Annotated in this window: 51 protein-coding genes and 2 pseudogenes (1 of these 53 running past the window's edge); 28 read left to right on the top strand and 25 right to left on the bottom strand. The window is 33.5% G+C overall.

The window, feature by feature from the left end:
* On the bottom strand, positions 1 to 813 hold the 5' portion of the coding sequence (locus Q9Q97_RS10275; protein WP_306156636.1) for a DUF3810 domain-containing protein. It extends 249 nt beyond the left edge of the window; 813 of the gene's 1,062 nt are visible here — the first part of the coding sequence; it begins with the start codon at positions 811 to 813; its stop codon lies beyond the left edge, outside the window.
* An 85-nt stretch (positions 814 to 898) separates the two neighbouring features.
* On the opposite strand from Q9Q97_RS10275, the gene Q9Q97_RS10270 reads away from it, so the two are divergent.
* The 3 genes from Q9Q97_RS10270 to Q9Q97_RS10260 are packed head-to-tail and all read left to right on the top strand — an operon-like array spanning position 899 to position 2,877.
* A complete protein-coding gene (locus tag Q9Q97_RS10270) occupies positions 899 to 1,111 on the top strand; it encodes a hypothetical protein (RefSeq protein WP_306156634.1) in 213 nt (70 codons plus the stop codon).
* The gene (locus tag Q9Q97_RS10265; protein ID WP_306156632.1) at positions 1,108 to 1,401 is read left to right on the top strand and encodes a type II toxin-antitoxin system RelE/ParE family toxin; all 294 of its coding nucleotides are present in this window, start codon (positions 1,108 to 1,110) and stop codon (positions 1,399 to 1,401) included. Before Q9Q97_RS10270 ends, Q9Q97_RS10265 begins: the two co-directional genes overlap by 4 nt.
* Before the next feature lie 15 nt (positions 1,402 to 1,416).
* Positions 1,417 to 2,877, top strand: a complete 1,461-nt coding sequence (locus Q9Q97_RS10260; RefSeq protein WP_306156630.1) for an aminoacyl-histidine dipeptidase — start codon at positions 1,417 to 1,419, stop codon at positions 2,875 to 2,877.
* Positions 2,878 to 3,035: 158 nt separating this feature from the next.
* Here Q9Q97_RS10260 and Q9Q97_RS10255 read toward each other — a convergent pair whose 3' ends face one another.
* The 3 genes from Q9Q97_RS10255 to Q9Q97_RS10245 form a co-directional block, all read right to left on the bottom strand.
* Positions 3,036 to 3,818 (bottom strand): carboxypeptidase-like regulatory domain-containing protein, encoded by a 783-nt coding sequence (locus tag Q9Q97_RS10255; RefSeq protein WP_306156629.1) that lies wholly within the window; start codon positions 3,816 to 3,818, stop codon positions 3,036 to 3,038.
* A gap of 205 nt (positions 3,819 to 4,023) precedes the next feature.
* Positions 4,024 to 5,943, bottom strand: a complete 1,920-nt coding sequence (locus tag Q9Q97_RS10250; RefSeq protein WP_306156628.1) for a DEAD/DEAH box helicase — start codon at positions 5,941 to 5,943, stop codon at positions 4,024 to 4,026.
* 203 nt (positions 5,944 to 6,146) lie between these two features.
* Positions 6,147 to 6,725, bottom strand: coding sequence for a non-canonical purine NTP diphosphatase (locus tag Q9Q97_RS10245; RefSeq protein ID WP_306156626.1), 579 nt, complete (start codon positions 6,723 to 6,725; stop codon positions 6,147 to 6,149).
* A gap of 77 nt (positions 6,726 to 6,802) precedes the next feature.
* Between Q9Q97_RS10245 and Q9Q97_RS10240 the strand changes: the two genes are divergently transcribed.
* On the top strand, positions 6,803 to 8,581 hold the full coding sequence (locus Q9Q97_RS10240) for an ABC transporter ATP-binding protein (RefSeq protein ID WP_306156624.1): 1,779 nt from the start codon (positions 6,803 to 6,805) through the stop codon (positions 8,579 to 8,581).
* On the opposite strand, the gene Q9Q97_RS10235 is transcribed toward Q9Q97_RS10240, so the two are convergent.
* On the bottom strand, positions 8,562 to 8,942 hold the full coding sequence (locus Q9Q97_RS10235; protein ID WP_306156622.1) for a DUF2809 domain-containing protein: 381 nt from the start codon (positions 8,940 to 8,942) through the stop codon (positions 8,562 to 8,564). The genes Q9Q97_RS10240 and Q9Q97_RS10235 overlap by 20 nt on opposite strands.
* 614 nt (positions 8,943 to 9,556) lie before the next feature.
* On the opposite strand from Q9Q97_RS10235, the gene Q9Q97_RS10230 reads away from it, so the two are divergent.
* From Q9Q97_RS10230 to Q9Q97_RS10220, 3 genes are all read left to right on the top strand, one after another.
* Positions 9,557 to 10,735 carry a glycoside hydrolase family 88 protein gene (locus Q9Q97_RS10230; protein WP_306156620.1) on the top strand — a complete coding sequence of 393 codons (1,179 nt, stop codon included), beginning with the start codon at positions 9,557 to 9,559 and terminating at the stop codon, positions 10,733 to 10,735.
* A gap of 6 nt (positions 10,736 to 10,741) precedes the next feature.
* Positions 10,742 to 11,149 (top strand): hypothetical protein, encoded by a 408-nt coding sequence (locus Q9Q97_RS10225; protein WP_306156619.1) that lies wholly within the window; start codon positions 10,742 to 10,744, stop codon positions 11,147 to 11,149.
* Positions 11,150 to 11,414: 265 nt separating this feature from the next.
* Entirely contained in the window at positions 11,415 to 11,846 is a 432-nt protein-coding gene (locus Q9Q97_RS10220; protein ID WP_306156617.1) for a hypothetical protein, read from the top strand.
* Between the two features lie 39 nt (positions 11,847 to 11,885).
* Here the strand turns inward: Q9Q97_RS10220 and Q9Q97_RS10215 are convergent, their stop codons facing one another.
* Both Q9Q97_RS10215 and Q9Q97_RS10210 read right to left on the bottom strand, forming a co-directional pair.
* Complete coding sequence (locus Q9Q97_RS10215; protein ID WP_306156615.1) at positions 11,886 to 13,400, bottom strand: FMN-binding glutamate synthase family protein; 1,515 nt, start codon at positions 13,398 to 13,400, stop codon at positions 11,886 to 11,888.
* A gap of 35 nt (positions 13,401 to 13,435) precedes the next feature.
* Positions 13,436 to 14,215, bottom strand: a complete 780-nt coding sequence (locus Q9Q97_RS10210) for an NYN domain-containing protein (RefSeq protein WP_306156613.1) — start codon at positions 14,213 to 14,215, stop codon at positions 13,436 to 13,438.
* Positions 14,216 to 14,415: 200 nt separating this feature from the next.
* Here Q9Q97_RS10210 and Q9Q97_RS10205 point away from each other — a divergent pair, with 200 nt between their 5' ends.
* The 5 genes from Q9Q97_RS10205 to Q9Q97_RS10185 all read left to right on the top strand — a co-directional run bounded on the left by Q9Q97_RS10205 (position 14,416) and on the right by Q9Q97_RS10185 (position 19,923).
* Entirely contained in the window at positions 14,416 to 14,865 is a 450-nt protein-coding gene (locus tag Q9Q97_RS10205; protein WP_306157028.1) for an Rrf2 family transcriptional regulator, read from the top strand.
* A 22-nt stretch (positions 14,866 to 14,887) separates the two neighbouring features.
* A complete protein-coding gene (azu, locus tag Q9Q97_RS10200; protein WP_306156611.1) occupies positions 14,888 to 15,415 on the top strand; it encodes an azurin in 528 nt (175 codons plus the stop codon).
* A gap of 103 nt (positions 15,416 to 15,518) precedes the next feature.
* A complete protein-coding gene (locus Q9Q97_RS10195; RefSeq protein ID WP_306156610.1) occupies positions 15,519 to 17,753 on the top strand; it encodes a nitric-oxide reductase large subunit in 2,235 nt (744 codons plus the stop codon).
* A gap of 26 nt (positions 17,754 to 17,779) precedes the next feature.
* Positions 17,780 to 18,511, top strand: a complete 732-nt coding sequence (gene ric / locus Q9Q97_RS10190) for an iron-sulfur cluster repair di-iron protein (protein ID WP_306156608.1) — start codon at positions 17,780 to 17,782, stop codon at positions 18,509 to 18,511.
* Between the two features lie 179 nt (positions 18,512 to 18,690).
* Entirely contained in the window at positions 18,691 to 19,923 is a 1,233-nt protein-coding gene (locus Q9Q97_RS10185; RefSeq protein ID WP_306156606.1) for a hypothetical protein, read from the top strand.
* Positions 19,924 to 20,201: 278 nt separating this feature from the next.
* On the opposite strand, the gene Q9Q97_RS10180 is transcribed toward Q9Q97_RS10185, so the two are convergent.
* Genes Q9Q97_RS10180 through nirK form a run of 3 tightly spaced genes read right to left on the bottom strand, consistent with a single transcriptional unit; the run spans position 20,202 to position 23,053 of the window.
* The gene (locus Q9Q97_RS10180; RefSeq protein WP_306156604.1) at positions 20,202 to 20,798 is read right to left on the bottom strand and encodes an SCO family protein; all 597 of its coding nucleotides are present in this window, start codon (positions 20,796 to 20,798) and stop codon (positions 20,202 to 20,204) included.
* A gap of 11 nt (positions 20,799 to 20,809) precedes the next feature.
* On the bottom strand, positions 20,810 to 21,589 hold the full coding sequence (locus Q9Q97_RS10175; protein ID WP_306156602.1) for a formylglycine-generating enzyme family protein: 780 nt from the start codon (positions 21,587 to 21,589) through the stop codon (positions 20,810 to 20,812).
* 15 nt (positions 21,590 to 21,604) lie between these two features.
* Positions 21,605 to 23,053, bottom strand: coding sequence for a copper-containing nitrite reductase (nirK, locus tag Q9Q97_RS10170; RefSeq protein WP_306156600.1), 1,449 nt, complete (start codon positions 23,051 to 23,053; stop codon positions 21,605 to 21,607).
* Between the two features lie 256 nt (positions 23,054 to 23,309).
* Between nirK and Q9Q97_RS10165 the strand changes: the two genes are divergently transcribed.
* Both Q9Q97_RS10165 and Q9Q97_RS10160 read left to right on the top strand, forming a co-directional pair.
* Entirely contained in the window at positions 23,310 to 24,569 is a 1,260-nt protein-coding gene (locus Q9Q97_RS10165; protein WP_306156598.1) for a pyridoxal phosphate-dependent aminotransferase family protein, read from the top strand.
* A gap of 122 nt (positions 24,570 to 24,691) precedes the next feature.
* Positions 24,692 to 25,180 carry a hypothetical protein gene (locus Q9Q97_RS10160; RefSeq protein WP_306156596.1) on the top strand — a complete coding sequence of 163 codons (489 nt, stop codon included), beginning with the start codon at positions 24,692 to 24,694 and terminating at the stop codon, positions 25,178 to 25,180.
* 168 nt (positions 25,181 to 25,348) lie between these two features.
* On the opposite strand, the gene Q9Q97_RS10155 is transcribed toward Q9Q97_RS10160, so the two are convergent.
* Together Q9Q97_RS10155 and Q9Q97_RS10150 are read right to left on the bottom strand one after the other, a co-directional pair.
* Positions 25,349 to 26,467 carry a GTP cyclohydrolase gene (locus Q9Q97_RS10155; RefSeq protein WP_306156594.1) on the bottom strand — a complete coding sequence of 373 codons (1,119 nt, stop codon included), beginning with the start codon at positions 26,465 to 26,467 and terminating at the stop codon, positions 25,349 to 25,351.
* 46 nt (positions 26,468 to 26,513) lie between these two features.
* On the bottom strand, positions 26,514 to 27,482 hold the full coding sequence (locus Q9Q97_RS10150; protein WP_306156592.1) for a transporter: 969 nt from the start codon (positions 27,480 to 27,482) through the stop codon (positions 26,514 to 26,516).
* A gap of 123 nt (positions 27,483 to 27,605) precedes the next feature.
* On the opposite strand from Q9Q97_RS10150, the gene Q9Q97_RS10145 reads away from it, so the two are divergent.
* The 6 genes from Q9Q97_RS10145 to Q9Q97_RS10120 all read left to right on the top strand — a co-directional run bounded on the left by Q9Q97_RS10145 (position 27,606) and on the right by Q9Q97_RS10120 (position 35,545).
* On the top strand, positions 27,606 to 27,899 hold the full coding sequence (locus tag Q9Q97_RS10145; RefSeq protein WP_306156590.1) for a DUF4834 family protein: 294 nt from the start codon (positions 27,606 to 27,608) through the stop codon (positions 27,897 to 27,899).
* Positions 27,900 to 27,948: 49 nt separating this feature from the next.
* On the top strand, positions 27,949 to 30,405 hold the full coding sequence (locus tag Q9Q97_RS10140) for a YfhO family protein (RefSeq protein WP_306156588.1): 2,457 nt from the start codon (positions 27,949 to 27,951) through the stop codon (positions 30,403 to 30,405).
* Between the two features lie 66 nt (positions 30,406 to 30,471).
* Positions 30,472 to 31,758, top strand: a complete 1,287-nt coding sequence (locus Q9Q97_RS10135; RefSeq protein WP_306156587.1) for a glycosyltransferase family 4 protein — start codon at positions 30,472 to 30,474, stop codon at positions 31,756 to 31,758.
* Between the two features lie 35 nt (positions 31,759 to 31,793).
* On the top strand, positions 31,794 to 33,263 hold the full coding sequence (locus Q9Q97_RS10130; RefSeq protein WP_306156585.1) for a polysaccharide biosynthesis C-terminal domain-containing protein: 1,470 nt from the start codon (positions 31,794 to 31,796) through the stop codon (positions 33,261 to 33,263).
* Between the two features lie 97 nt (positions 33,264 to 33,360).
* Positions 33,361 to 34,977: a mechanosensitive ion channel family protein gene (locus tag Q9Q97_RS10125; RefSeq protein ID WP_306156582.1), complete on the top strand. Its 1,617-nt coding sequence runs from the start codon at positions 33,361 to 33,363 to the stop codon at positions 34,975 to 34,977.
* A 268-nt stretch (positions 34,978 to 35,245) separates the two neighbouring features.
* A complete protein-coding gene (locus tag Q9Q97_RS10120; RefSeq protein WP_306156580.1) occupies positions 35,246 to 35,545 on the top strand; it encodes a hypothetical protein in 300 nt (99 codons plus the stop codon).
* A 126-nt stretch (positions 35,546 to 35,671) separates the two neighbouring features.
* On the opposite strand, the gene uvrA is transcribed toward Q9Q97_RS10120, so the two are convergent.
* Entirely contained in the window at positions 35,672 to 38,467 is a 2,796-nt protein-coding gene (gene uvrA / locus Q9Q97_RS10115) for an excinuclease ABC subunit UvrA (RefSeq protein ID WP_306156578.1), read from the bottom strand.
* A 525-nt stretch (positions 38,468 to 38,992) separates the two neighbouring features.
* On the opposite strand from uvrA, the gene Q9Q97_RS10110 reads away from it, so the two are divergent.
* From Q9Q97_RS10110 to Q9Q97_RS10100, 3 genes are all read left to right on the top strand, one after another.
* Positions 38,993 to 39,577 carry an RNA polymerase sigma factor gene (locus tag Q9Q97_RS10110; protein ID WP_111366804.1) on the top strand — a complete coding sequence of 195 codons (585 nt, stop codon included), beginning with the start codon at positions 38,993 to 38,995 and terminating at the stop codon, positions 39,575 to 39,577.
* 50 nt (positions 39,578 to 39,627) lie between these two features.
* Positions 39,628 to 39,771, top strand: a complete 144-nt coding sequence (locus Q9Q97_RS10105; protein WP_164515274.1) for a hypothetical protein — start codon at positions 39,628 to 39,630, stop codon at positions 39,769 to 39,771.
* 545 nt (positions 39,772 to 40,316) lie between these two features.
* A complete protein-coding gene (locus Q9Q97_RS10100) occupies positions 40,317 to 41,381 on the top strand; it encodes a tetratricopeptide repeat protein (protein WP_306156573.1) in 1,065 nt (354 codons plus the stop codon).
* 87 nt (positions 41,382 to 41,468) lie between these two features.
* On the opposite strand, the gene nth is transcribed toward Q9Q97_RS10100, so the two are convergent.
* Positions 41,469 to 42,137 (bottom strand): endonuclease III, encoded by a 669-nt coding sequence (gene nth, locus Q9Q97_RS10095; RefSeq protein WP_306156571.1) that lies wholly within the window; start codon positions 42,135 to 42,137, stop codon positions 41,469 to 41,471.
* A 349-nt stretch (positions 42,138 to 42,486) separates the two neighbouring features.
* Between nth and bcp the strand changes: the two genes are divergently transcribed.
* Positions 42,487 to 42,939: a thioredoxin-dependent thiol peroxidase gene (gene bcp / locus Q9Q97_RS10090; protein WP_306156569.1), complete on the top strand. Its 453-nt coding sequence runs from the start codon at positions 42,487 to 42,489 to the stop codon at positions 42,937 to 42,939.
* Between the two features lie 313 nt (positions 42,940 to 43,252).
* Here bcp and Q9Q97_RS10085 read toward each other — a convergent pair whose 3' ends face one another.
* Positions 43,253 to 44,713 (bottom strand): TonB-dependent receptor, encoded by a 1,461-nt coding sequence (locus Q9Q97_RS10085; RefSeq protein ID WP_306156567.1) that lies wholly within the window; start codon positions 44,711 to 44,713, stop codon positions 43,253 to 43,255.
* Between the two features lie 90 nt (positions 44,714 to 44,803).
* Between Q9Q97_RS10085 and Q9Q97_RS10080 the strand changes: the two genes are divergently transcribed.
* Genes Q9Q97_RS10080 through Q9Q97_RS10070 form a run of 3 tightly spaced genes read left to right on the top strand, consistent with a single transcriptional unit; the run spans position 44,804 to position 46,552 of the window.
* A complete protein-coding gene (locus Q9Q97_RS10080) occupies positions 44,804 to 45,568 on the top strand; it encodes an MBL fold metallo-hydrolase (protein WP_306156565.1) in 765 nt (254 codons plus the stop codon).
* Positions 45,569 to 45,580: 12 nt separating this feature from the next.
* A complete protein-coding gene (locus tag Q9Q97_RS10075) occupies positions 45,581 to 46,084 on the top strand; it encodes a hypothetical protein (RefSeq protein ID WP_306156563.1) in 504 nt (167 codons plus the stop codon).
* 42 nt (positions 46,085 to 46,126) lie between these two features.
* Complete coding sequence (locus Q9Q97_RS10070; RefSeq protein WP_306156561.1) at positions 46,127 to 46,552, top strand: hypothetical protein; 426 nt, start codon at positions 46,127 to 46,129, stop codon at positions 46,550 to 46,552.
* A gap of 88 nt (positions 46,553 to 46,640) precedes the next feature.
* On the opposite strand, the gene Q9Q97_RS10065 is transcribed toward Q9Q97_RS10070, so the two are convergent.
* From Q9Q97_RS10065 to Q9Q97_RS10040, 6 genes are all read right to left on the bottom strand, one after another.
* Complete coding sequence (locus Q9Q97_RS10065) at positions 46,641 to 47,054, bottom strand: hypothetical protein (RefSeq protein WP_306156559.1); 414 nt, start codon at positions 47,052 to 47,054, stop codon at positions 46,641 to 46,643.
* A gap of 7 nt (positions 47,055 to 47,061) precedes the next feature.
* Positions 47,062 to 47,922, bottom strand: a complete 861-nt coding sequence (locus Q9Q97_RS10060) for an endonuclease/exonuclease/phosphatase family protein (RefSeq protein ID WP_306156557.1) — start codon at positions 47,920 to 47,922, stop codon at positions 47,062 to 47,064.
* A 26-nt stretch (positions 47,923 to 47,948) separates the two neighbouring features.
* The gene (locus Q9Q97_RS10055; RefSeq protein ID WP_306156555.1) at positions 47,949 to 48,590 is read right to left on the bottom strand and encodes an alpha/beta hydrolase; all 642 of its coding nucleotides are present in this window, start codon (positions 48,588 to 48,590) and stop codon (positions 47,949 to 47,951) included.
* 118 nt (positions 48,591 to 48,708) lie between these two features.
* A complete protein-coding gene (locus Q9Q97_RS10050) occupies positions 48,709 to 49,035 on the bottom strand; it encodes a hypothetical protein (RefSeq protein WP_306156553.1) in 327 nt (108 codons plus the stop codon).
* Between the two features lie 4 nt (positions 49,036 to 49,039).
* Positions 49,040 to 50,290, bottom strand: coding sequence for a dihydroorotase family protein (locus tag Q9Q97_RS10045; protein ID WP_306156551.1), 1,251 nt, complete (start codon positions 50,288 to 50,290; stop codon positions 49,040 to 49,042).
* A 66-nt stretch (positions 50,291 to 50,356) separates the two neighbouring features.
* Positions 50,357 to 52,285: a BatA and WFA domain-containing protein gene (locus Q9Q97_RS10040; RefSeq protein ID WP_306156549.1), complete on the bottom strand. Its 1,929-nt coding sequence runs from the start codon at positions 52,283 to 52,285 to the stop codon at positions 50,357 to 50,359.
* A 425-nt stretch (positions 52,286 to 52,710) separates the two neighbouring features.
* Between Q9Q97_RS10040 and Q9Q97_RS10035 the strand changes: the two genes are divergently transcribed.
* Entirely contained in the window at positions 52,711 to 53,823 is a 1,113-nt protein-coding gene (locus Q9Q97_RS10035) for a lactonase family protein (protein WP_306156547.1), read from the top strand.
* Between the two features lie 136 nt (positions 53,824 to 53,959).
* On the opposite strand, the gene Q9Q97_RS10030 is transcribed toward Q9Q97_RS10035, so the two are convergent.
* The 4 genes and pseudogenes from Q9Q97_RS10030 to Q9Q97_RS10015 form a co-directional block, all read right to left on the bottom strand.
* Complete coding sequence (locus Q9Q97_RS10030) at positions 53,960 to 55,306, bottom strand: DEAD/DEAH box helicase (RefSeq protein WP_306156545.1); 1,347 nt, start codon at positions 55,304 to 55,306, stop codon at positions 53,960 to 53,962.
* A gap of 413 nt (positions 55,307 to 55,719) precedes the next feature.
* Positions 55,720 to 56,484, bottom strand: coding sequence for a TIGR02757 family protein (locus tag Q9Q97_RS10025; protein WP_306156543.1), 765 nt, complete (start codon positions 56,482 to 56,484; stop codon positions 55,720 to 55,722).
* A 120-nt stretch (positions 56,485 to 56,604) separates the two neighbouring features.
* A pseudogene (locus Q9Q97_RS10020) lies at positions 56,605 to 57,054 on the bottom strand (ABC transporter ATP-binding protein); the annotation flags it as partial.
* 216 nt (positions 57,055 to 57,270) lie between these two features.
* A pseudogene (locus tag Q9Q97_RS10015) lies at positions 57,271 to 57,483 on the bottom strand (ATP-binding cassette domain-containing protein); the annotation flags it as partial.
* Between the last annotated feature and the right edge of the window lie 188 nt (positions 57,484 to 57,671).

Below are 57,671 nucleotides of genomic sequence, written 5' to 3'. Positions count from 1 at the left end.
ATAACTTAAGGTAAAGCTGTATCCTGAATATTGATAATAAAGATTTTCGTTTTTAACAGAAGCCAAAACTCCAATAAAATTGCATTCACTTTCGCTTGCAAAACCAATCTGATGCGCCATTTCGTGAGATGTGGTTAGAGGAAAATTGTACATTGGTAATAAATAATTAATCTGAGCTTCGTTCGTAAACGGATTTAAATAACCGCCAAATCCCATATAAGTTAATGGAACGCTGAAGAGTGATTTCTTTACGCTTATAGTTTTGTATTTAAAATAGGGATGTTCTTTTGCTAAATTATCATAACCATTTAAAATCATCTTAAATGATTCTTTCTGCGAATACGGAAAAACAACTTTAGCACTATCGTTTTTTGTGATTTGAAACTGAACTTCATTTGTTTTTGCAATCAATCTTTTTGTAAAAGCCAAAAGATCAGCATCTGTATACTCTTTTTTGATTTCCATTTTTTGAAAAAGAGGTTCGCGATAATAATTGAAAGCCCAAAGCAGATGGAAGAAAAAGTAAAAAACAGAGATTTTGCCTAAGATGGTTAAAAGGTGATCTTTCCAATCTGTTCGCCATGTTTTTCTAATTTTCCAAAACCAGCTAATAATAGAAATAAGTAAAAGGCCATAAATAATGTCGCCGACAGAAAAAGGAATTTTACCTAAAACGGTTCTTGAAAAATGAGAAATTCTAAGGAATAAATTCTTGCTGTAAAAGCCTTCAACAAAATCGGGAAAGTAGGGAAGGGTTTTATAAAAAATGATTTGAACAAGAAGAAATAGTGGGAGAATATATTTTTTTTTCACTCGGTTTACTTTTTTATAAAAATAATAATTAAATCGTACTTTGTTTTATTTTTTATAAATTTGTTGTACTATAGATAAGGAAAAAATGACACAAATCACGTTAAATATTCCAGATGAAGAATTGACTTTCTTTATGAAATTGATTGAGAAATTTAATTACGAAACTGTAATTAATGATTTTGCTGTGTCTGAAGAAATGAAAAATTTGTTAGATCATCGCAGATCTACTTCAAAAAAAGAAGATTTTATTCCTTGGACAGAAGCAAAAAAACAACTGGTTTTTAAATCTAAGAAATGATTTTTGAAGTTGTAATTGAACCAAGAGCAATTCTTGATATTCAGGATGCAATTGATTATTATGAATCTAAACAAAAAGATTTAGGAGATCATTTCTTTCAAGTAATTAATGAGCACATTGAATTGCTAACTAAAAAACCTTATTTTCAAATACGATATAAAGATTATCATGGTTTGCCTGTTAAAAAATTTCCATTTATAATTTTTTACTTTATTGATGAAGAATTAAAAACGGTAAATATTTTATCAGTTTTTAATACATCCATGAGTCCATCAAAATATCCAAAATAATTCAAACAAAATATAATGAGTCAAGAAATTAGAAATCTGGAGCCAAAAGCACTTTGGAACAAATTTGCAGATTTAAACGAAGTTCCGCGTCCATCGAAGAAAGAAGAGCGTGTAATTGAGTTTATGAAAAACTTTGGAAACAGCTTAGGTTTAGAAACTTTCGAAGATGAAATCAGAAACGTAATCATAAGAAAACCAGCGACTCCAGGAATGGAAAATCGTAAGCCGATCGTAATGCAAGGGCATTTGGATATGGTGCATCAAAAAAATGCTGATACTATTTTTGATTTCGATACGCAAGGAATCGATATGTATGTTGATGGTGACTGGGTTCGCGCGCGTGGCACAACACTAGGTGCTGATAATGGATTAGGAGTAGCGACAATTATGGCTATTCTAGAAAGTAAAGATATTCCGCATCCTGCAATTGAAGCTTTGTTTACGATTGACGAAGAAACGGGAATGACAGGAGCTTTAAACTTAAAAGGAGGTATTCTTCAAGGCCAGATTTTATTGAACTTGGATACAGAAGAAGATGATGAAATTGATATTGGATGTGCTGGCGGAATTGATGTAACAGCAACTAGAACCTATCATGAAGAAGAAGTTCCAGAAGGTTCTGTTGGATATACTATTACGGTAAAAGGCTTAAACGGAGGGCATTCAGGAATGGATATTCATAAAGGTTTAGGAAATGCTAATAAGATTATGAATCGTTTGTTATTTGATGCATTTGAAAACTTTGGTTTGCAGATTGTTGAAATTAATGGAGGAAGTCTTAGAAATGCAATTCCGAGAGAAAGCGTTGCGAAAGTAATTATTTCTCAAATGTTTGATGAAGCGTATGTGTATGATATGCAGGAAATTATTTCTGATATCAAAGCGGAATACAAAACAACTGAGCCTAATTTGTCTATTGAAATCGTGAAAGGTGATTTGCCTGAAAAAGTAATGGATTTAGGAGTTCAGGAAGGAATTATCAGAGCGATTTATGCTGCTCAGAATGGAGTATATAAAATGAGTGCTGATATGGCTGATTTGGTTGAAACGTCAAACAATATTGCTCGCGTAGTGATTAAAGATGGAGAAATCTTAGTAGGCTGTTTAACACGTTCTTCTGTTGAATCTTCAAAATTTGATTTGGCTAATTCATTGCGTTCTGCTTTTGAATTGGTTGGTTGCGAAGTAGAGCTTTCTGGTTCTTATCCAGGATGGACTCCAAACGTGAACTCTGAAATCTTAGAAGTTTTAAAAGAAATCTACGAAAAACAAAATGGAGAACAGCCAAAAGTTGTGGCTTGTCACGCCGGTTTAGAGTGCGGAATTTTAGGAACAAATTATCCTGATATGGATATGATTTCTTTTGGGCCAACAATTCACGGCGCACACTCTCCAGATGAAAGAGCAAGTATTTCTTCTGCTCAAAAATATTGGAAATTCGTTTTAGAAATTCTTTCTAATATACCAGTTAAATAGAGTGTTCAGTGTTCAGTTTTTTTAGTGTTCAGTCTAAAAAAGTGATTAGCGATTAAAGTATAAAAAAAGTGGCCATTGGCCACTTTTTTTGTTTTATAAGAGTTTGTTTTTAAAAGAACAGTAAAAACACTGAACACTAAAAAACTGAACACTGATTACTAATTTCTCTTTAAGACTTTATATTGTTCGTAACAAGCGCTGATTGCGTCCATAATCTGGAGATCATTTGCACTTTGAATGAACGAATCAGAATAGTTGCAGCGATGCATGATTTCGGGAATTTCATCTTTGCTGATGCCTAATAGTACAGCGACTGTTTCTCGGTCGTATTTCGATTCTAAAAGCGTTCGTACCGTATCATCTTTTTTCATTTCCTTTAGTTTCTTGAGTTCTCTGGCATTTTTACCAAAAAATCCATAGAGCACGTCGGCGGGATTAAAAATAGATCCGAGGACTTTTCCGAAAGCATTTGGTGCATATTCTCCAGCCTCGTAACCTTGTGTAAGGCCAGATATACTATAACGATAGTTTTCTTTTGTTGGAATTAATTTAGAATCGATTTCAAGATATCCTGTCAAAGAAAAAGGAGCAATAACAACTTCTTCCAAAGCAATTGCTTTTTCGGTAAGTTGAATTCTAGTCACTTTATTTTTTATCCAGTCATTTGTAACTCTGATTCTTAACGATTGAAATCCTAGAATAGAAAAATGAAGTGTATCGTTGACTTGAACATCAATTTCGAAATATCCTTTTTCGTCAGATTTTGCACCACGTACTTTATTGGTATTAATGATGTTTACCCCAGAAAGCGGTTGCTTGCTGTCGTCATTAATAACATAACCTGATACTCTTTGTGGAACTGTTGGCTGTGTATCTTGCGTATCTTGCGCAAAACCAAGGTTGGCGAGAAGTGTAAAAAAGAAAACTGCGAAATATTTCATATCCTGATTTAAAGGTCTAAAAGTAGTAAATCGGGATTAAATATCTCATAGTCTTGGAATTTAATTATAAGAAAATTAACAAAGGCAGCAGTATTGCTTTTTTGAATTACAAAACTCATTTAATGAGAATGAAATTCTCGTAAAAAAAATCCCAAATTCCAAGTATGTCTGGAATTTGGGATTTTGTATTTAAGAAATTGAATTATTAATCTCTTCTTGATCTTCTTGGTCTTGAGCTATCGCCGAAGTTGTCTGAACGTCTTGGAGCTCTGTCTGAGCCACCTTCTGTTCTTGGAGCAGAACTTCTGAAACCGCCTTCTCTTCTTGAAGATGAGTTTCTGTCGCTTCTGAACCCTCCATCTCTAGAGCCACCATCACGTGAACCTCCGTCTCTTGAAGAATTTCTATCACTTCTAAATCCACCTTCACGTCTTGGAGCAAAGTTTCCGTCTCTTCTAGATCCAGAATCTCTTCTTCCGCCACGGTTGTTGTGGTCACGTCTTCCGCCACCATCATTTTTAGAAATCTCAACATTAATACGACGACCTTCTAATTGAACATTGTTTAAAACGTCCATTACTTTGTCTGTAAATTGTGGATCTGTGTTAAAGAAAGAGAAACCTTCTTTTACATCAACTTTAAAGATGTCATCACGACCTAAATCTAATGTTTCTTTCAAGTAATCTTTTAAAGACATCCAGTCGAAGTTGTCTCTTGAACCGATATTTACGAAATAACGAACTGCTCCGTTGTTGCTAAATTCTCTTGGTTCAGAATCTCCTCTTTCACGTCTGTCTGAAGATTGAGTAGAAATATCTCTGTTCTTTTTGTAATAAGCAATAAAACGGTTAAACTCTACTGAAACCATTTTCTTAATCAACTCTTCTTTAGATAAATCTTCCAAAACATTGTTGATTGCTGGTAAATAGTTGTCAATTTCGTGATCAACCTCAGTATCTTTAATTTTGTTTGCTAAGTGCAATAACTGAATTTCGCAGATTTCAATTCCAGATGGAATAGTTTTTTCTTCAAATTTCTGTTTGATGATTCTTTCGATAGAAGAAATTTTACGTAATTCACTTTTTGTAACAATTACAATAGAAGTACCTAATTTTCCAGCTCTACCAGTACGTCCAGAACGGTGGTTGTACGTTTCAATTTCGTCAGGCAATTGATAGTTCACAACGTGAGTTACGTTATCAACGTCAATTCCACGTGCAGCAACGTCGGTTGCAACAAGCATTTGGATTTGTCTTCCACGGAAAGATTTCATTACACCATCACGTTGCGCTTGAGATAAATCTCCGTGTAACGCAGCGGCGCTATATCCATCTTCAATTAACTTTTCTGCAATAGCTTGCGTGTCTCTTTTTGTACGACAGAAAACTACAGAAAAAATGTCTGGATTAGCATCAGCTAAACGCTTTAAAGCTTCGTAACGATCACGAGCGTTTACTAAGTAAAATTCGTGAGATACTGTAGAAGAACCAGAATTTTTAGTTCCTACAGTAATTTCTACTGGTTCGCTCATGAATTGTTTTGCAATTCTGGCAACCTCTTGCGGCATAGTTGCAGAGAACAACCATGTGCTTTTTTCATCTGGAGTATCTGATAAAATAGATACAATGTCTTCGTAGAATCCCATGTTTAACATTTCGTCTGCCTCATCAAGAACACAGTAATCTATGTTTTTAATGTTTACCAAACCTCTGTTAATCATGTCTTGCATTCTTCCTGGAGTTGCCACAATAATTTGCGCACCTCTCTTTATTTCTCTTGCTTGCTCTGTTATACTAGCTCCTCCGTAAACTGCTACCACATTAATACCTTTTTCGTATTTTGAGTAGTTTTTAAGTTCGTTAGTAATCTGTAAACATAACTCGCGAGTTGGCGATAAAACTAATGCTTGTGTATTTCTGTTGTCAGCATCAATTTTTTGGATTAGCGGAAAACCGAAAGCTGCCGTTTTCCCTGTCCCTGTTTGAGCCAACGCAACCATATCCGTGTCTTTTTCCAATAATAGGGGAATCGCCTTTTCCTGTACCTCTGACGGATTTTCAAATCCTAGATCTAAAATCGCCTTCAGTAACGATTCATTCAATCCTAATTGTTCAAATTTATTCATATGTGTTTTAAAATAGGGTGCAAAATTACTGTTAATTATTCAGATAAACTAATGCAGTTTTAATAATTATGTATTTGTTAAGAATTGATTATCAAAAAGTTACAGTTTTATTAAAATTATTTTTCAGATACAATGAAGAAATACGCTAAAAAACACGTCGTAAAATGTAAAATTTAGCGTCTAAAATGTTGTATTTTAAACAATTATTTTGTGGTGCTCAGAAAATCAATTAGTTGCTTAACAGCTTTTCCGCGATGACCTATAGTATTTTTGGTTTCCAAAGGCAGTTCTGCAAAGGTCTCAGTAAAATTTTCAGGTTTAAAAATAGGATCATAACCAAAACCGTTTGTTCCCGTTTTTTCATGTGTAATATTTCCTTTTGCAATTCCGGTAAACAAATATTGCTGTCCTTTTAAGTTTAAAGTGATAACGGTCTTGAACTGGGCGCTGCGATTTTCTTCATTTTTTAAAGACTCCAAAAGCTTGTTCATATTATCATCTGCATTTTTTTGCTCGCCTGCATATCGGGCAGAATATACTCCAGGTTCTCCATTTAAAGCGTTTACTTCTAATCCCGTATCATCTGCAAAACAATCGTAACCATATTTTTGAGTTACATAATCGGCTTTCAAAATGGCGTTTCCTTCAATAGTATCAGCAGTTTCTGGAATATCTTCCAAACAGTTAATATCTTCTAAGCTTAATATTTTAATGCTTTCAGGAAGCATGCTTTGAATTTCTGCGATTTTATTTTTGTTGTTTGAAGCGAAAACGAGTTTCATAGAATTAAAGTATTTAAATGATTTTCAACACAAATTTAGAATTCTTATATTTGATATGTTAGCTAAAATTCAAATAAATGCAATTATCAGTACTTTATAAAAAAATCCTGCCTTTTGTAAAGCCGTACAGAAAAATGGTAATCGCAACTTTACTGCTAACTTTTTTAGGATCGTTTGCAGCACAGGTAAATGCTGTAATCCTAAAATATACTGTTGATACCATCAATAATTTAATGGTTGCTCATGAACCATTATCAAAAGGATTTCATTTACTCGGAATAATTAGCATTGTTTTGTTAACTAAAGAACTGGTCAATTCGGTAGTTCAGTTTGGACAAAAATTCTACGGAGAAAAACTCCGCATTTTTATCACTCGTGATATTTCTCAAACGATCGTCGAAAAAATTCTAAGCTACAGAATGGAATTTTATACTTCAGATGAAAATGAAAGCGGTAAACTGCAGACTAGAATAGATGCCGGAATTAGTAGTTTGACACGATTGGTTCAAAACTTTTTTATAGATATTCTCCCTCTTTTTGCAAATGCATTTGTGGCTTTAGTTATTATGTTTTATGCTAATGTGTATGTTGGCTTGGTGAGTTTATGCATTATTCCTATTTACTTTTACATTAGTCAGTTACAGGCAACGAAATTGAGCGGTTTTAGAAGAAGAATGCGTAATTATCGCGAAACAAAAAACAACGGAATTATTAGTTTAATCGAATCGATAACGGTTATAAAATCGTTTGTTCGTGAGCCTGCTGAAGCCGATCGTCATCAGAAAATTCAATTTGAAATGACCGAAAATCAGCTCGAAACTAGAAAAACGAGTTTTATTTTTGAAAGCATAAAAAGTTTTGTCGAGCAGATTGGAGTCGTAATTATTATCATTTTGACAGCTTATTTTGTTTTGAATAATCAAATGACAATTGGAGCAATCATGTTTCATATTATGTTGTTTAATAATGTATCATCTCCAATTCGACAATTGCATCGAATTTACGATGAAGTAAACGATGCTTTGATTTATTCTGAAGGTTTCTTTGATATTTTGGAATCTGATAATGAAATTGAAACTACGGGAGATTTTATTCCAGAGAAAATTATCGGATTAATTGAAGTTAAAAATGTAGATTTTAAATATCCAAACGGCACTCAGGCGCTTTATGATGTTAATTTTACGGTGAAACCAAATGAAACTACGGCATTAGTCGGATTAAGTGGAGCTGGAAAAAGTACGATTATTAATTTATTGGATAAATTTTATTTGCCTTCTTCGGGACAAATACTTTTGGATGGAAGAGATCTGAAAGATTATAACACCGATTTTCTTCGAAAAAATATTGGATTGGTTCTACAGAAAAACCATATTTTTAAAGGTACAATCGCAGAAAATATTCTCTACGGAAATCCAGAAGCCACGCATGACGAAGTCATAGAAGCAGCAAAACAAGCCTATATTCACGAACAAGTTATTCAATTGCCAAAAGGCTACAATTCTGATGCGCATTTGCTTTCTGGCGGACAGCAGCAACGTATTGCGATTGCAAGATTGTTTCTAAAAAATCCGCCCATAATATTTCTGGACGAACCCACCGCCAGTTTAGACGCTATTGCAACAGAGCAGATTAAAAAATCTTTGGATGCTATAAAGAAAGACAGAACCGTAATTATTATTTCGCACAGCATTTCGCAGATTATTGACGCTTCAAATATTGTGGTGCTAGAAAAAGGAAGATGTGTAGAAAAAGGAACACACGACCAATTGTATGATAATAAAGGAGTTTACTATCAAATATTTATGGCAATGGCCAATAGTTTAAACATCGAGAAAATTACGCAAACTTTCGATTAAAATTAAAAGCAAATTTATCTACTGAAAAAGCAATTGCAATTCCGAAGGTATAAGCTAGAATATCCGACCATAAAAATCCTTGTCCTAGAACATATCTGCCAAAAAGTGTTTTTCTAAGCTCAATCATCCATTCTCCTTGATAAAGCTGTAAAAACTCAATGCAATAACAAATAAAAAGTGAAATTGCTGCTAAAAAGAAAAAGCTTTTTAGAGGAAAAAAGATTCTAAGAGAAAAGTAAATCATAACCGCATAAAGAAAATCGCCAATCCAGAGAGGGATAAAAGAGATTTTTCTCGAAAGTATTCCTAAAATAATGACGCTCAGGAAAACTAGTAAATAATAGATTCTTGGTTTGTTCAAATTTGATTATTTTATAGAAACAAATCTACAATTCTTTTAGACAGTTTTGATGTGTCCACTTTGTCAAAGTTCCAAACTTTGACAAAGAGAAAATATTTTAGTAGGAGAAGTTTTTTAAGTCTATCCTGTTTTTTAATCTGAGTTTTTTTTGTCTGGCTGAGCGGAGTCGAAGCCTTCCTAGTAGTCACAACGTATTTCTATTTGTGCTTTTATTTTTTCAAAGCTTTGCTGACACTAAATGTTATAGAATAATTTCCTCATTTTATGTCTTCCTGAGCGGAGTCGAAGGACATGCTAGAAACTCGACAAAGAGAATCGACAATCTTTGCGGGGCTTCGACTCCGCTCAGCCTGACAAATGGCAATCTATTTGCCAATCTTTGCGTAGACGCACTGCAGTGCGTCTCTACGGAAAATCTTTGCGATCTCTTAGGATATAATCTTCGCGAACCTTTGCGTAAATCTTTGCGTTTCTTTGCGGTAAAACTCGTCCTAATATATTCTCAAAACACCTTTAATAGTACATTTTTGCGGTACAAAAAATACAAATACGCTTCTACATTACTTTATTTCATAAATTTATCGGTTCAATTAACTCACTATCAAAATAACCACATGAAGGCAAAAATTTTTACCCTGATTGCAGCTTTGTTTCTTTTCTTAAATCAAGGCTATTCTCAAAAAGACAATTCGTTTAATATTAAAAAGCAATTAGATTATTGTGCAGAACAAGCATCAAAAACCTTAAAAGTAATTCCGAATGACGGAACTTCTCCACGAACAGTTCCAAACGGAAGCAAAGAATGGAAATTTGTTGGCTACAAAGATTGGACAAGCGGATTCTGGCCTGGAGAATTGTGGTTTTTGTACGAAGCAACCAAAGATAAAAAATGGGAGGCAGCAGCCGATAAATTTACTCGATTCTTAACGCCATTGTCTGTTTCTAAAGCGGGAGATCACGATTTAGGTTTTCAGGTTTTTAATAGTTTTGGAAACGGGTATCGTTTGACAAAAAATCCAGAATACAAAGAAATCATTTTAAAAACTGCTGATACATTGGCAACACTTTTTAATCCGAAAGTGGGAACAATTCAGTCTTGGCCTCACAATAAAATGGGCGGTCACAATACCATTATTGATAATATGATGAATTTGGAGCTTTTGTTTTGGGCTTCAAAAAACGGAGGAAGCAAAAAACTATATGATATTGCTGTAAAACACGCCGAAACTACAATGGCAAATCATTTCAGACCAGACAATACTTCTTATCACGTCATTATTTATGATTTCGAAACTGGGAAAAAGATAAAAGGCAGAACGGCACAAGGTTATAGTGATGACAGTATGTGGGCGCGCGGTCAGGCGTGGGCTATTTATGGTTTTACAATGACTTACAGAGAAACAAAAGATCCTAAATTTTTAGATTTTGCTCATAAATTAGCTCGTGTTTATTTGGATAAATTAACAACAGAAGATTTAATTCCGTATTGGGATTTTAACGCGCCAAATATTCCAAACGAACCTAGAGATGCTTCTGCTGCTGCGATTGTTTCTTCTGCACTTTTAGAATTAAGTTCGTACACAAAAGACAAGAATCTAAAAAAGGAATATTTAGCGAAAGCGAAGAAGATGATTGTTTCACTTTCAGACCATTATCAGAGTCATGACGTTAATTCAGCATTTTTATTGCATTCAACGGGTCATAAACCTGCAGGAAGTGAGATAGATTGTTCTATAAATTACGCAGATTATTATTATCTTGAAGCACTTTTAAGACTTCAGAAACTAAAATAAAAGATTATGCTAAAGAAAATAAGCCCAATTGCATTTGCAGTAATCGCAGTTTTAATGCTTGTAAGCTGTAAAAACACCAAACAAAAACTTCAAGAGTATGTTGTTACGTATAACAAAACGATAGCTCCAAGTTTTAGAGCAGATAATGTAACCCTTACTACAGCAAGAGGTTATATTAACGATGATAAGATTGAATTGCGTTTTGAAACCGATTTAGAGCAAAATGAAGCAAATAAATCAGCTGCGGTTATTTCTTTTCCGAAATTGATCAAAGGAATGATTGATAAAGATCAAATTCCAAGACAATTGATTGAAGAAGGAGTTCAATTTGATGTTTATTTTCTAGCAGATGATAATACAGTTCTAGACAAAGAAGTGCTAACTGGCGAATCTCTCAAAGATTTTTTGAAATAATGAGGTAAGTTTTACAGTAAAATAAACCGTTTTAATTCTTACATATTAAAAGTCTCTTTAAACTATATTTAAAGAGACTTTTTTGTATTTGAACTAAAAGTAAAATCTAAAACAAACGTTTTTATTCTTACAATTTTTTCTTTTTTAAGTACATAATGAGTTTGTATTCAAATAATTATACAAGTGTTTTTTGTTACTGGGTGTTGTTTTTATGTTGTGAATTGGTTATGTTTGAGTTAAAAAATAACTATTAAACCAAAAAATTATGAAAAAAATTACCCAAATCGCATTTGTTGTTGCTTTTGCATTGTTTTTAGTTAGCTGTAAAAATACCAAGCAGAAAATCCAAGAACATGTAAGTAATTATAACAATTCTTCTTCTATAAAAGGAAGCGGTATTACGAGCACAACGGCAAAAGCTTTTCTAAATGAAAATAAAATTGAAATTAGAATTGAAACCAATTTAGAAGAAAATGATGCAAACAAATTAGCCTATAAAGAATCTTTTCCAGCTCTGTTAAAAGAAATGGTTAAAAACGACCAGATCTCTTCATCGCTAATTGCAGAAGGAGTAAAGTTTGATGTTTATTTCTTGGCCTACAATAATGCTATTTTAGCACAAGAATTGGTAGATCAAGAGGAATTGGCAGTTTTGGAAGGAACCGCGAGCCCAAATAAAGAAACGGCAAAATTATAGTTTAAAAAAAAAACTCTTCATCTGAAGAGTTTTTTTTATTTATGAGAACTGCGTAACGTTTTTCAAATTATCTGGGAAATATTGATCAGATAAATTGGCAAATTCGTCGCCTCGCATGAAAATACTAATGTCTACGTCTGCAAAACTGCTTTTGCCTGCCGCAGCCAAAAGTTCATTTGCAGCATGCAACGTATTTTTATGAAAATGAAAAACTCTTTCAGATTTATCTGTAACCACCAAACCTTTCATCAGCATTTTATTTTGCGTTGCCACTCCAGTTGGACATTCGTTATTATGGCAGCGAAGCGCTTGAATACAGCCTAAAGAAAACATAAATCCTCTCGCACTGTTGCACATATCTGCGCCCAATGCAATTGCATGTAAAATAGAATAGCCAGAAATGATTTTTCCGCTACCGATAATTCTCATTTTATCGCGAATCCCTAAACGGACTAAAGTTTTATTAACGAAAATTAATGCAGGTTCAAAAGGCATTCCGACACCATCTGCAAATTCTAGAGGAGCTGCTCCAGTTCCACCTTCTGCGCCGTCAACTGTTATAAAGTCTGGATAAATATCTTCATTGATCATCTCTTGGCAGATCGCTTCAAATTCGGCAGTATTTCCAATACATAGTTTAAATCCGATTGGTTTTCCGTTAGATAAATCGCGTAATTGTTTAACGAAATAAATTAATCCTTTCGCATCAGAAAAAGCGTGATGGCCGGGAGGAGAAAGAATTGTGGTATGTGGCTGCACACCTCTAATTTTGGCAATCTGTTCGGTGTTTTTTGCGGCTGGCAATACACCTCCGTGACCTGGTTTTGCACCTTGCGAAAGTTTAATTTCGATCATCTTTACATTCGGAAGATTCGCTTTTGCAGAGAAATTTTCGGGACTGAAATTTCCTTCTGCATCACGGCATCCAAAATATCCAGTTCCAATCTGCCAAGTAATATCGCCGCCTCCTTCTAAATGATAATCGGTTAATCCTCCCTCCCCAGTATTCTGGTAGAAATTTCCTTTTTTCGCACCAAGGTTAATGGCACGAACGGCATGTTCGCTTAACGAACCAAAACTCATAGCCGAAACATTAAATAACGAAGCAGAGTAAGGCTGCTTACAATCTTTTCCCCCAACTAAAACGCGAGGAAGTTCTTCATTTACTTTTGCTGGAAAAATAGAATGCTTTATTCCTTCGTAATTTTCTGTGTTTAAGTTTAATTGTGTTCCAAAAGGAGTATTCGAATCAATATTTTTGGCTCTTTGGTATACTAATGAGCGCTGATTTCTAGAAAAAGGTTTTCCGTCTGTAGATCTTTCAATAAAATACTGTTGGATTTCAGGCGCAATCATTTCAAACAAATACCTGAAATAGCCCAAAACAGGAAAGTTTCGTAAAATAGCATGTTTCTTTTGCGAAGCATTGTAAACTCCGACAATCAATAAAAGGGGAATAATAAAAACGAGTAAATAACCGCGTCCAGTATAGTAGTAAATTGCAGCAACAATTAGAAACAATAAGAATCCGTAAATAAAGAATTTTTTTCTCATGTTTTTAAAAAATTAAATAGGTAATAAATGTAATCTTAGTTGAATCTTAAACGCACATAAACGTGTTTGATTCCTTTTTTGTCCGATTCTCTTTCGTCAATTTCCAGAATATCGGTCAATGATTTAAGCATCGGAGTCAGTTTAGAATAACCATAATTTCGAGGATCAAATTCAGGTTTTTTCTTCACAATCAAATTGCCGACATCTCCTAAAAAAGCCCAGCCATCGTCGTCTTCAATGTCAGTAATGGTGTCTTCTATAAGTTCTATAGTCTGTTTGTCTATTTTGTGAAGTGCTTTGTCTGAAGGTTTTTCTACAGGTTTTTTAGTATCAGCAGCAACTGCTTTTGGCTTTTTCTTTTGAGTGGCGCCGTCTAATACTTCAATATAAATAAATCGGTCGCAGGCAACAATAAAGGAGTTTGGTGTTTTCTTTTCTCCAATACCAATCACTTTCATACCCGATTCGCGAAGTCTTATGGCAAGTCGTGTAAAATCGCTGTCACTAGAAACAATACAGAAACCGTCCAATTTTCCAGAATACAGCAAATCCATGGCATCAATAATCAAAGCAGAATCTGATGAATTTTTTCCAACGGTATAACTGTATTGCTGAATAGGAGTAATAGCATGTTCTAATAAAACGCCTTTCCAGCCATTTGCATTAGGTTTTGTCCAGTCGGCATAAATCCTTTTTGTGGTTGGCGTTCCTAATTTTGCAATTTCTTCCATCATGCCTTTTACATTACTGTAAGGCACATTGTCTGCATCAATAAGAACTGCCAGTTTTAAATCTTTTGAATTGCTTAAAGGCATTATTTTAATATTTAAAATTAAATACTCTCAAAGTTAAAATTAAAATTGGTTTTTATAAGAATCCAATGCCGAATAAGTTTTTCAATTAGCACTAATTAGTTTCATTATAAATAATATTCAGTAGTTATAAAATTAATTAAAGATAAATTTGTCTTTTATGTAAAACCTATCTATCTTTGCTAAGAATAATTAAAGGATGTATGTTTTCAAAAGCGTGTGAATACGGAATAAGGGCTTCAATATTTATTGCAACCAAATCTTCAAAAGGGATAAGGGTTGGAATAAAAGATGTCGCAAAAGAAATCGATTCTCCAGAACCATTTACCGCCAAGATTATGCAGATTTTGACCAAAAATGGCATTATTCATTCGGCAAAAGGAGTAGGGGGCGGCTTTGAGGTTTCTCCAGAAGCATCAAAATCAATAAAATTAATTCAGATTGTAGATGCGATAGACGGAAATAAAATTTACAGCGGCTGCGGTATTGGTTTAAAAGAATGTTCAGAAGAGCATCCTTGTCCTGTTCATCATGAATTCAAGAAAATACGAGGTTTGCTTTTAGAAATGCTGACTAAAACTACTTTAGAACAACTCGCTTCAGACGTAAAATCGGGCGATTTCTTTTTAAAAACATTGAATATAAACGATTAATATTAAATAAATTATCTTAAAAATGAATACAAAAACCAAAATTTCACTATTAATCCTAATGGGATTTTTAACAATAACTTCTTGCGGTAAAAAAGAAACAGCTCCAGCAGATCAAACTGAGACAACTGAAACTTCTACAGAAGGAGAAGCAGCTCCTGTAACCCCAGCAGCAGAAGAAAATGTATTAGTTATTGAAGGAAATGATCAAATGCAGTTTAATACAAGTGAGTTGAAAGCGGTTGCAGGGAAACCAATCAAACTGACTTTGAAACATGTTGGAAAAATCCCTAAAGAAGCAATGGGACACAATTTAGTGATCTTACAAGAAGGAACAGATCAGTCAAACTTCGCTTTAAAAGCAAATGACGCTAAAGCAACAGATTATATTCCAGAATCTGAAAAAGCTTCAATTATTGCGCACACTAAATTATTAGGCGGTGGAGAAGAAGATACAATTGAGTTTACAATTGATAAAAAAGGATCTTATCCGTTTATATGCTCTTTCCCTGGTCACGTGGCTATGATGAAAGGTGTATTAATTGTTGAATAAAAAAACAAAATAAATACCACAGACTCCAATGTTTTAAGTTGGAGTTTTTTTTAAAACCAATAAAAGATAAAATTATCTTTTATTTCAAATTCCCCCCAAGGAAATGAAAAGAGAAAAAAAATTATGGCTAGTTTTTGCACTAGTGATGAGTATATCATTTGCAGTGCTTGGTTATTATGGTTACGAAATTTATCAGCAGGGACCCCCAGTACCGAAAGAAATAGTAACCGATTCAGGAAAAGTTGTTTTTAGCGAAAGCGAAATTAAAGACGGACAAAATATCTGGCAGAGTATAGGAGGCCAGGAAGTGGGATCTATTTGGGGACACGGCGCCTATGTGGCCCCAGACTGGACCGCAGATTGGCTGCATAGAGAAGCACTGGTTATACTGGATATTTATGCGAAAAAGGATTTTAATAAGAAATATGCCGAGTTGGATGCTGAAAAACAGTCGGCTCTGAAGATTCGGCTGCAGCAGGATGTGCGAACCAATCGTTACAATTCCGAAACAGGTGTTCTTACTATTTCTGAAAACCGTTTGGCTGCGATTGAATATTTAAGTGAATATTATAAAGGTCTTTTTACGAATGATCCAAAATTTGATAAACTGAGAGGCGACTATGCAATTCCTAAAAACTCTATTACAGATGTAGATAGAATGCATAAAATGAATGCTTTTTTCTTCTGGGCGACGTGGGCAACAGTAACCAATCGACCTGATGGAGATATTTCATATACACACAACTGGCCTTCAGACGAATTGGTTGGAAATGTTGCAACCACAGAACTTTTGGCTTGGTCTGGAGTAAGTATCATTTTATTGATTTTAAGTGTAGGAATCTTAGTTTTCTATCATGCAAAGTCAGGTGAGGAAGAAGAGTTTCCGCTGCCAAAAGAAGATCCGATTATCAAACAAGGCAAAACCAAATCGATGGGATTGGTAACCAAATATTTCTGGATCGTAAGTTTACTGATGGTGCTGCAAATGGTGTTCGGAATTATAACGGCGCATTATGGAGTTGAAGGAAATGGTTTATACGGAATCCCAATTGATAAAATTCTGCCTTATGCCGTAACGCGTACCTGGCACACGCAATTGGCTATTTTTTGGATTGCAACAGCTTGGCTGGCAACAGGATTGTATATTGCTCCAGCAGTTTCGGGTAAAGATCCTAAGTTTCAATGTTTTGGCATTAACTTCTTGTTCATTGCTTTATTGATTATTGTTTTAGGTTCAATGGTCGGACAATGGTTTGGAGTAATGCAAAAACTGAATTTAGTTCAAAATTTCTGGTTTGGGCATCAAGGTTACGAATATGTTGATTTAGGGCGTTTCTGGCAAATATTCCTTTTAGTGGGACTGTTTTTATGGCTGGCTTTAATGATTCGTCCATTGCTTCCAGTTTTAAAGAAAAAAACAGAAGAGAAAAACCTAATCATATTGTTCTTAGTTTCTTGTACTGCAATCGCAATGTTTTACGGAGCCGGATTAATGTGGGGAAGACAAAGCAATTTAGCCATTGCAGAATATTGGAGATGGTGGGTTGTTCACCTTTGGGTTGAAGGTTTCTTTGAAGTATTTGCAACCGTAGTAATTGCCTTTTTATTTGTTCGTTTAGGATTATTAAAAACCAAAACAGCAACTTTAAATGTATTGTTTGCCACGATTATTTTCATGGCTGGAGGAATTTTAGGAACATTCCACCACCTGTATTTCTCTGGAACACCAACAGCAATTATGGCATTAGGAGCAACTTTTAGTGCACTGGAAGTAGTACCGCTGACATTAATAGGATTTGAAGCGTATCAAAATTATAAACTGTCAAAATCAACAAAATGGATAGCCGATTACAAATGGCCGATTTATTTTATGATTTCTGTAGCATTCTGGAATTTCCTTGGAGCTGGAATCTTCGGATTCATTATTAATCCGCCAATAGCATTGTATTATGTTCAAGGATTAAATACCACGCCATTACATGGACATACTGCTTTGTTTGGTGTTTACGGAATGTTAGGAATTGGTCTGGTATTATTTGTACTAAGAAGTTTATACCGAAATGTAAGCTGGAATACCAAACTGCTTAGTATTACTTTCTGGTCTTTGAATATTGGTTTATTTCTGATGGCCATTCTAAGCCTTCTTCCAATTGGAATTTGGCAAGCAATTGAAAGTATTAATCACGGAATGTGGTACGCGCGTTCATCAGAATTAATGCAACAGCCTGCAATGATTACCTTAAAGTGGCTTCGTGCCATTGGAGATTCGATTTTTGGAATCGGGTTCATTACTATGGCCTGGTTTGTATTTGAACTCACATTAAAAAACAAAAAATAAAAAACAAAACTTAAAAAATGATTATCATGGAAAATTTAAAAAACAAAACAATTGGATCATTTGTAGCTGAAGATTTTAGAACAGCTGCAGTATTTTCTAAATACAAAATAGATTTTTGCTGTAAAGGAAACCGAACAGTTACCGAAGTCTGCGAAAAACAAAATATTGACGCAGATGCATTATTAGAAAATGTTCTACAGGTTGCACAATCAGAAAATAACGGAAACATTGATTTCAATTCTTGGCCTTTAGATTTATTGGCAGATTATATCGAGAAAACACATCATCGTTATGTGGAAGAAAAAACGAACGTAATTCTTCCGTTTTTAGATAAATTATGTAAAGTTCACGGAGCAAATCATCCAGAATTATTTAAAATAAATGAATTGTTTATTGGATGTGCAGGCGAATTGTCTCAGCATATGAAAAAAGAAGAATTGGTTCTGTTTCCATTTGTGAAAAGAATGGTGAAAACGAAAGAATCTGATGGAATTTTATCTCAGCCTTCCTTCGGAACCGTTTCAAATCCGATTGCGATGATGATGCACGAGCATGATAACGAAGGAGAGCGTTTTAGAGAAATTGCAGCTTTAACCAATAATTATAATCCGCCGGCAGACGCTTGTACCACTTACCGAGTAACTTTTGCCATGCTGAAAGAGTTCGAAGCAGATTTGCATAAACACATTCATTTGGAGAACAATATTTTATTTCCAAAAGCAGTTCTTCTTGAAAAAGATTTTGTTGAAGTAGAATAAGGTTAATTTTAGTTTTTTTGCCACGAATTCACGAATTATACTAATCTTTATTGATTGAAATGATTTTAATTTCACGAATTTTAATTTGCGAAATTGGATTAAAATTGAAAAGACAATGTAATTCGTGAATTCGTGGCTTAAAAATCATTGGTTACGTTTGCACAAATAAAATGCACGTTATGAATTCTCAAAAAAGCTGGATACTCTGCTGTTTTTTTAATTTTCTGATTGCCTGTATTTTCGGATTATTAATGCGTTTTATGTATCTCTTTCCGTTAGATTTTCTAAACTACAGTTTTCTGCTTCATACGCATTCGCATGTAGCTATGTTGGGCTGGGTATATTTGATCGTTTATGTTTTGATTGTTCATTTTTTTATTCCAAAAGAAAAAAGTCAGAAACCGATCTATAACCGTTTATTCTGGCTGACAGAGTTTTCCGTAATCGGAATGATGATTGCTTTTCCCATTCAAGGATATGCTTTGTTTTCTATTGTTTTTTCGACTCTGCATATTTTGCTGAGCTATGTTTTTTGCCGTTTGGTTTGGAAAGATTCTTCCAAAGAAAAAACTCCAGCGCAGAGACTTTTATTGACTTCGATTTTATTTATGATTTTATCTACTTGCGGAGTCTGGTGTCTCGGACCGGCCGTAAGCACATTAGGAAAACAAAGTGCTTTTTACCAGATTGCCATTCAGTTCTTTCTTCATTTTCAATTTAATGGCTGGTTTATATTAGCGATTTTGGCTTTGTTTTTAAAACAATTTCAAGATAAAATTGATGAGATAAAATTTAGAAAGTTTTACTTCTTTATGGTTATTTCTACGCTTTTAACCGTTTGTTTTCCAATTCGCTGGTTTGTCGAAAATGATATTTTGAGTTATATCAATGGAGTTGGAGTTTTAATTCAATTGGGAGTTTTTATTTATTTCTATAAAATGCTAAAACCTCAAATTAGCACTTTCAAAAGTTCTTTAGATAAAACAACTAAATTGGTTTATGGTTTAGCTTTAACTTCCTTGTTTTTGAAAGTCGGAATCCAATTACTGACTATTTTCCCCAATTTGGCAGAAGTGTCCCATCAAATCAGAAATTTTGTAATTGGTTTTATTCATTTAACGACTTTAGGAATCATAACTGGATTTTTGTTTGGGATTTTGCTTCAGAATAAAATGCTTTCTTCCAATTCTTCTGCATTAAAAATAGGAGTAAAGATTTTTATTTTAGGATATATTTTGACTGAAGTTTTATTGTTTTTGCAAGGCTGGTTTTTCTTTTTTGGAGGAGGAAGTATTTCAGGATATTTTCAGAGTATTTTGATATTCAGTATTCTTTTGGTTTTAGGCTTAGCTTTAATTATGGTTTCTATAATAAAATTGAAATTTGACAATTTAGAAAAAGCAACAGATTAAGAAAAAAGTCCCAGAGGGACGGTGTTTTTATAGAAAAATAAGATAGTAGATAAAGAAGCTCCAGCGGGGCGACATATTTATATAATCATATTAGGAATATAAATTTGCTACCGTGATAAATATGTCGCTCCGCTGGAGCTTTAAAATGTGATGTGTAATGTTTCTATAAATATTGCGCTTCTCCGAAGCTTAATTGAACTCCATTATAAATAAAAAAACAAGAGCCGATTTTATTATAAACCTGCTCTTGTTCTTACTAATTAACCTATTTATAATATCTATATTTTCCCTGCTTCCTGATTTATGGTTTCAATTGTCTTTTCATTATTTACACCCAAACCTTCCTGCTGAAATACCAATTCTCCTTCTGGATTGAAAACGCTGATAATGTTAGAGTGCGAAAAATCTATAGGCGAGATTTTTTTGTAATTAACAGCCAAAACCGCTGCAAATTCACGAGTATTTTCTTCAGATGAACGAAGGAAAATCCACGGATCTTGATTCATTTTATTTTCTATGGCAAACTTTTTTAATCTTTCTGGAGTATCAGTTTTTGGATCTATACTCACCAAAATCAGTTTTACGTGTTGTTTTGTTTTGGCATTCAGTTTAGATTCAATATCTCGCATATCGGCTACCAATCTTGGGCAGGCTGCTTTGCAGCTGGTGTAGATCATTACCATAACCAAAACATTTCCTCTAAGCGATTTCAATTCAATATCTTTTCCGTCCTGTGTTGTCCATTTAGATGGAAGATTGTAAATCGATAAATCACTAATTTCCTTCTTTGTTTCTGCTTTATTTTCTTTTTTATCTTCTTCTTTACAGCTGTAGAAGGAGAAAAGAAGAATAAAAGCAATTGCTATGTTTTTCATTTTTAACTAAATTAAATTTTAGGTTTTGTCGTGCTGGCACATCTAAATCCTAGATTTCGTGTTGAATATTGTGCTTTCAAACTTCCTCTAAAAGCATATCGCATAAAAGCGGCATAGTCCATTAGATCGGATGCGTTTACAGAGGCGCCTCCGCAGAAAAGGTTTTTATCACTGCTTTTATCTTTTCTAGATTCTCCCGATAAAAAAATGCTGTTAAAATCAGACGTCCATTCCCAAACTAAACCGTGCATGTCATAAACTCCCCAGTAATTTTTGAAAGTTTTTCCAATCTCATTTTCATACGTTTTCGATTTCTCGTACCAGGATAAAATATACTCGTTAAATTCTTTTTTAGTTCGTGCGTCTATTTTTTTAGTGTCGGCCATAGCTACATATTCCCATTCGTCCATTGTTGGCAAGCGTTTTCCTTGGCATTCGCAGTATTTTTTTGCTGCAAACCAAGAAACGCCGGTTACTGGAGATTTCGGTTTTGCATTTCCAAAATCAAGATCAGTTGACCAGTAAGCCAAATAACTTTTATCGGCAAAAATTCCTTTAATCTTAGATTTTTGATAAGAAGGATTTTTTTTGACAAATTCTAAAAATTCACTGTTTGTTACAGGATAAATGTCGATGTAAAAAGATTTTACTGTAACGTGGTTTTTAGAAACAGCTCCATAAAGAGGGACAAAAGATCCCTCTTTTATGAAAGCCATTCCTTTTTCCTGAGCTTTCATGACACTAAGTGCAGAGAAAAAGAGAATAGTAAGTATGAAAATGTATTTTTTCATGCTAGAGTTTTGCTGTTATCTTAAAGCTTTTACCATTTCTGGAGTAACTTCTGTTTTATTATTTCCCCAGCTGTTATAAATGTAGGTAAGCACATTAGCGATTTCATCATCAGATAAATTCTGAGCTGGCATTATGTTGTTGTATTTTTTCCCGTTAACAGTTACTTCTCCCGTTAAACCATGCAAAATTGTTTTAATAGCACGTTTAGAATCGGCATTTAAATAATCTGATTTTGCCAAAGGAGGGAAAGTACTTGGTATTCCTTGTCCTTCAGACTGGTGGCATGCAAAACAAGTTGTTCCAAAGATTTCTTTCCCAATTTTAATTTTTTCTTCAACGGTACGTTTTGGAATCGCTGTTGTTTTTGAAGCTGCAGTTTCAGGCATTTTCTGGATTGTTCCGCCCTCAGGCAAATAAATACCTTCTTGAATAGTTCCAGAATAAATGTTTTTATTTTCTTTTCCTTCCACTTTTAGCATTCCTAGCGCCCCTTTATTAAATGCTCTGAAAATAGAGTGGTCAACCAAAATAAAAGTTCCCGGCGTTTCTACTTTAAAATCGACAATGGCAGCGCCACCAGCAGGAATCAAAGTAGTCTGTACATTTTTATTGACTGTGCTTCCGCCTTCAACATGAACATTGTCGAATATTTCACCAATAACGTGGAAAGAAGAAACCAAATTTGGTCCGCCGTTTCCAACAAATAAACGAACGGTTTCGCCCACTTTGGCTGTTAATTCATTTCCATTTGTTAATGACCCCACTTTTCCGTTAAATACGACATAATCAGGAGTTTCTTTTACGGCTTTATTCATGTCAAATGGCTGAAGGCCTTTTGCTCCATATTCACCTTGAGTGTAAAAATCACCCTGCATTACGTAATATTCTTTGTCAACTGGAGGAAGTCCGCCTTCTGGTTCAACCAAAATCAATCCGTACATACCGTTTGCAATGTGCATACCCACAGGAGCGGTTGCGCAGTGGTATACATATAAACCAGGATTTATCACTTTAAAACTAAAAACTTTTTCATGTCCCGGAGCTACAAGAGAAGAAGTTGCTCCACCTCCTGGACCAGTTACAGCATGTAAATCGATATTGTGAGGCAATTTATTATCCGGATGGTTTTTTAAGTGAAATTCTACTTCATCGCCCACACGGGTTCTAATGAAACTTCCTGGAACCGAGCCACCAAATGTCCAATAGGTATATTTTACACCATCTGTCATTGTGCCTTCTTGTTCCTTGATTTCCATGTTTAATTTTAACTTCATTGCGGTTCTGTCGCCAACAGGTTTAGGAACGTGAGGAGGAGCTGTAAGTTCGGCCTCCATTTCGCCTTGAGTTGTGATGTCTGCATAAATCTTATCTTGTTCTTTTTTACAGCTTCCTAAAATTAGCAGCATAAATAACGAACTGATTAGAGCACTCGTTTTAATCCAGGTTTTGGTAGTTTGTTTCATGATCTATTATTTTGTTTTGTGTTAAATTTTTAAACAAAAATAAAAGACTTTTTTATCCTTTATTATGATATTAATCATGTTTTGGCATAATTACAGCGGGAAACAGGGCTTTTTGGGAGCAAACAAAGAGGCGCAAAACGGTATTATTTTTTTGCAGCAGAATATTTTTTAATAAAAATAATTGAGGCTCTTCATTTTAAATTAATAATGATTATTTTTGCTCGCTGATTAAGTAAAAAAAATTACTACATATATTATGGTAAAAGATTTATTCGAAAGAATTCAGGACAATAAAGGACCTTTAGGAAAATGGGCTTCTCAAGCAGAAGGTTATTATGTTTTCCCAAAGTTAGAAGGAGAGTTGGGTCCTAGAATGCAATTTCACGGAAAAAATATTTTAAACTGGAGTTTAAATGATTATTTAGGTTTAGCTAATCATCCAGAAGTTCGTAAAGCAGATACAGATGCAGCAATTCAGTTTGGTGCAGCTTATCCGATGGGAGCTCGTATGATGTCTGGACATACTACTTACCACGAACAATTAGAAAATGAATTGGCAGAATTTGTAATGAAAGAATCTGCTTATTTATTGAATTTTGGTTACCAAGGAATGGTGTCTATTATTGATGCTTTGGTTACTAAAAATGACATTATTGTTTATGATGTTGATTCACATGCTTGTATCATTGATGGTGTTCGTTTGCACATGGGTAAACGTTTCACATACAAACACAATGATTTGGAAAGTATGGAGAAAAACTTGCAGCGTGCTACTAAAATGGCAGAAGAAACAGGCGGAGGTATTTTATTTATTACTGAAGGTGTTTTTGGAATGCGCGGACAGCAAGGAAAATTAAAAGAAATTGCTGAATTAAAGAAAAAATACAATTTCAGATTATTAGTAGACGATGCTCACGGTTTTGGTACTTTAGGAAAAACGGGTGCTGGAGCAGGTGAGGAGCAAGGGGTTCAAGATCAGATTGATGTTTACTTCTCTACTTTTGCAAAATCTATGGCTAACATTGGTGCTTTCGTAGCGGCTGATAAAACAGTTATTGATTATTTGAAATACAACTTACGTTCTCAAATGTTTGCAAAAGCATTGCCAATGATTCAAACTATTGGTTCTTTAAAACGTTTAGAGTTATTGCGTCAGTCTTCTGCAATTAAAGACAAACTTTGGGAAAATGTAAATGCATTACAAAGCGGTCTTAAAGAAAAAGGATTTAATATTGGTGATACAAATACTTGTATCACACCAGTTTACCTAGAAGGAAGTATTCCTGAAGCAATGGTAATGGTAAACGATTTAAGAGAAAATTATGGTATTTTCCTTTCTATTGTTGTTTATCCAGTTATTCCAAAAGGAATTATCTTATTGAGAATGATTCCTACGGCTTCTCATACCTTAGCTGATATCGAAGAGACTTTAACAGCTTTCGAAGCAATCCGTGAGAAATTAGTTAACGGAACTTATAAAGAAATTGCAGAACGTACAACTGTTGACGTTTCGTAAATTCTAAAAAAAAATACATTTCCTTAGTGGGAATTATGTAAAAAATCCATTTGTTCTACGAATGGATTTTTTTTTGAATTGAATTAACTTTATACTATAATCACAAAATAAAAATAGAAAATATGAAAAAAGTACTAACACTAACAGCAGTACTTGCCTTGTCGATTTTTGCTTCTTGTAAAAAAGAAACAACGACAACAGAGCCAGTACAAATTACGCCTAGTCCACCTAAAGAAGCAGAAATTGTAGAACCGGCAGGGGATCAATGTTATGCTTGGAGAGCTAACGGAAGTGTTATCGAGATGAGTTTCAATGTAAATTCTCATCAAGAAGTAAACGGGACACTAAGTTATAATTTGGTTGGAAAAGATAAAAACGAGGGAAGTTTAATTGGAAATATGAAAGGAGATACTTTGGTCGCAGATTATACTTTTAATTCTGAAGGAGTTTCATCTGTTAGAGAAGTTGTTTTTCTTCAAAAAGACGGAACTTTTATTGAAGGATATGGAGATGTAGTAGAAGCAAATAACAAAGTTTCTTTTAAAGATAAATCAAAGCTTAAATTTGATCAAAAAAATACTTTGGTAAAAGTAGATTGCAAAGTAGAGTAATGATGTGTTTTATAAAGTGAAAAATCCATTCGTTTTGGGGACGAATGGATTTTTTTATGTTTTTTTAGTCCTTAGTCCTTAGCTGTTAGTCCTTAAACGCTAAGTGCTTATTTTTTGATATTAATTGCTTAATACTAGGGACTAACAACTAAGAGCTAAGGACTAAAATTAAAGATTCTTCAAATAAGTCTTTCTCTGACAGTGAATAGTAGGATCAAAGTTTTTCCAAAGCAAATGAATGGCATTGTTCTCTAATAACTCAGGAGTTCTGATACAAGTCTGAATTCCTTTGGCAGAAAACGTTTTATAATATTCATCAAATATAATCGCTGTTACGCCTTTATTTTGATAGTCAGGATGAACTCCGATGAGGTAGAAAACAACGTCTTTACTGTGTTTTTTAGCTTTTAATAACTGCAAAAATCCAAATGGAAACAATTTTCCTTTTATTTTTTGCAAAGCTTCAACAAAGCTAGGCATTACGATACTGAAAGCTACCAGATTATCATCTTTATCAACAACAAATTTGATATATTCTGGATTAATAAAGCTGATATATTTCTTTTTAAAATATTCTTTTTGAACGTCAGAAATAGCTACAAACGAAGCCAGTTTTTCATAAGATTCATTAAACAAATCAAACATTTTGTCTACATGAGGTATAATGTCTTTTGTTTTGGTAAAATTAAGCGCTTTTAATCCGTAGCGTTTTTTGATTAACTCTTGCGCTTTCTGAAAGAATTCTGGTTTTACATTCGAAAAAGGAAATATACTTTCTATATATTGTTTTTCAACCTGAAACCCTAATTGCTCCAAATGCGTTACATAATACGGGTGATTGTACCATGTAATCATGGTTCCAATTTGGTCATATCCTTCAGTAAGAACTCCAACTTTATCTAGATTAGAAAATCCCATTGGGCCTTCAGCATGCTCTAAATTGTGTTTTCTTCCTAATTCATACACTTTTTCAAGCAATGCCTTTGTAACTTCAATATCATCAATTACATCAAACCATCCAAAACGCACTTTTCTCTTATGCTGATTGTTAACTTCAGACCAATTGATAATAGCAGTAATACGCCCAACAATTTTATTGTCTCTGTAAGCTAAATAAAAGTAAGCTTCGGCATTATCAAAAGCAGGATTTTTAGTTTTATCAAATGATTCCAATTCGTCTGAAATAATAGGCGGCACCCAATATGGGCTATCCTTATATAGTGAAAAAGGAAATTTGATATATTCGGTTAATTCTTTTTTGCTTTTAGCTTCTTTAATTGTAATCATTAAGGTGGTATTGAGAGTCCTTTATAAAAGGGTCTAGTTATTCAGTTTATTCGTATTTAGCTTTACGCTTTCGTTCTTTTTCTTGATAGTCAATTGCTTTTTCATTATCAGGATTCTTTTTTGCTCTAGCGGCTGCTTTATCTTCAACTACCTTCTCTTTGTACCATCCATCATAACGCCATGATACGCCAACACCGCCATATAATATAGAGGGTGTATTTTTGAAATTGGTACTTATAGAAGCATCAACCTGCATGTTGGAAGAAAGTAGAAAAGCAGCTCCTCCGCGAAGAATTGAATCGCTATAGAAATCACTTTTATACCCCTGATTTTCAACAAAACCAGACCATCTGTCATTAAATCCGTGCGTCAAAGTTAATACATATCCGTAACTTGGATAGTCGGTTCCGATATAATCTGCAATAATATTAGTCACAAAAACCCAAGCTCCACCTCCTAATAAATTTTGTGTAATAATCGAAACTTTAGGAGAAATAGCGCCATCAGGAGAAAAATAATAAGGATTATCGGCTCCAACAAAATTAGCTCCTGCAAAAACAGAAACAGCTGGAATAAGCTCTCGCCATTGAAAATTTCGATTGGCTTTATAGCTGTAGATGTTTACTTCTTTTTTATAATTTTTGTACGGATCATAAACAAGATATTTAGCTCCTAAAACCGTGCGTCTAAAATTATTCTTTTTGTAGCTGGTGTATGGAGTATCAAAATTCTCGGTTTGGTATTGTAAATCAGCTATGAATTCTAATTGTTCGAGAAAAGCGCCATATCGAATAGTTAAATCTGTACCGAATCCGCTGGCATCGTAGTCTAATAAGTCGTGTTTTTCTTTAATGCCGTAAACACCTAATTCGGCTTGAATAACAGATTTTCCAACGGCGTAGGCAGACATTGTTTCACCTGGGCGATTTGAGTTAATGACGTCAGTATATTGCGCAAAAAACAGTTGTGGAATAAAAAAAAGTACCGGGGCAAGTAAGTTTTTAATTTTGAACATATAATTTTTTTTGAGTTGAAAAATAATAACGCATTTCAAATGTACATATTTTATTATTTATTTAAGATTCATATTTTATTTTTAAGCAACGGATTTATTAATTTTGGAAAAAAATATATAGTTATGCAAGAAGCATCTTTTTCAGGTTTGTTCAAGACCATCATGTGGGTTATAGCTTTTTATTACATTTTTAAATTTTTAGCTAAAATCTTTTTGCCTGTGTTGGTTAAAAAGGCAGTAGAAAATGCCAGTGAAAATTTTCAAAGACAACAGCAACAATATAATCAAGATAATAGATATCAGAACAATAGCAATACAAATAATAATGATGAAATAATCATTAATACAGCTAATGCTAAAAACCCGCGCGAAACCAAAAAAGTGGGTGAGTATGTTGATTACGAAGAAATAGATTAGATTTGTGTCCTGAAAATTTAGGATTCATTTTAACCCAAACCAGCCAAAATTGAAAATAGTAAATAAGTTCTATCCGCATGCCCTTGTAGTTCTGGGCTTTATTCTTGTTTCATTAATTTATTTTTATCCAGTTCTGCAAGGAAAACAAATTTTCCAGTCTGATATTGCTCAATACACCGGAATGGCAAAAGAGCAAAATGACTTTAGAGCGGTAGAAAATGCAGAACCTTATTGGACGAATTCTGCTTTTGGCGGCATGCCAACATATCAACTTGGTGCAAATTATCCGAACGATTTTATAGGTAAAGTTGATGACGTTTTACGTTTTCTTCCGCGTCCTGCAGATTACTTGTTTTTATATTTCCTTGGCTTTTATGGCTTATTATTGGTTTTAAAAACAGATCCGCTGAAAGCTTTTATAGGCTCAATTGCGTTTGGTTTTTCAACTTATATGATTATTATTCTAGGAGTTGGGCATAATGCCAAAGCGCATGCTATTGCCTATATGCCTTTAGTAATTGCAGGTTTTATACTCGTTTTTCAGAAAAAATACATTTGGGGAGGTTTGCTCACCATGTTTGCCGTGGCATTAGAAATTAGTGCCAATCACTTCCAGATGACCTATTATTTATTGATTTTCTTATTGATTCTAACAGGTTATTATGCTTTTAATTTTATTAAAGAAAAAGATTTTAAAGGACTTTTAATTTCTTGTGGCGTTTTATTAGTTGCGGGGATTTTTGCATTAGGTGCCAATGCCGGTAATTTAATGGCTACACAAGAATATGCTAAATATAGTATTAGAGATAAAAGTGAGCTGACATTTAATCCAGACGGATCTAAAAATGAAACGACTGCTTCTATGACTACAGACTATATTACAGAATATAGTTATGGAATTGCAGAAAGTTTGAATTTAATTGCTCCAAGAATATTTGGAGGTTCAAGCCACGAAAATGTTGGTACAGACAGTCGTATGTACGCCTTTATGGTAGAGCAAGGCGTTCCTTCGTCTCAAGCTCAAGATTTTGTTTCTGGAATGCCAACGTATTGGGGAGATCAGCCAATTGTTTCAGCGCCAGCTTATATAGGGGCTGTCGTTTTCTTCTTGGCTGTTTTAGCTTTATTTATTGATGATAGAAAAATTAAATATGTTTTCCTTGCTGGGGCGCTTTTCACTTTAGTGCTTTCATGGGGAAAAAATTTCTCTTTGCTGACAGACTTTTTTATTGAATATGTTCCTCTTTATGATAAATTTAGAGCTGTTTCATCCATTCAGGTAATTCTAGAGCTATGTTTTCCTGTTTTGGCTGTTATGGGATTACAGTCATTCTTTAAAGCTAAAGACGAACCAAAATTACAGCAGAAAGCATTAGTACAGACAGGAGTTTTTGGTTTGGGAGTATTGGTAATTTTGTTAATAGCAAAAAGTTTCTTCCATTTTACAGGAGCGAGCGACCAATATTTCATGGAAAGCTACGGGCCAGGTTTTGTTGACGCTTTAAAAGAAGACAGAATGACGATGTATTATGCAGATATCTTACGATCTGGATTTTTAATCGTGGTTACTTTTGTTGTGCTTTGGATGTTTATTAAAAACAGATTCTCTCAAACAACAACTTTAATCGTTATTGGAATTGTAATGATTTTTGATTTGTTTTTTGTGGATAAAAAATACGTTTCGGCAAAAGATTTCGTAAGTCCGGTTCAGATTGCAGCGCCTTTCCAAGAAACTCAAGCAGATGCTCAAATTTTAAAAGATACTTCTGTTTATCGTGTATTCGATCTTCAGGGACAATTACAGGGAAGATCTTCTTATTTCCATAAAACAATTGGAGGTTATAGTGCTGTAAGACCTAGAAGAATGCAGCAATTATACGATTATCAAATTGCTAAAAATAATCTAGAAGTGCTTAATATGTTGAATGTTAAGTATGTGATTCAGGTGGACAGTACAGGAAATCAGATTCCGACTGTTAATCCAGATGCTAACGGAAATGCCTGGTTTGTGGAGTCTGTAAAACTGGTAAACAAGCCAGATGATGTCATGAAAGCCTTGAATACTTTGGATACTAAAAAAGTTGCAGTATTTAATGTTCACGAGCATGAAAATAAATTTCAAAATGCGAGATTAAAGAAACCTTTAGATACAACTGGAACGATTAAAGTTGTTACTTATAAGCCAAATTACATTAAATACAAATCAGACAAAGAGAATGATGGTTTAGCTGTTTTCTCTGAAATGTATTATAAAAATGGCTGGAATGCTTATATCGATGGTAAATTAACAGATCATTTCCCTGTTGATTATGTTTTGAGAGCAATGGAAGTTCCTGCAGGAAAACATACAATTGAATTTAAATTTGAACCTCAGATTATCAAAACTGGAGGAACAATTACTTTAATAAGTTCAATTGGAATGTTGTTGCTTTTAGCTGCGGGGATTTATTTCGAAAAATTCTACCGCAAAGATTCACAAAGTAGTCACAAAGACACACAAAAATAATTTAGAAAATCTTTGCGATTCTTAGCGAGCACTTTGCGAATCTCTGTGAAACAGAATAAATCTTAAATGGAACAAAAAAAACTTTTAATAATTACCTATTATTTTCCGCCTGCGGGTGGGCCGGGCGTACAGCGTTGGCTGAAATTTGTCAAATATTTGCCAGAATTTGATGTACAGCCTATAGTTTATGTTCCAGAAAATCCAACTTATCCAATTGTTGATGAAGGATTGGTAAGTGAAATATCAGACAAAGTAATTGTTTTAAAGAATAAAATTTGGGAGCCTTACCAATTGGCTTCTGTTTTTTCGAAAAATAAAACCAAAAAAATCAGTTCGGGAATTTTTCCTCAAAAGAAAAAACAGACTTTCTTAGACAAAACGTTTCTTTGGGTTCGAGGAAATCTTTTTATTCCAGATGCGCGTGTTTTTTGGGTAAAACCGTCTGTTTCTTATTTAGAAAAATATATTCAGGAAAATAATATCGATACGATTGTAACTTCTGGACCACCGCATAGTCTGCATTTGATTGGTTTAGAGTTACAAAAAAAATTGAAAGTGAAATGGTTTGCCGATTTTCGTGATCCTTGGACAACGATTGGCTATCACAAAGCACTTCGATTATCTTCTTATGCGGAGAAAAAACATAAAAGCCTTGAGCATAAAGTACTCAATTATGCAGACGAAATTATCGTAACAAGTAAAACTACGAAAACGGAATTTGAAGCGATTACCGCTAAGCCAATTACGGTAATTACAAATGGTTACGATGTTGAAACAGTTGAAAAACAAACATTAGACACCAAATTTACTTTAGCTCATATTGGTTCTTTCTTATCAGACAGAAATCCGCCATTTCTGTGGGAAGTTTTGGTTGAATTGCTAAAAGAAGTTCCAGAGTTTAAATCTCATTTAGAAATTAAATTAATTGGAGCTGTAAGTCAGGAAGTTTTAGATGCGATACAAGAACATCAGTTAAATGATTATTTGAACTTGGTGGGTTACGTTTCTCATAAAGAAGCGGTTGCACATCAAAGAAAATCTCAGGTTCTGCTTTTGATCGAAATTAATTCTGAAGATACGAAAAGCATTATTCCAGGTAAATTGTTTGAATATATGGTTTCAAACCGTCCAATAATTGCCATTGGACCTCAAGGTTCTGACTTTGCAGATATCGTTACACAGACCAATACAGGAGTATTTTTTGATTATTCTGAAAAAGCGAAGTTAAAAAGTGTAATTTTGGACTTTTTTAATCAGTTTTTGGAAGGGAAACTGGAATCGCACGGAATTGGTTTACAGCAATATTCGAGAAAAAACCTGACCAAGCAATTAGCACAGCTGATTAAAGGATAATCATTAAAATTTCAAATACAATCTAAACTCAAGAAATGGGTATTGTCTTAAATCAGTCTTTTAAAAATACTATAATTACATACATTGGTTTTGGTATCGGAGCCATAAATACTTTATATCTTTATCCCGTTTTTCTTGGAGCAACTTATTACGCTTTAACAAATTACGTTACTTCTGCAGCAAATGTCATTATGCCTTTGTTCGCGATCGGAATGCAGAATACGCTTGTAAAATTTTATTCGCAGTATAAAACAGAAGAAGAAAGAGAGCAGTTTTTGTCTTTTACAGCGTTGTTTCCGCTTTTAATGTGTATTCCGTTAGGACTTATAGGAATCTTCTTTTACGACGACATAACCGATTTTGTTTCGAAAGAAAATCCTATTGTGCGCGAATTTATGCTGCTTATTCCGTTTATCGGAATCTGTATGGCTTATTTTGAAATTTTTTATGCGTGGGCTAGGGTTCACATGCATTCTGTTTTTGGAAATTTTATAAAAGAAGTTGGTTTAAGATTGCTTTCGACTTTTGCTTTAATAGCGTTGTATTTCAATTGGATCAGTCTGGTTCAGTTTGTTTATGTAACGGCGGCGATTTATTTTATAGCTTTTATCGTAACCATGTTTTATGCTTTTTACGTTAAAAAGCCTAATTTTCAAATTTCTATACCTGAAAATGTAAAAAGTGTAATGGAATATACTTTTTATATTATTTTATCTGGAAGTGTTGCAAACTTACTTTTAGACGGCGATAAATTGATTTTGAATCAGTATATGAAAATCGAAAATATCGCCTATTACTCCGTTGCGACTTACATTGCTTTGGTCATTTCAGTTCCAAGTCGTGCGATGCATCAGATTGTGTACCCGATTACAGCTAAATTAATGCACGATAACAAATTCGACGAATTAAATCAGCTTTATAAAAAGACTTCGATCAATTTGCAGATTGTGGGCGGTTTTGTAATGCTTTGTATTTTTGTCAATATTAACCAATTATACGAATTAGTTCCGAAAGAATATAGTGGCGGAATTTCTGTAGTTTTTATGATTGGTCTTTCTAAATATTTTGACCTGATTTTAGGAAACAATAATGCTATTATTTTCAATACCAAATATTACCGTATGGTATTGTATTTAGGATTAATGCTCGTTGTTTTAACCGTAATTTTAAATTTGATCTTTATTCCTATCTGGGGAATCTTTGGTTCTGCATTTGCAACTCTGCTGTCGATTACTTTATATAGTTTGGCAAAACTGCTTTTTGTGGTAAAGAAGCTGCATTTGTACCCTTTTACAAAACAGACTATTGATTCTATGCTGCTTACTTTTGTATTGTTTCTGCTGTTTTATTTTTGGGAATTTCCATTTTTCCAGTTAATAAGTATCGCTTTAAAATCGATTTTGGTAACTATATTATATGTTTATCTGAATTATAAATTTAAAATTTCGTCAGATATCAATAATGTTATTGATTCGATCTTTAAGAAATTAGGGTTTAAAATTTGATCTGATTTTTCTGTAAAAAAGAAAGCAATTTAAAAAATCATAACTTTTTTGTTTTTATATTTGTTAGAAAGGATAACTAACTTATTTCTAATTGAATATGAAAATAAAAGTACTTAGGTTATTAGCTTTCTTCTTTATTTTATTTTCTTTTTCAGTATTTGCCCAGACTCCCGATCTGAAAAGCACTGATAAAGAGATTTCGACAGTAAAACTACAAGGTTATCCTGTAAAGCCTTTCAAGGACACACTTTTTTTTGTTTATCATAAAGTTGGTTCTTTTTCTGCAAAAGAGCGGGCAGAATATATTACCAATAAAATAAAAAGACTTTACAACGAATCTTTCTTTGAAAAAGATTCGCTTAAAATTGTTCCTTCGGATGCTTCGATGGATATTATCTATCAAAATGATTTAGTCATAATGTCTGTTTTTGATGCTGATGCAAAAGCAGAAAATAGCACTACAACTAAAATTGCCAATAGAAATCTGGCGAAAATTAGAAATGCGATCCTATACCAAAATGAGAATTATTCTCAATTGCCTAAACGAATCGGATATACGGCTTTATTAATTCTTATAATTAGCTTGGTTTTGTTTTTGGTTGGAAAGCTTTTTAATCTGATTAGAAATTATATTGTCAAAAATAAAGCTCGATATTTTAAAGGAGTCAATTATAATACAATCAAAATATTATCTCCAGAAAGGCAGCTGATTTTGTTTCTTCGTTTTTTTGGTTTTATAAAAATAATAACACTTATTTTAATTGTTTACTTGTCGCTTCCTGTTTTATTCAGCATATTTCCAGCTACTAAAGATTATACAACAATGCTTCTTAGATGGATTTTGACGCCGGCTAAATCTGCATTAATGGGATTTCTAGGGTTCTTGCCAAGTCTGTTTACAATTATCGTAATTGTTATCATTTTTAAATATGCGCTCAAAATCATTAAATTTTTCTTTGACGAAATAAAATCTGAAAACATAAAAATTGACGGATTTTATAGCGATTGGGCATTGCCAACATTCAATGTAATCAGACTGCTGATGTACGCTTTTATGCTGGTTATTATTTTTCCGTATCTGCCAGGTTCAGATTCTCCAATTTTTAAAGGAGTTTCGGTATTTGTCGGGGTTCTGTTTTCTCTTGGTTCTTCTAACGCTATTGCAAATATGGTGGCGGGTTTAGTAATTACGTATATGCGCCCGTTTAAAATTGGTGATTATATAAAGATTGGTGATGTAAGCGGAGAAGTAATAGAAAAAACGGCATTGGTTACCAGAATAAGAACGCCAAAATTTGAAGATATTACGATTCCGAATGCTACAGTTTTGTCCAGTACTTCGACCAATTATTCGGCAAACACCAAACAGTCGACTGCGGGATTGCTTATTCATACTACAGTCACGATTGGTTATGATGTGCCATGGAAAGACATTTACGCCGCTTTGATTGATGCAGCACTAAAAACAGAAATGACCGAAAAAGAGCCAAAACCATTTGTATTGCAAACGAGTTTAGATGATTTTTATGTTTCGTATCAAATTAATGTTTACACTAAGGAGCCAACGAAACAGCCAAGAATTTATTCCTCATTGCATCAAAATATTCAAGATTCTTTCTTTGCGGCAGGAATAGAGATTATGTCGCCACACTACAGTGCTTTCAGAGATGGAAGTGCAACAGCAATTCCGCCAGAATACTTGAAAGAAGAGTAGTTGAAATTCAATTTTTAAGGTCGTTTTTAAGGTTAAATAATTGACAATTAGGTATTAAAAAATAAACTTTAACACCTGAATATTTTGTAATTAATCGAATTAAAATTAACTTTATACTAAAGGTTTAGCATTACTTTGAAGAAATTGCATAATTATTTCTAACAAAAATACCTAAATATGGGTATTGTTTTATCCTTTTGAGCGAGATAAATTTGCAAGAAATAGTAGACGAAATTAGTTATTGGATTAATGGTAGATTAAATTAATTATGAAAAACAATCATCTCAGCCAGGAACAAAGCATGCAAGTATTTTCTAATATGATTTCAAACAAAGTTCATAATGGATTTACTTTAGAAGAAAGAAATGATGAGTTGCTTTTCGCAGTCTTATCTAAAGGAGGAAAAGTGGTTAACCACAGTTTGAATTTTATTATTTTTTGTTTAACTCTAGGTTTATGGTCATTTGCTTGGCTGTATCTTACCTTTGAAGCTTCAAAACAAAAAAAGATTTTAGTAGCTATTGACGAAGATGGTCTTCCGTTTGAAGAAAGATGTCTAGTAGCTTAATTTTTAGCTACAAAGTTAATAAGGTTCTAAGCTACTAAGTTTTTTACAAACTAGTAATTTAGAACCTTATTTATTTTAAGTTAAACTCTTAGCACCTTAGCACCTTAGTAACTTAGAATCTTTTTTTTACAATTTATCTTTTAAGTAAACTCCAGTTACCGATTCTTTTACTTTTACAATATCTTCGGGAGTTCCAGAGGCAAGTAAATGACCTCCATTTTCTCCACCTTCAGGACCTAAATCAAGAATCCAGTCTGCACATTTTATAAGATCAAGATTGTGTTCGATAACGATTATAGAATGTCCTTTTTCTATTAAAGCGTCAAACGAAGCCAAAAGTTTTTTAATGTCATGAAAATGCAGTCCCGTTGTAGGTTCATCAAAAACAAATAAAGCTTTGTCTTTTGTCGCGCCTTTAACCAAGAAAGAAGCCAATTTAATACGCTGTGCCTCTCCACCAGAAAGTGTAGAAGAAGATTGTCCTAATTGAACATACCCTAAACCAACATCTTGTAACGGCTGTAGTTTCTGAGTGATTTTAGTCTGCTTATTTTTTTCGAAAAAAGCAATAGCATCATCAATGGTCATTGTCAGGATATCATTAATATTCTGATTGTCAAAAGTAACCTCTAAAATTTCTTTTTTAAATCGTTTTCCGCCACAAGTTTCGCAAGGAAGAGAAACATCGGCCATGAAAACCATTTCGACATTTATAGAACCTTCACCTTTACAAGTTTCACAACGTCCTCCGTCAACATTAAAAGAGAAATGTTTAGCTTGATAACCTCTTATTTTTGATAATTTTTCTTTGGCATATAAATCACGAATATCATCATACGCCTTAATATACGTTACAGGATTCGATCTAGAGCTTCTCCCAATCGGATTTTGATCTACGTACTCAATATGTTTGATCTGCGAAAATGATCCTGAAATTTCAGTAAACTGTCCGGCTTTTTCAGCAGCGCTTTCCAGTTTTTTCTGCATAGCTGGAAATAAGATTTTCTTAATCAGCGTACTTTTTCCACTTCCAGAAACACCGGTAACCACAGTTAAAACATCTAACGGAAATGTAACATTAATGTTTTTTAAGTTGTTTTCACGTGCACCGATTATATCAATATGATTTTTGAATTTTCGTCTTTTCTTCGGTACAGAAATCTCTAAATCGCCATTTAAATATTTCGCAGTTAAAGAATCAGATTGCAGAATTTCATCATAAGTTCCTTGCGCAACTAGTTTTCCACCAAAAGTTCCAGCTTCTGGACCAATATCAATAATCATATCGGCAGCTTTCATGATATCTTCATCATGTTCTACCACAATTACGGTATTTCCTAAATCGCGAAGAGAAAGCAATACTTTGATTAATCTTTCAGAATCTTTAGGATGCAGACCAATACTTGGTTCATCCAAAATATACATCGAACCAACCAAACTGCTTCCTAGAGAAGTTGCCAAGTTAATACGCTGCGATTCTCCTCCAGAAAGCGTTGCAGAATTTCGATTTAAAGTAAGATAGTCTAAACCAACTTCCGTTAAAAAAGATAAACGATTATTGATTTCGACCATCAAGCGTTTCGCAATCTGCTGTTCATAAACGTTTAATTCTATATTTTTGAAAAAAGTAACCAAATGTTTAATTGGTAAATCAACCAAATCAGAAACTGTTTTTCCGTTGATTTTTACATAAGAAGCTTCTTCGCGCAAGCGTTTCCCTTTACAAGCGTGACATTTAGTTTTACCACGATAGCGTGAAAGCATTACTCGGTTCTGAATCTTATAATTTTTTTCTTCTAATTCTCTAAAGAAATCATTTAGTCCCTGAAAATATTGATTTCCAGTCCAAATTAAATCTTTTTGTTCGTCAGTTAATTGGAAATAGGGCTTATGAATAGGGAAATCAAATTTATAAGCATGTTTTACCAATTCGTCTTTATACCAGCTCATACTTTCGCCGCGCCACGGATAAATAGCACTTTCATAAACAGATAAAGCAGTATTTGGAACAACCAGATCAGCATCAATTCCAATAATATTTCCATAACCTTCGCAAACCGGGCAAGCCCCATACGGATTGTTGAAACTGAATAAGTGAACATTTGGCTCGAGAAAAGTCATTCCGTCAAGCTCAAAATTATTCGAATAAGAAAATCTCTTCTCTGCATTTAATTCTTGAAGATAACAAATTCCTTTTCCTTCAAAAAAAGCAGTTTGCACAGCATCTGCCAGACGGTTATAAAATTCTTCTTCCTCTTTTACAACAATACGGTCAATAATTAGTAAAATGTCTTTATTGTCTAATTGATGTAAATCTGAAGCAGAAAATTCATCTAGACGAATCATTTCGTTATCAACCAAAATACGCGCAAAACCTTGCTGCAGAAGCACTTTTAGTTTGTCTTCTAATTGCCTTCCTTCTTCAAGATGAATAGGAGCAAGCAAAAGCCATCTGCTGTCAAGAGGAAGACTCTTTACATCAGAAATAACATCTGTAACAGTATTTTTTTTAACTTCTTGTCCGGAAATAGGAGAGTAGGTTCGCCCAATTCTCGCAAACAAAAGTTTGATATAGTCGTAAATTTCAGTAGAAGTTCCAACAGTCGAACGAGCATTAGTCGTATTTACTTTTTGCTCAATAGCAATTGCAGGCGCTATACCTTTAATATATTCTACTTTTGGTTTGTCTAAACGGCCCAAAAACTGACGCGCATAAGAAGATAAACTTTCTACATAACGTCTTTGTCCTTCGGCATATAAAGTATCAAAAGCTAAACTTGATTTTCCTGATCCTGAAAGACCTGTAATGACAACCAGTTTATTTCTCGGAATAACCACATCTACATTTTTTAGATTATGTACCTGCGCTCCTTTAATTATAATATTTGATTTCGGATCTATTTTAGAAAGGTCAATTTGCATAAAAAAGTCAATTTTTACAAAAGTAATCAATTTTGAATTGGATTTAGTTAAGGATTTAGTTCCAAATTTTAACTATTTTACTCTAACTGAAAGACTTTTTGAAGCAGATTTAGCTGTAAAAGTGTACTTTTTTAGAGCTGTATTGGTCCAGTTTAACACAGTCTGCAAAAAAATATTCTCCAATTGTCGGATTATTTCAATAAAAATTGTAATTTGAAATCTGATTAGAAGAAAAGAATAAAAATTATCTCATTAATTATTAGGTGTTTAGGTTCGTTTTTTAACACTTTTTCCTAGCATTTTTTTTACGGATTTTTAGCACTTTGTACGTAAATTTTATGTTTATTGTACATTAATAAAAGTTTTACTAATAATAATTAATGATTTATTTGCATTTTAAAATTAAAAATTGTTAAATTTGGTCACAATATTAACATAACCTAAAAAAAGAAACGCCTATTTAAAAAAACTACTTTTTAGAAAAATACTCCAAATTTTTAAAATAAAACTAAAAAAGTAGTTATTATGGCTGATCTGCATACTCCAGACGCTCTATTAGTAAAAAATTATGTTGACGGCAGTGAAGCTGCACTGGCAACATTAATAAAAAGGCATGAATCTAAGATATATGGTTTTATATATTCTAAGATTGCTGATAGAGATATTTCAAATGATATTTTTCAAGATACATTTATAAAAGTAATCAAAACTTTAAAAAGCAATTCGTATAACGAAGAAGGTAAATTTCTGCCTTGGGTAATGCGTATTTCTCATAACTTAATTGTAGACCATTTTCGCAAGACAAAAAAAATGCCGATGTACAGAGAAACAGAAGAGTTTTCTATTTTCTCTATCATGTCTGACGACGCACTCACAATAGAAGGCAAAATGATTGTGGACCAAGTAGAATTGGATCTAAAAAAGTTGATAGAAGAACTTCCAGAAGATCAAAAAGAAGTATTGGTAATGCGTATGTACCAAGATATGAGTTTCAAAGAAATCTCAGAAATTACAGGCGTAAGCATCAATACAGCATTGGGAAGAATGCGTTACGCGCTAATGAATTTGAGAAAAATAATAGATAAACATCAAATTATTTTAACCAACTAATACTATTTTGATATTTAGTCCGTTATACTAGTATAAATCATTTTTACAGTATGGGGAAAATTTACTCAAAAAAAGCATTAGCTTCCAAAAATCTTAAACCTAATAAAGAAGTCGTTTCTTTTTTATTGAATTATTCTAAAGCCTTGACAGTTGTTAAGATTGAAGATAAAAATTTTGAGATTATAGCTAACTAAACACCCCACTGCTCCTGTCGGATGTTTATTAAAAATAAACCGAATGGTCGTTTCGGTTGAAAAAGCTCACTGTTTGTATTTCTTATACAAATAGTGAGTTTTTTATTTTGTTTATATTTTGAACTTAAAAAATATAAGTTTTTTACATCATTTTCCTCTTGTTTTGTTAAAATTTAATATTTTGATGAGATTTTATATGTTTATTTAGTTTTTAATTTTATTTTAGTTAAAAAACTAGCTTTTTGTTCGATAAAAATGATTTCGTAAGTATTATTCGTATAAGAGTGCTGGTTTTATTCAAAGAATTAGAAAAATAACAACGTAATAACTAAATATTTAACCCCAAAACAGATTGTTTATGAAGAAAAACTACCCTGCTTTATTTTGTTAAGTTTTGATGCTCATTTGATTTTGAGAAAATAGTTGGACCAGCAGTATTGACTCAAAAAATAGTAATAAGATAATTTTTAAACCAGTTTAATTGTCTGTTGCTATTGCCTCAAGAAAATAAGAAAATCATTTAATCACCAAAACTTAACCGTAAAATGAAAGAGAACATTAAAATGTTGTCGTGCTTATTAATGATCAGCATTGGCGCATTTGCCCAAAAAGACAAAATTAAGGAAGCGCAGTCTTTATTTGATAAAGGAAATAGCCAAGACGCTTTGGCAATTTTAACTAAAACAGAATATCTTATTCTTAACGCATCTGATGAAGACAAGTCAGATTATTACTTCTTAAAAGGTAATGTATTAAAAGATTTGGCTGTAAAAAACATTGATGCTGCCAATAATTTTACATTGGCGTCGCAATCATACCAAGATGTATTTTTATACGAAAACGAATCAGGAAAATTCAAATGGACAGTTAAGGCTAATATGGCTTTAAAAGATATGAAAGCCAGTCTTGTAAATGGCGCAATGGCAGATTTTAAAGCTGGAAACTTCAAAGAAAGCGCAGAGAAAAGTTATAAAGTATATTTGTTTGATAAAAAAGATACTTTAAACTTGTGTAATGCTGCAGCCTCATCCATAAATGCAAAAGATTTCAATGCTGCCGTTACTTACTATGAACTTCTGAAAAAGATTAATTATTCTGGAAAAGGGGTTCTGTACTATGCTACAAACAAAAAAACAAAAGAAGAGGATACCTTTATTTCTCCAAAAGCCAGAGAATCTGCAATTCAGCAAGGTTTGTACGAAAAGCCAAGAACAGAATCTATTCCTTCCAAAAGAATAGAAATAAACAGCAATCTGGCGTATGCCTATCTTGAAAAAAAGGATTATCCAAAATCAGAAGCGATTTACAATTATGTGCTGGAATTAAATCCAAATTATATTGATGCGTATATCAATCTAGCTTATCTGAAATTGCAAATGAAAAAAGATCTTGCCGATGAAATCTCTGCACTGGGAACGACTCCGGCAGAAATGAAGCAATACGATAAGCTGAATGCCAGAAAAGATGATATTACAAGAAGTGCGATTCCGTATCTAAAGAAAGTGCTAACGCTTGAGCCAAAAAATCCAGATGCAACCAAAACGTTATTAGGTGTTTACAGATCACTTGATATGAATACAGAATACAACGCTTTAAAAGCGGGAATGTAAATTAGATAATTTTATTGATTAGATAATTAGATAATGTGTTTTAATAACAGACAATTATCTAATTATCTAATTTTTTTTATTGGCACATTAAACAGCTTTTTTCAAAGCTATTTTCTCCATTTCTTCAATAAGAGATTTTTTGCCAACGGTTTTAGTGATAATGTCTTTCTCCAAATTCCAGCCTCTTGCAGGCGAATATTCTCGACCGTACCAAATAATCTGCAAGTGCAAATCGTTCCATAATTCTCTCGGAAATAATCTTTTAGCATCTTTTTCAGTCTGAGCTACATTTTTTCCGTTAGATAAATTCCATCTGTGCATCAAGCGATGAATGTGCGTGTCTACAGGAAAAGCCGGAACACCAAAAGCTTGCGACATTACCACACTAGCCGTTTTATGTCCAACAGCAGGCAAAGCCTCAAGCGCTTCAAAACTCTGCGGAACTTCTCCGTTATGTTTTTCAATCAAAATTTCAGACAAGCCATGAATTCCCTTCGATTTCATAGGTGACAAACCGCACGGACGAATAATTTCTTTAATTTCTTCCACCGACATTTTAACCATATCATACGGATTATCAGCCTTTGCAAACAAAAGAGGCGTAATCTGATTCACACGTACATCTGTGCATTGTGCCGACAATAAAACCGCAATTAAAAGCGTATACGGATCTTTGTGATCTAGCGGAACAGGTATAGTAGGGTAGAGTTCTTTCAATTTGTCTATAACAAACTGTACACGAGCTTCTTTATTCATTTCGATGATTTTATTGTCTGTAAAAATAGTATAATTTTAATGATGTGCCTAATCCAGCTTTCCGTTTCAACTCCTCATTATGCTAGTAACATTTTTAAGTATTTAAAAGAGCTTCCTTCGGTCGCTTTTTAAATACAAAAAATGTAAACTATCATAATTCCGGGGTTTCCACTTCAATCTGGGGCATGAAAAAAGTTATGAATTAAGTTATGAGTTAAGAGTTGTACGCTATCTTTGTTTTAGTCTAAAATCTAAAATCAATAATCTAAAGTAAATAATATCTACAAGGCATTTAGCAAACCTTGCGGGAATCTAAAATCAACAATCTAAAATCTAAAATTAAAAAGATATGACAACATTAAAAGCAGGAGATAAAGCACCCAATTTTTCAGGAACAGATCAAGACGGAAAAACACATAAACTGGCAGATTATGCTGGGAAAAAACTGGTTGTCTTCTTTTATCCAAAAGCAAGTACTCTTGGCTGTACAGCCGAAGCATGTGATTTGAGAGATAATTTTCACCGTTTTCAAGCCAATAATTATGAACTTCTTGGAGTAAGTGCAGACACCTCAAAAGCACAGATAAAATTCAAAGAAAAGTACGAATTGCCTTTTCCGTTAATTGCAGATGAAGACAAGTCGGTTATTAATGCTTTTGGAGTTTGGGGACCAAAGAAATTCATGGGAAGAGAATACGACGGAATTCATAGAACTACTTTCGTAATCGACGAAAAAGGAATTATCGAAGAAGTAATCGAGAAAGTAAAAACAAAAGAACACGCTTCGCAGATTTTGAAATAAAATTTTGTTTCAGGTTTTCTTTGTTTCAAGTTTCAAGTTGTGCTCAAAATGGGTTGAAATTTTACCGCAAAGAACGCAAAGATTATTTACGCAACGCACGCTAAAGATTTTACGTAATGCACGCAAATATTGGACTGTAGAGACGCACCGCAGTGCGTCTAACGTTTGTATTACCGCAAACACACGAAAATATTATTAATTGGAATGCTGAACCTGCCATACTTTGCGTAGACGCACTGCGGTGCGTCTCTACAGTCCAATCATTGCGGTAAGAATTAAAAGCAAAAAAAAAGCCCCATCAAGGGACTTTTTTTTATGCATTTTGCTCTAATTCTTTCTGAGGATGATATCCAAAAAGATGATGTTCTTTTATAATTTCAGGAATTCCAGGGGGAAGCATTGGTTCCCATCCAGGTTTGCCTTGGTTAATCATTTTTAAGATTTCTCTAGAGAAGACATCCAGAATGTTCGGATCATAATCTTCAATATCAACTACTTTTCCGTTGAATTTAAAGAATTTGTATAATTCTTTCATTCTAGGATGAACTTTCAAGTTGTTTGAGTTCATTAATGAGCCATCTTCATCTAACATTGGATATAAGAATACTTTCATATCGCGATAAAATAATTTTCCGAAAGCTTCCAGAATTCCACCACTTAAATGACGGTAATATTTCTCGTCAAAAATGTCAACAAGGTTGTTTACACCCATTGCCAGTCCCATACGGGCTTTAGTATAATTAGCGAAATATTCCACAACTTTGTAATATTCTTGGAAATTTGAAATCATTACGGTTTGACCTAATGAACAAAGTAATTCAGCCCTGTCCATAAAGTCGCGTTCGTCAATTTCACCGTCAGAACGTAAATTCGAAAGAGTGATTTCAAAAATTACAAGCGTATTGTTCTTTTCAACTTTATTTTCCTTGAGAAACATTTCTAATGATTTCTCGTACATGTCCATGTTTACTTTGGTAACAGGACGAAAACTTCCTCTTAAGGCTAATAAATTCTTTTTGTAAAGGATTGCTGCCGGCAGAATATTTTTTCCTTCAGGATTGAACATTACGGCATCGGTCATTCCATTTTTAACCAATTGTAAACTCATCAAACGATTGTCTACATCGGCAAAACGAGGTCCTGAAAAGTTAATGGTATCAATCTCTAACTGATCTTTGTCTAAGTGATCGTATAAATAACGAAGTAATCGTTTTGGATCGTTGTATTTGTAAAAAGCACCGTAAATTAAGTTTACCCCTAAAATACCAAGTGTTTCTTGTTGCAGTCTGGCGTCAGTCTCTTTAAAACGAATGTGAAGAATAATTTCGTTATAAGCTTCGTCTGGTTCGATTTGGTAACGAATTCCAACCCATCCGTGACCTTTAAATTGTTTGGCAAAATCTATTGTGGCAACCGTATTGGCGTAACTGAAAAAAAGTTTGGTAGGGTGTTTTTCTCTGCTTAAACGCTCTTCGATGATTTGTCCTTCATGGGTAAGCATTTTTTTTAAACGCTCTTCAGTAACATATCTTCCATCATTTTCAGCTCCATAAACGGCGTCACTAAAATCTTTATCATAGGCAGACATCGCTTTTGCAATAGTTCCCGACGAACCTCCAGATCTGAAAAAGTGTCTAACTGTCTCTTGTCCAGCGCCAATCTCAGCAAATGTTCCGTAAATATTTTCGTTTAAATTAATGCGTAACGCTTTGTCTTTTATAGAAGGAATCTGTTCGATGACCTTGTCACCCTTGAGTTTTATTTCTGTACCCATTTTGTTTTAAATAGATTTGTTACAAAGTTAGTAAATTAGGCTTCTAATGAAAGAGAAATAATCCTATTTTTGTAAAAAAATTAAGTTCAATTGAAGGTTTATTTTTTAGGTACAGGTACTTCTCAAGGCATTCCAATTATCGGAATCGATCATCCAGTTTGTAAAAGCACTGATGCTAAGGACAAAAGGCTTCGTGTATCCATTTGGATAACATGGAACGAGCATTCCTATGTTATAGATTGCGGTCCCGATTTCAGACAGCAAATGCTTTCTTGCGGATGCCGAAAACTGGACGCTATTTTATTTACACACGAACATTCTGACCATACAGCTGGTTTAGACGATATTCGTCCATTTAACTTCAGACAGGGCGAAATTCCGATTTACGGACACAAACGTGTTTTAGATAATCTAAGACGCCGTTTTGATTATGTTTTTGAGACGGTAAACAAATATCCAGGAGCACCAAGCGTGAAAACAATTGAAGTGCATAATAATGCTCCTTTTGCTGTGGGGGACAAAATGGCGATTCCTATAAATGCCATGCACGGAGATCTTCAGGTTTTTGGCTACAGAATCGATAATTTTGCTTATCTGACAGATGTAAAAACAATTGAACCAGCAGAAGTTGAAAAACTGAAAGGTTTGAAAGTTTTGGTGGTAAATGCTTTGCGCGTCGAACCTCATGATACGCATTTTAACCTGCAGGAAGCGCTAGATTTTATCAATCTTGTCAAACCCGAAAGAGCTTATTTAACTCACATCAGTCACGTTTTAGGTTTTCACGAAGAAGTACAGAAAACACTTCCTGAAAATGTTTTTCTGGCTTATGACAATTTAGAAATTACAATTTAATTATACCACACAATGAAAAAATCCTTAATGCTTTATCTTTTTATTTTGGCTATTTTAATGAACGTTTTTACGTATGCATTTTACAGCGGCGAAGTGAAATTTGGAGAGCAGCGATATGAAAAGACAACAAAAAAACTAAGAGATAGCATTAGTCTAATGAAAAATAAATTGGCTGAAGCAGATTATTTTTCTTTAGAGCACAATGAAAATGCACAAAATTACTTTGATAACAGTGCTTCTGGAGGTAAAGTTATTTTATACGAGAAGCTAATTCCGGTTGTAACTGAAAAACTATTAGATTTAAATTCAAATCCAAAAGGAAATCCATATACAGGACAAGATCAAATTGGTCCAAATAAATTTATTATCAATAAAGTAAAGATTCTAAACCACAGATGGATTATTGCAGACTACAGCAATGGTGAATTGTGGGGGGAAGTCTTGTTAAAATACTTTGTTGATAACAATGATAACATTACCTTTGAAGTAAATCAAACTTGGTTATATCAAAAATAGGATTTTATATCCTATTTTTTTTGACCTTTAAATAAATAGGATATGAAAAAGATATTTTTGTTTTTGATGATTGCAAGTGTATTTTCTTGCGCTAAAAAAGTTTCGCAGGAAAAAGATAAGACAACTCCAAAAGAACCGCAAAAAGAAGCTGTCGTAGGAGCTGATTCTGATGCTCACGGTTGTAAAGCTTCGGCTGGATATACTTGGTCAGAACTCAAAAAAGAATGCATCCGAATTTTTGAAGGAACAAAACTTTCTCATTATGATGATGGAGAGACTTATACAACTGCATCATATGTAATTTTTGACGGAAATAAAGCAGAACTCTTCTTAGATACTCAAAAAGAATCTATCATTTTAGAAAGAAAATCTGAAGGAGATTCTTGGGTTAACGGCGACTGGCAATTAATTCCTTGGAAAGGTTATGTTTTGAAGAAAAACGGAAAGATTCTTTATACTGAGCAGTAATTCTTAATTCATGCTTTTTTTTTAGGATACTTTCTTTAATATAACAAGATAATAGGAAAGATTTTGTTGTCTACATAATTGTTTGTTATTAGATATTTTTTTTTATCTCAATTAATGTTTTTAAATGCATTAAAATTCCACTAGTGATTGGAGACTCAATTAATTCTAATAGCTTAGTTTTAAATGAATCTACATTATCGCAAGTAAATGTTCTGTTGTTTCTGGGATCCTTAGCGTATAAAGTAATTTCAAGAGGATATTGATTAATTATACTTTGAATATTTACCTCAATTAATCTGTACATATAGTCATGTAATTCAGGGACAACTATATATAATGCATAAATAACTGTTCCTGTTTCTTCTCTAACTGTTTCGGTCACTATTCCTGTGAAAATTGAATTAGTATCTTTAGAAAGAAGACTGGCATATTCAGTTAAAATTTTTTCAGGATTTTCCTCAGGTTTTGGCTGTTCGCCATATATTTTCCAAATTGTTGACATATTCGTTTTATTTAATATTTAATGAGAATTTGACTGGTAAATGATCAGATAAGTCTTCTTTAATTAATGATTCATCTTTTTTTATTGTGAATGGTTTTAAGAAGTTTATCATTTTTGTTTTAGTTATTATTTTTGTTTGTCTATAATTAACTTTATCCACTAAAGAAGGGCGTATGATAAAACCATCGAATAAATTCCAAATAGGGGTTTCATCTTCAGTATATCTAAAATATGTTCCAGTAACTTTTGCTTTTCGATTTAAATAATCATAATCACCTAATAAATTCCACATCGGATTATACCAAAAATCATATTTTTTTTTTGAAATTGGATAATTTAAAAGAGTTTTAATGAGTTCTTTATTTTCAACTCCATTTATCATATTTGGTTCGCATAAATCTGATTCATGAGGATTGTGATTAAAGTCACCCGCTAAAATTGTATTATTGTTATTAGTTGATGTTTTTTCAAATTCTTTTATTTTTTGAATTAAAGGTAAATTTTTCCATAGCTGTTGCCTTTCAGAGTTGTTGACTTTGCTGTGCAAATGAACAGCTGCAATATTAAACTCTTCCATTGATTTTATTTTCTGTAAATGTATAAATACAAGTTTTTTATTATCTGTCCGTAAAATAGAAAAGTTTTTAAAAGTATTTTTCTTAAGAAATATTCTTACTCCGCTTCCAATTCCATTACCCGGATAAACTATTTCATTGTATTGATAACTTAAGACGGTATTTACAAATTGGCCATATGCTTCTTGAAGTATAATTATGTCAATCTTATTTTCATTTGATACAGCTTTGAGTGCTTGCTCTAGTAAAATTGTTTTTTTATTATTTATATTCCAAGTCAATAATGTAATCATAATTTAAAGACTTTTATTAAAAACTATTATTTAAGCCAATTCTTAAAATCAAAGAAATTCTGTGGAGCCACTCCGTGCCCGACTGGGTATTCTTTGTAAACAACAGGAATATTTAATTTCTCTAAAATCGCTGGAGTTTTTCTAGCCCATTCAATTGGAATAACTTGATCTACAGTTCCGTGTGAGGCAAATATTTTTAGATTTTTAAAGTCGTTGTTTTGATATTCTTCTTTAATGATTTCTTCATTAAAATAACCACTCATCGCAACTACTCGCTGAATTTTTTCAGGATAAGAAAGTGCTGTTGCATAACTTAAAATAGATCCTTGGCTGAATCCAATTAAAGTTACATTATTAGCATCAATTGGATAATTGGCAACCAATTCATCTATAAATGAAGCAATTTTGTCTCTTGAGATTTTTGCTTGTTCATTATCCGAAAACTTATTTTGGTCAGCATCGAAGTTAATCGCGTACCAAGCGTAAGCACCGTATTGTAAATCGTAAGGAGCTCTCGCCGAAATGATGTAATAATTGTCTGGAAGTTCAGAAGCAAAAGAGAATAAATCGGCTTCGTTGCTTCCGTATCCGTGTAATAAAAGCAATAGAGGGTTTTTATCTAAAATTACTTTTGGTTCTTGTATTTTGTATTCTAAAGATAGATTCATTTTTTTAGTGTTCAGTGTTCTGTTTTTTAGTGTTCAGTTCAACTTTGTCAAAGTTTAAAACTTTGACAAAGTTAGCGACGTGCAATTGGAATTTGGAATTTCAAAAAATTGGAATTTGTTATCCAATAGATTTAAACCATTTCTGAAACAATTCCCCAACAAGCGGAATCGGTCTCATTTGTCCTTGGATAGCAGTAAAAATACCATAAGTCCATAAGATGGAAACGCAAATCCACATTGGAAAAGTGATGAAAAAGCTGTCAAAATTACTGGTTAGCGCTCCAAAAGAAATAAAAGTTAGAGATAGACCTAAAGCTTGACGGATATGAAAAGAAGCAAAGCTATTTTTATTTTCAGAATTCATAGACATGGCAATGAGAACTCCAACGATTAAAATATAACTTGTAATAGCGATTGGCTTTCCTTCTTCGACTGAATTATTCATTGTATTATTTTGTAACTAGTTGATTTTGATTTAAAATTCCGTACACAGAACCTTTAGTTTCAGTTCCTAAGAAAGCAGAATTTTTAGATTTTGAAAGAATATTTTCTTTCGTAAAAGTTGATTTTCCTTCTGTTGTAAACAAGCTCAAATTAGCTTTTGCACCTTCTTCAATTGTATTGTTTTCTAATCCGAAAATAGTTCTTGCGGCAGTTAATTTTGCTACAATTGTTTCTACAGGTAAAACGGTCAATAAAGCTCCAAAAGCACTTTCTAAACCGATAGTTCCGTTTTTAGCGGTATCAAATTCCATTTTTTTGAATTCAATATCAATAGGGTTGTGGTCAGACGTAATCATATCGATTGTTCCGTCGGCAACTCCATTAAGCAAAGCTTGTCTGTCAACTTCGGTTCTTAGCGGAGGCGTAACTTTAAAACGAGTGTCAAATCCGTCCAGTTTTTCATCAGTTAAAACTAAATGATGCACAGAAGCGCTGCACGTTACATGTAATCCTTTGGCTTTAGCTTCTCTAATTAATTCAACCGATTTTGCTGTAGAAATGGTCGGAATGTGAAGCTTTCCACCTGTATATTCTAGTAAAAATAAGTTTCTCGAAATTTGAAGTTCTTCTGCCAGATTCGGAATTCCTTTTAATCCTAATCTTGTAGAAACAATCCCTTCGTTCGCAACACCATTTCCTTTAATGTTAGGATCTTGAGAATAAGCTATTACCAATCCATCGAAATCCTGCACATATTGCAATGCAATTTTCAAGATATTAGCATTGTCGATACTTCTGTTGTAATCTCCAAAAGCAATTGCTCCAGAATTTTTCATATCAAAAAGTTCTGCCATATCTTTTCCTTCGCTGGCTTTTGTTAAAGCGCCGATTGGGAAAATTTCTGTAGCAAAACCATTTGCTTTGTTTTTTACAAAATTTACCTGAGATTGGTTGTCGATAATCGGTAAAGAATTGGGTTGTAAGGCGATTGCTGTAAAGCCGCTTTTTGCTGCAACATTCAATCCGTTTGCAATAGTTTCTCTGTCTTCATAACCTGGTTCGCCAAGAGAAACACTGCTGTCAAACCATCCTTGAGAAACATGAAGATTCTCAAATCGTACTACTTCAGCATCATCGTTTGGAAGAGAAACTCCTATTTTTTCTATTACACCATCTGCAATTAAAAGATCAACGGTCTGATTGTGAAACGGACTTTTTGAGTCGATAATTTTGGCGCTTTTGATGATTAGTTTCATATGTAGATATTTTTTTGTCGTAAAATGATTTTTGTAAAAAGTAAGACGTTTTAGAAAACGAGAAACCTATTTTACAAATTTTATAATTGCCATTTCTAATGCTAAAAATAACAGTGCAAAGATAACAAACCATTTCCAAATTTGGCTGTCAGTTCGCTCTGTTTGTAGTGTATTAAAAATGGTCGAAATGGTATCGGCAGTTTTAAAATCAGAAACTGCATTCGTGTTTACCTGACTCAAATCGCTTTCGGTTCTTTTGTAATTAAAACTGATATTTTCAACCTGCTGTTTTTTATCAAAAATGCTGTAATTTCCAGCGGTTTCAGGAAAATCATTAAAGGTTAATTTGACTTTATTGTTTAAAATCTGCTGAATCGGAATAAAAGAATCTTCAGTTCCTTTTACTTCCAAAATAGCATCTTTAGTCAGTAAAACATCAACAAAATAAGGCTGATTATTTCCAATTGTCAAAGCATTTACACCAGTTTTCTGATTGTTCTGAGCGATTTTATAAAACAAAGGAACAATTAAAGGCGATTGTTGAAAATTAGAATTAGCACTATTTATTGGCGCTGTAAAAACCGTTATTCCAGAAACTTGATTTTGTACAGAAGTCACAAAAGCTGTCTGATCTTCAAATGAAAGTACAGCTGGATACGGACTTGAAACAGCAAATGAACTGTTTACTTTCGGATATTGGAAATTGGTTATTTTGTTTTCGAAAACTCCTGAAAATAAAGGGTGATCGAAATTAATTTTTGTGATTAGTTTGCTGTTGGTTTGTAAATTTCCGAATTGAATTTTTCCAAACTGTCCCAACAAGGCATTCAAACTTGAAAGCGAACTTTTCTCAGACGGAATTACAACCAAATTTCCTCCTTTAGAAACAAAAGCTTTTAAAGTTGTTTGCAATGCCTGCGGAATGTCAATTAGTTCATTTAAAATAATCGTATTTTGTTTTTCTAAACTATTGTAATCTAAAGCGCCAATCGAGTAATTGTTATAGTTGAATTCGCCAGAAGTATAAATTCTCGATAAGAAATTGCTTTTTTCAGGTTCGCCAATGCTAATAACGTTCGTTTTTTTGTTTTTAGAAATGCTGAAAAACAATTTATTGTCATAAGTTAGTCCATTGTCTTCAATCGCAACATAACCATGAAAAGCCTCTTTTGGAATCGTAAAGTTGATTTTCTTTTTCTTCGCATCAAAATTGACAATCGTTTTAGCGATTAATTTGTTTTGATTGTAAAGAGCTGTTGAAACAGGCTTAAAATCTTCGCCATAAGCCGATAAATTAATTCCAATTTCGTAGAAGTTTTCTAAGGTCTGATTGATGTAAACGCTATCAATCGAAATGTTATTTTTCTGTTCTGCTTCTGGAACTATAAAATAGGGTTTTTCGTCAAAATCTATACTTTTAATAGCTGCTTCTTGTAAACCTACAGCATCGGTAATAATAACTATATCTTTTTTATGAGCCGATTTGTGCGCTTTTATTTTGGCTGTAATGGCCGAAAGATCGAAAGAAGAAGCGCTGTACTTTAAGTTTTGCAAAGCGCTTTTGGACGATTTAATATCGGTATTCCAAAAGTTTTCGGTGTTCGTCAAAAGTGAAAATTGGGCGTTTTCTGGAGTGTTTTCAAGCAACTCTTGAACGGCTCTTTTTAATAATTCACCTTTTTTGCCTTTTGCCTGCATACTGAAAGAATTGTCTAATACAATATACATTTCGTTTGAAGCGTTCTTACTGTCGGCGGCTTCAAAAAATGGCTGTGCAAAGGCAATAATAGCGCAAGTAAGCAATAATAAACGAGTAGCTAATAAAAGTCGCTTTTTGATTTTAGAACTCTTACGAGTCTGAACAGCAAGCTCTTTTAAGAATCGAACATTGGTAAAATAAGAAGTTTTAAATCGTCTTAATTGAAATAAGTGAACCAGAATTGGAACGATCAATAAAAACAGAAAGTATAGAATCTCGGGATATTTAAAATGCATTCTGGCTTCGATTTACTTGTCAAAAGTACGAATTAAATTATTTAAACCATATAAGTTCGGGGAAGAGATTATTAAAGAATAAAGAATAAAGAATAAAGAATAAAGAATAAAGAATTAAGAATAAAGAATTAAGAATAAAGAATTAAGAATAAAGAATTAAGAATAAAGAATTAAGAATAAAGAATTAAGAATTAAGAATAAAGAATTAAGAATAAAGAATTAAGAATTAAGAATTAAGAATTAAGAATTAAGAATTAAGAATTAAGAATTAAGAATTAAGAATTAAGAATTAAGAAAGCTTAAATAACTTACATGAACTTATATGGTTAAAAAAACAAAAAATGTAACTTTTGTAATTTCTTGTACAGGAGATGTTATTTCGAAACGATTTTATTGCTTATTTTAGCTAATTCAAAAAACAAACTATGAAAAAAATATATCTAGTCTTATTTTCAGCTTTATCAATAACCGCGGTAAAGGCTCAAAATAAATTTAATTTATTAGTTGGAACTTACACCAATACCTGCCAAAGCAATGGGATTTATGTCTATGAATTCGATGCTTCTACAGGCGAGTATAAACTAAAAAGTTCTTCTGAGAATGTTGTAAGTCCGAGTTATCTTTCAGTTTCTGGAGATAATAAATTTATTTATGCTGTAAACGAAAACGGGACGCAGAGTACTGTAAGTTCTTTTTCATATGATTCTCAATCTGGAAAAGTTAGCCTTTTAAATAAAAATGATGCTTTAGGAGCAGATCCGTGTCATTTAATAAATGATGATAAACATGTAATCGCTGCGAATTATTCTGGCGGAAGCATTGCGGTTTTTAAGAAAAATACTGACGGAAGCATTACAGAAGCACAGCAGTTAATTCAACACGAAGGAAAAGGGCCAAATGCGGCGCGTCAGGAAAAAGCGCACGTGCACATGGTGGTTTTCTCTCCGGATAAAAAGTTTGTGCTTTCTAACGATTTAGGATTAGATAAAGTGTTTATTTACAAATACAATCCAGCGGCTAAAAACGAAATTTTGACATTAAAAGGAAGTGTTGATGTAAAACCAGGAAGCGGGCCAAGACATTTGACTTTTAGTAAAGACGGAAAATTTGTGTATTTGGTTCAAGAACTAGACGGAACGTTGACGACCTTAAGCTATGATAAAACAGGAAGCTTAAAAGTAGTTGCAGAAACAAGCATTCTTCCAAAAGATTTTAAAGGAGGAACGGGAGCTGCGGCAATCAAAATTTCGCCAGACGGAAACTTTTTATACCTTACAGATCGTGTAGATGCAAACTCTATTTCAGTTTACAAAATTCTAAAAACTGGTGCATTAGAATTGGTAGAACAGCAAAGTACATTAGGAAAAGGTCCTCGTGATTTTGCAATTGACCCAACTGGAAATTATGTTTTAGTAGGTCACCAATATACTAATGATATAGTTATTTTTAAAAGAGATATCGCAACAGGAAAACTGGCAGATACTGGCAGAAGAATTCAGATGTGTTCTCCAGTAGGAATGGTTTTCACGAAAATATAGTTTTTTGTAAGGTTCTAAGTTGCTAAGGTACTAAGCCTCTAAGCTTAAAAAAAGGGTAAAGATTCAAAGAATCTTTACCCTTTTTTGTGTTATATAAAAAACTTAGAACCTTAGCAACTTAGCACCTTAAAAAAAATTACTTTTTCTTCTTCTTCTCATTTCTTGTCTTCAACATATTTCTGTTGACAGAGCCGTGAGTTTTCTTTTTGGTTTTTGAAGGACCACCAAGATTGATTTTTTGGTTCTTTTTCGATTTTTCGTGAAAAGCACCGTCACCTTCAAGTTTTGGTTTTTTCAATAAAAACTTTCTTGGCAATTTGTCTTTTTCAGCTTCGATAAGTTTCTCTGAGATTTCAACTTCTTCAGGAAAATCAGCGATTTCAAGTTCCTGATCCATCAAAAGTTCAGTTTCTATTTTGAATTCTTCTTCTCTTGGAGTAACAAAACTAATAGCAGTTCCCGTTGCGTCTGCACGACCTGTACGACCAATTCTGTGCATGTACAATTCTGGTTCTTCTGGAAGTTCAAAGTTAATGACGTGTGTGATGTTAGAAATATCCAAACCTCTCGCCATAACGTCGGTTGTAATTAAACCGCGCAAATTTCCTTCTTGAAATTCAGCCATTGTACTCAAACGGTAATTTTGAGATTTATTGGAGTGAATTACACCAAATTGGCCTTCAAAAAGCTCATCAATACGATTGAAAAGCATATCTGAAATCTTTTTGTTGTTTACGAAAACCAAAATACTGCTCATGCTTTCGTCGGTTTCCAGTAAATGTTTTAAAAGATTTACTTTGGTATTGAAATTCGGAACATTATAAGTAAGCTGTGTAATTTTTTCAAGCGGAGTTCCTGATGGAGCCAGCGTAACTTCTTCTGGAAAATCGAAATAATCATTTAATAAATCATCAACTTCATCTGTCATCGTTGCAGAGAACAAAATATTTTGACGTTTAGTTTTCATCATGGCAAAAAGAGCTGTCAGCTGTGGTCTGAAACCTAAATTCAGCATTTCGTCAAACTCGTCAATAACCAGTTTCTGCGTTTCGTCAAAACGAACTACAGCGTCAAGAGCCAAATCCATTGTACGTCCAGGCGTACCAACTAAAATGTCAACACCTTCGTAAACGGCTTTTTTTTGTGTATTAATGTTTACACCTCCATAAATTCCTAAAGTTTTAACCGACATATAAGTAGTCAGTTTCTCCACTTCTTCAACTACCTGAACGACTAATTCACGCGTTGGAACTAGGATTACGATTTTTGGCGTATTGGTATGGGTAAATTTGTAAAGCTTTAAAAGCGGCAGTAAATAAGCAAATGTTTTACCAGTTCCAGTTTGTGCAATTCCCATCATATCACGTCCAGACATGATTACAGAAAAAGATTTTTCTTGAATAGGAGTAGGCGTAACAAATCCTAATTCGTCAACTGCTTTTTGTAATGATTTTGGAAGATTAAATTTTTCGAAAGTGCTCATTTGCTTTAAATTTTGTGCAAATGTACGTTAAATTCATGGTTTTTTGTTGATTTTGTAATTTTAGATGTCTTTTTGTCACCCTGAGCGATCCAGAAGCTTCGGGAGAAGGGCGTGCCGATTGGAACGCGGGCTTCGACTCCGCTCAGCCTGACAATGATTTTTTTAACCGTTAATTCATAAATTAAATTAGAAAGAAATTCGTGTAATTTATGGCTAAAAAACAACTTACAGATTCTCCGCCACGAATTCACGAATTGGTTAGATAAAAATTCGGGAATTCGTGGCGAAAAACAATTCTGGCAAAAAACTTCGAAAAATTGTCTATTACTTCGCGGATTTTCTAGTGTGATCCTTCCTTCATCAGGATGACAAATAGGGGCGTTAGTTATATTGATAGAAGTAATAAAGTGTCTTTAAAACCCTTCAAAAACCCCTAACCCAAACAAAGCAAAATCGTATTTTACAGGATCTGAAGCATCCATTTTGCGAAGTGCTAAATCTAATTCTGCTAATGCTTTTGCATCGTTTTGCTTTCGCGAAAGAATTCCAAGTTTACGTGCAACATTTCCCGAATGAACATCGAGGGGACAAGATAATGCAGAAGGCGAAATAGTTTTCCAGATTCCTAAATCGACTCCTTTTGCATCTTGGCGCACCATCCAGCGCAGGTACATATTGATTCTTTTGGCTGCTGAATTGTTTAACGGATCTGAAATGTGTTTTTGAGTTCTCGCTAAATGATCTGTTTCGAAGAATATTTTTTTGAATTCGCTGATGCTTTTCTGTAAGCTATCTTTTTCCTGATTTTTTGCAAAAACATTTTCTAATCCGTTGTGGTTTTGATAGATATGTTTTAAGCCTTTTATGAAACCAGCAAAATCATGTCCGTTGAAAGTTCTGTGCACAAAAGTTTCCAGTTTGGCCAAATCTTCATCAGAATGTGACATAACGAAATCGTAAGGTGTGTTGCCCATCAATTCCATCATTTTGTGTGAATTTTTGATAATCATTTTACGGTTTCCCCAAGCGATTGAAGCGCTTAGAAAACCAGCAATTTCGATATCTTCTTTTTGAGTAAAAAGATGCGGAATCTGAACAGGATCACTTTCTATAAAATCCTGATTGTTATATTGAATGACTTTTTCGTCTAGAAATTCTTTGAGTTCTTTTTGGTTCATTTTAAATCAAATCTTCTGATGAATTTGAGTGCCCTAGCCCTGATGGGAGCGGCATCCTTTTTCTGGCTTCTTTAGCCAGGAAAAGATATAGCGGACAGCAGGAAATAGCTCCTGATTAACTTAATTACTAATCTGTCCGTCGACCATAACTAATTTTCTATCGGCCATGTTTGCCAATTCTTCGTTGTGGGTTACAATGACAAACGTCTGTCCGAACTCGTCTCGAAGCTGAAAAAACAGCTGATGCAGGTTTTCTGCTGAATGTGTATCTAGGTTTCCAGAAGGTTCGTCGGCAAAAATGACATCTGGTTTGTTGATTAAAGCTCTTGCAACTGCAACACGCTGCTGCTCACCGCCCGAAAGTTCGCTTGGTTTATGATTGATTCTGTACGAAAGTCCAAGATAGCTTAAAAGTTTTTTTGCTTCTTCTTCTGTTTCGGCTGTTTTTTTACCTGCAATGTGAGCCGGAATACAAACGTTTTCTAGTGCTGTAAACTCAGGTAAAAGCTGATGAAATTGAAAAATGAATCCTAAATTTAAGTTTCTGAAATCGGATAGAACTTTATCTTGTTTGCTTTTCTTTTTAAAGTAGCGGCTGTAGTAAATAGCTAATAGAAGAGTAGGCAGGAGTATTACCGCCCATGTCCCGTAACCGAAAATGTCGTTTTCTATTTTGTTTCTAAAAAACAATACAAATACAGCTAATAAAACAAAATATAAAGTTCCTAACCAAGTGATAATTTTGAACGCTTTTTCTTGATTCGAGCTTTCGTTTTTGACGTTCTGCAATTCTAAAACATTTTTTCCATTGATCGTCAGAGACGAATCTGGATTATGATCTGGCTTGTCTAAAGTTCCTAAGATTTGCAGTAAAGTTGTTTTTCCAGCACCAGAAGCACCAACGATAGAAACAATTTCGCCTTTTTTTATATGTAAGTCGACACCTTTTAAAACTTCAAGTTTGTCGTAGAATTTATGTATGTTTTTTGCGTGTATCATGTAGTGAAACTGTTTTTACAAAGAAACGAAGATTATGGTCAAAATCACAATGTTTTTAAATTCCAATTTTTGAAATCCCAAATTCCAAAAAAGCGTAGCTTTTTTAAAATCTAAAATCTAAAATCTAAAATCTAAAATCTAAAATCTAAAATCTAAAATCTAAAATCTAAAATCTAAAATCTAAAATC

Source organism: Flavobacterium sp. DG2-3 (genome assembly GCF_030730925.1).
GTDB lineage: Bacteria > Bacteroidota > Bacteroidia > Flavobacteriales > Flavobacteriaceae > Flavobacterium.
Note: the sequence above shows the minus strand (reverse complement) of the source record. Positions and strands in the feature narration are given on the sequence as shown.

Excerpts from the sequence above, each read along its gene's own strand:
- Q9Q97_RS10025 (WP_306156543.1), bottom strand. The coding sequence starts at position 56,484 with ATGAACCAAAAAGAACTCAAAGAATTTCTAGACGAAAAAGTCATTCAA.
- Q9Q97_RS10255 (WP_306156629.1), bottom strand. The coding sequence starts at position 3,818 with ATGAAATATTTCGCAGTTTTCTTTTTTACACTTCTCGCCAACCTTGGT.
- Q9Q97_RS10030 (WP_306156545.1), bottom strand. The coding sequence starts at position 55,306 with ATGAGCACTTTCGAAAAATTTAATCTTCCAAAATCATTACAAAAAGCA.
- Q9Q97_RS10085 (WP_306156567.1), bottom strand. The coding sequence starts at position 44,713 with ATGGGTACAGAAATAAAACTCAAGGGTGACAAGGTCATCGAACAGATT.
- Q9Q97_RS10260 (WP_306156630.1), top strand. The coding sequence starts at position 1,417 with ATGAGTCAAGAAATTAGAAATCTGGAGCCAAAAGCACTTTGGAACAAA.
- Q9Q97_RS10050 (WP_306156553.1), bottom strand. The coding sequence starts at position 49,035 with ATGAATAATTCAGTCGAAGAAGGAAAGCCAATCGCTATTACAAGTTAT.
- azu (WP_306156611.1), top strand. The coding sequence starts at position 14,888 with ATGAATACAAAAACCAAAATTTCACTATTAATCCTAATGGGATTTTTA.
- Q9Q97_RS10055 (WP_306156555.1), bottom strand. The coding sequence starts at position 48,590 with ATGAATCTATCTTTAGAATACAAAATACAAGAACCAAAAGTAATTTTA.
- Q9Q97_RS10185 (WP_306156606.1), top strand. The coding sequence starts at position 18,691 with ATGAATTCTCAAAAAAGCTGGATACTCTGCTGTTTTTTTAATTTTCTG.
- Q9Q97_RS10120 (WP_306156580.1), top strand. The coding sequence starts at position 35,246 with ATGAAAAACAATCATCTCAGCCAGGAACAAAGCATGCAAGTATTTTCT.
- Q9Q97_RS10210 (WP_306156613.1), bottom strand. The coding sequence starts at position 14,215 with ATGCCTTTAAGCAATTCAAAAGATTTAAAACTGGCAGTTCTTATTGAT.
- Q9Q97_RS10240 (WP_306156624.1), top strand. The coding sequence starts at position 6,803 with ATGCAATTATCAGTACTTTATAAAAAAATCCTGCCTTTTGTAAAGCCG.
- Q9Q97_RS10075 (WP_306156563.1), top strand. The coding sequence starts at position 45,581 with ATGAAAAAATCCTTAATGCTTTATCTTTTTATTTTGGCTATTTTAATG.
- Q9Q97_RS10245 (WP_306156626.1), bottom strand. The coding sequence starts at position 6,725 with ATGAAACTCGTTTTCGCTTCAAACAACAAAAATAAAATCGCAGAAATT.
- Q9Q97_RS10215 (WP_306156615.1), bottom strand. The coding sequence starts at position 13,400 with ATGAGAAAAAAATTCTTTATTTACGGATTCTTATTGTTTCTAATTGTT.
- Q9Q97_RS10125 (WP_306156582.1), top strand. The coding sequence starts at position 33,361 with ATGAAAATAAAAGTACTTAGGTTATTAGCTTTCTTCTTTATTTTATTT.
- Q9Q97_RS10270 (WP_306156634.1), top strand. The coding sequence starts at position 899 with ATGACACAAATCACGTTAAATATTCCAGATGAAGAATTGACTTTCTTT.
- Q9Q97_RS10250 (WP_306156628.1), bottom strand. The coding sequence starts at position 5,943 with ATGAATAAATTTGAACAATTAGGATTGAATGAATCGTTACTGAAGGCG.
- Q9Q97_RS10070 (WP_306156561.1), top strand. The coding sequence starts at position 46,127 with ATGAAAAAGATATTTTTGTTTTTGATGATTGCAAGTGTATTTTCTTGC.
- Q9Q97_RS10065 (WP_306156559.1), bottom strand. The coding sequence starts at position 47,054 with ATGTCAACAATTTGGAAAATATATGGCGAACAGCCAAAACCTGAGGAA.
- bcp (WP_306156569.1), top strand. The coding sequence starts at position 42,487 with ATGACAACATTAAAAGCAGGAGATAAAGCACCCAATTTTTCAGGAACA.
- nirK (WP_306156600.1), bottom strand. The coding sequence starts at position 23,053 with ATGAAACAAACTACCAAAACCTGGATTAAAACGAGTGCTCTAATCAGT.
- Q9Q97_RS10225 (WP_306156619.1), top strand. The coding sequence starts at position 10,742 with ATGCTAAAGAAAATAAGCCCAATTGCATTTGCAGTAATCGCAGTTTTA.
- Q9Q97_RS10040 (WP_306156549.1), bottom strand. The coding sequence starts at position 52,285 with ATGCATTTTAAATATCCCGAGATTCTATACTTTCTGTTTTTATTGATC.
- Q9Q97_RS10035 (WP_306156547.1), top strand. The coding sequence starts at position 52,711 with ATGAAAAAAATATATCTAGTCTTATTTTCAGCTTTATCAATAACCGCG.
- Q9Q97_RS10220 (WP_306156617.1), top strand. The coding sequence starts at position 11,415 with ATGAAAAAAATTACCCAAATCGCATTTGTTGTTGCTTTTGCATTGTTT.
- Q9Q97_RS10045 (WP_306156551.1), bottom strand. The coding sequence starts at position 50,290 with ATGAAACTAATCATCAAAAGCGCCAAAATTATCGACTCAAAAAGTCCG.
- Q9Q97_RS10195 (WP_306156610.1), top strand. The coding sequence starts at position 15,519 with ATGAAAAGAGAAAAAAAATTATGGCTAGTTTTTGCACTAGTGATGAGT.
- Q9Q97_RS10230 (WP_306156620.1), top strand. The coding sequence starts at position 9,557 with ATGAAGGCAAAAATTTTTACCCTGATTGCAGCTTTGTTTCTTTTCTTA.
- Q9Q97_RS10160 (WP_306156596.1), top strand. The coding sequence starts at position 24,692 with ATGAAAAAAGTACTAACACTAACAGCAGTACTTGCCTTGTCGATTTTT.
- Q9Q97_RS10165 (WP_306156598.1), top strand. The coding sequence starts at position 23,310 with ATGGTAAAAGATTTATTCGAAAGAATTCAGGACAATAAAGGACCTTTA.
- Q9Q97_RS10135 (WP_306156587.1), top strand. The coding sequence starts at position 30,472 with ATGGAACAAAAAAAACTTTTAATAATTACCTATTATTTTCCGCCTGCG.
- uvrA (WP_306156578.1), bottom strand. The coding sequence starts at position 38,467 with ATGCAAATTGACCTTTCTAAAATAGATCCGAAATCAAATATTATAATT.
- Q9Q97_RS10155 (WP_306156594.1), bottom strand. The coding sequence starts at position 26,467 with ATGATTACAATTAAAGAAGCTAAAAGCAAAAAAGAATTAACCGAATAT.
- Q9Q97_RS10130 (WP_306156585.1), top strand. The coding sequence starts at position 31,794 with ATGGGTATTGTCTTAAATCAGTCTTTTAAAAATACTATAATTACATAC.
- Q9Q97_RS10150 (WP_306156592.1), bottom strand. The coding sequence starts at position 27,482 with ATGTTCAAAATTAAAAACTTACTTGCCCCGGTACTTTTTTTTATTCCA.
- nth (WP_306156571.1), bottom strand. The coding sequence starts at position 42,137 with ATGAATAAAGAAGCTCGTGTACAGTTTGTTATAGACAAATTGAAAGAA.
- Q9Q97_RS10100 (WP_306156573.1), top strand. The coding sequence starts at position 40,317 with ATGAAAGAGAACATTAAAATGTTGTCGTGCTTATTAATGATCAGCATT.
- Q9Q97_RS10175 (WP_306156602.1), bottom strand. The coding sequence starts at position 21,589 with ATGAAAAAATACATTTTCATACTTACTATTCTCTTTTTCTCTGCACTT.
- Q9Q97_RS10180 (WP_306156604.1), bottom strand. The coding sequence starts at position 20,798 with ATGAAAAACATAGCAATTGCTTTTATTCTTCTTTTCTCCTTCTACAGC.
- Q9Q97_RS10105 (WP_164515274.1), top strand. The coding sequence starts at position 39,628 with ATGGGGAAAATTTACTCAAAAAAAGCATTAGCTTCCAAAAATCTTAAA.
- Q9Q97_RS10110 (WP_111366804.1), top strand. The coding sequence starts at position 38,993 with ATGGCTGATCTGCATACTCCAGACGCTCTATTAGTAAAAAATTATGTT.
- Q9Q97_RS10205 (WP_306157028.1), top strand. The coding sequence starts at position 14,416 with ATGTTTTCAAAAGCGTGTGAATACGGAATAAGGGCTTCAATATTTATT.
- Q9Q97_RS10060 (WP_306156557.1), bottom strand. The coding sequence starts at position 47,922 with ATGATTACATTATTGACTTGGAATATAAATAATAAAAAAACAATTTTA.
- Q9Q97_RS10145 (WP_306156590.1), top strand. The coding sequence starts at position 27,606 with ATGCAAGAAGCATCTTTTTCAGGTTTGTTCAAGACCATCATGTGGGTT.
- ric (WP_306156608.1), top strand. The coding sequence starts at position 17,780 with ATGGAAAATTTAAAAAACAAAACAATTGGATCATTTGTAGCTGAAGAT.
- Q9Q97_RS10265 (WP_306156632.1), top strand. The coding sequence starts at position 1,108 with ATGATTTTTGAAGTTGTAATTGAACCAAGAGCAATTCTTGATATTCAG.